This window comes from Reichenbachiella sp. MSK19-1, assembly GCF_003590315.1.
Taxonomy (GTDB): domain Bacteria; phylum Bacteroidota; class Bacteroidia; order Cytophagales; family Cyclobacteriaceae; genus Reichenbachiella; species Reichenbachiella agariperforans.
Window position 1 is genome coordinate 1 of sequence record NZ_MIER01000002.1, and the last position, 57671, is coordinate 57671.

Consider the following 57671-nt stretch of genomic DNA (forward strand, 5'->3'; position numbering starts at 1 on the left):
CGTTGGAACAGTGGTTACTGCGAGCCAAGTTATCACACTGACCGCCACAGATGGTGCAGGCAACACGGAGACTTGTATCTTCAACGTGATCCCATCGGATGACACGAAACCTACGATCACTTGTCCTGCAGATCAGAATGTGAGTTTCGACGCGAGCTGTGAATATACACTGTTGGATTACACGACTATAGCAACTGCCGCTGACAATTGCGGAACTGCTACGATCACACAATCCCCAGCCGTTGGAACAGTGATTACGGCGAGCCAAGTTATCACACTGACCGCCACAGATGGTGCAGGCAACACGGAGACTTGTATCTTCAACGTGATCCCATCGGATGACACGAAACCTACGATCACTTGTCCTGCAGATCAGAATGTGAGTTTCGACGCGAGCTGTGAATATACACTGTTGGATTACACGACTATAGCAACTGCCGCTGACAATTGCGGAACTGCTACGATCACACAATCCCCAGCCGTTGGAACAGTGATTACGGCGAGCCAAGTTATCACACTGACCGCCACAGATGGAAATGGTAACACGGAGACTTGTACGTTTAGTGTGACCCCAGCCGACAACACGAAACCTGCGATCACATGCCCTGCGGATCAAAACGTGAGTTTCGACACGAGCTGTGAGTACACATTGTTGGATTACACGACTATGGCAACTGCCGTTGACAACTGTGGAACTGCTACGATCACACAATCCCCAGCCGTTGGAACAGTGATCACGGCGAGCCAAGTTATCACACTGACCGCCACAGATGGCGCAGGTAACACGGAGACTTGTACCTTCAACGTGACCCCAGCCGACAACACGAAACCTACGATCACATGTCCTTCGGATCAAAACGTGAGTTTCGACACGAGCTGTGAGTACACATTGTTGGATTACACGACTATGGCAACTGCCGTTGACAACTGTGGAACTGCGACGGTCACACAATCCCCAGCCGTTGGAACAGTGATCACTGCAAGCCAAGTCATCACACTGACCGCCACAGATGGAAATGGTAACACGGAGACCTGTACCTTCAATGTAATTCCAGCAGATGACACGAAACCTACGATCACGTGCCCCGCAGATCAGAATGTGAGTTTCGACACGAGCTGTGAGTACACGCTATTGGATTACACGACTATGGTAACTGCCGCTGACAATTGCGGAACTGCGACGGTCACACAGTCCCCAGCCGTTGGAACAGTGATCACGGCGAGCCAAGTTATCACACTGACCGCCAAACCTACGATCACATGTCCTTCGGATCAAAACGTGAGTTTCGACACGAACTGTGAGTATACGCTGTTGGATTACACGACTATGGCAACTGCCGCTGACAATTGCGGAACTGCTACGATCACACAATCCCCAGCAGTAGGTACAGTGATTACTGCGAACCAGGTGGTCACACTGACGGCTACAGATGGCGCAGGCAACACAGAGACTTGCACGTTTAGTGTGATCCCAGCTGATAACACCAAACCTACGATCACATGTCCTTCGGATGTGGAAAGTTGTGAGGAGATTATAACTTTCGAGGAGCCTACTGCTACTGATAATTGTCAAGTGTTATCGGTTACTCAAACGGCTGGTATAGCGAGTGGGGAGGCTTTTCCTGTAGGAGTGACGACCAATGAGTATATCGTTACCGATGCGAGTGGAAACACTTCTATTTGTGCTTTCACTGTCACAAGGCATCCTGTTGTCAAGGTAGATGCAGGAGTTGATGTTACGATTAATGCTGGTTTCTTTCACCGCCTAGTCTCTAGTGCAGCTGAAGCGACGCTATTCGAATGGTCACCTTCCGAAGGCTTGGATGATCCTTTTGATTTGACCACTGTCGCTCAACCTACGCGAACGACTACTTACACGCTATTGGCGACCAGTGACACAGGGTGCTCGGCTAGCGATGAGATCACCATCACGGTGAATGAACAAATAGAAGTCAATAATTTCATGAGTCCGAACTCAGATGGGAAGAATGATTTTTGGGAGATCAAAGGCAATTGGCTACTAGACGGTTGTTATGTAACGATCTATAACAGTAGGGGGGTGGTGCTATTCGAATCCTCTGGTTACAACAACGACTGGGATGGAACGGATCATGGTAAGTCCTTGCCACAGGGCGTCTACTACTATACGATCTCTTGCCCTGATAAAAACACGCAAAAAGGGAAAATAACATTGATGAAATAAATAGGTGATGAATAGAAGTAAACCTTAAGTGCCTAGTCTTTTATGATGGACTAGGTGCTGAGGTCTACCTCTTTTAGCCATTTTAAAAACGGCGTGTTTGAATTTTGTTACAGTGCTGTTTTGAGAGGAGGCAACTGACAGCTTAGAAAAGCAATACTCCATACTTGTTCTTATCTTTTATGTCTGAACTAATCCGTATTGAATTCCAGTTAAGTTGTGCTATGTCGGGGACACTGTATAAATTTGGAGTCTCATTTTAGAAAAACACAGAGAATGACTGGAGATCAATTGAAGGAATTAACGGCCCGAGTGATAGCACTTCGGGGCTATCTTTGACTATGATGTCAAAGTAAAAGAAGTAGAGGAAGAAGAGACGATTACTATGCAGGCGGATTTTTGGAATGATCCCAAAGAAGCCGAAGGGGTCCTCAAACAAATCAAAGCTAAAAAAGTCTGGACAGATGGATATGAAAGCGTCAATACACTGAAAGAAGATGTAGAGACGCTTTATGAGTTTTATGAAGCCGATGAGGTAGAGATGTCCGAAGTAGACGCGGCGTACAAAAAGGCAATCACTGCATTAGAGGATCTCGAATTTAAGCGTATGCTGAGTGGAGAGGAAGATCAACTCGGGGCAGTGATGGAGATTAACCCAGGTGCTGGCGGAACCGAGAGTCAAGATTGGGCAGAGATTATCCACAGGATGTATATCATGTGGGGAGAGAAAAATGGGTTCAAAGTCCGACAACTCAACTACCAAGCTGGTGAAACGGCTGGGCTTAAATCTGCGACCATCGAGTTTGATGGGCAGTTTGGCTATGGCTATTTGAAATCTGAAATTGGCGTACATCGTCTGGTGCGAATCTCACCTTTTGATTCGGGGGGGAGACGTCATACTTCTTTCGTATCGGTGTATGTGTATCCTATCGTTGATGACTCTATCGAGATAGAAATCAACCCAGGAGATATAGAGTTTCATACCTCACGATCAGGTGGGGCCGGTGGTCAGAATGTCAACAAAGTCGAGACGAAAGTACAGCTGACGCATAAGCCGTCAGGAATCGTGATCGTCTGTCAAATCGAACGTTCGCAACTGGCCAACAAGGAGCACGCCATGCGTATGCTCAAGTCACAGCTTTATCAAAAAGAAGTGGAAAAGCGCAATGCCAAACGCGATGAGATCGAAAGTACCAAGATGAAGATCGATTTTGGTAGTCAGATCCGAAACTACGTTCTACATCCCTACAAACTGATCAAAGATGCACGAACGGGCGTAGAAAGAACAGACGTGCAAAACGTGCTAGATGGGGATTTAAATGACTATATTAAAGCTTTCTTAATGGAACAAACTGCTAGTTCGGAGGCAGAGTAAAACTTCAGTATATGAAATTTGCAGCAATAGATATCGGATCCAATGGTGTGCGTTTTCAGGTGACCAATGTGATTCGGTATGGTGACGAGACCACATTCAAGCGTTTACATTTTATGCGTTTCCCACTCAGGTTGGGAGCGGATGTGTTCGAGGGACATCATACGCTCAGTGAGGAGACGATGGAGCGTTTTGTGAAGTTGATGACCGCATATAAAGCTATCGTAGATTTATATAACGTTGATGAGTGTTTTGCCTGTGCGACTTCTGCGATGCGGGAGGCCAAAAATGGCAAGGAACTTATCCAGCGTGTGAAGGATGCTTGTGGTTTGGAGATTAAAATTATCTCTGGTGCCATGGAAGCGGACATGATCAACAAGGTCATCGCGTTTCATCTCACCGACAAAAATAACGTGCATATCGATGTGGGTGGAGGTAGTACCGAACTGATCCTTTACCAGAAAAAGGAAAAAGTTGCTGCAAAATCATTTAACCTCGGGTCTGTTCGATCACTCAAGACTGCTGAGAAGAAGGATATGTGGGACAAGATGAACAAGTGGGTCAAAGATCACCTGCCAGATCATGAAGATATCGTCGCGCTAGGTACAGGAGGTAACATTAAAAAGCTCTCCGAACTGATCAATGGCGTCAAGGGGGGAGTCGTACAGCTCGATCAACTCATCGCCATGCGAACCAAACTTCTAAATATGGACTATGAGGAGCGAATGAATAAATTGAAGTTGAATGCCGATAGAGCGGATGTGATTATTCCTGCGTCGAGCATTTATATCAATGCCATGCAGCAGGCAGGAGCCACCGAAATCATCGTACCCAATGTGGGACTAAAGGATGGTATCATGACTTATTTATATGAGAAGAATGTCTCTAAAATGGGTAAGTTCCAATACAACAACTAATCATGAAAAGGCTTAAAGTTCAACTGCAACGATCGCGGGACTTTGTGAATACGGACATCTGGAAGTCTACTGATGAGGTAGGATTCGTCGCGTTTAGAAATAAAGTACTACGCATCATCATGATCGTGATAGCCGAAATCAAAAAGGACAACATTGCGATTAAGGCGTCTGCCACGACTTATCTCAGTCTGTTGTCTATCGTTCCCTTGATGGCGATTGTACTCGGTGTGTCCAAAGGCTTTGGGCTGGAGGGCGTGATCGAGGAGGAGTTGGATCGTTTGTTCCTCGGGCAGGATGTGGTCAAGGAGTCCATATTAGGTTTTGCACAGGAGATGCTCAACAATACCAAAGGAGGCGTGATCGTCGGCGTTTCGGTCATCGTTTTGTTCTTTACGGTCATGAGACTGCTGCATAACCTAGAGGAGGTGTTTAATGATATATGGGGCAAGCAGCGATCTAGAAATTTGATTCGGAAGTTTACGGACTATCTGGCTCTACTGATTTTTGCTCCGATACTGGTGATCCTTTCTGGTGGCGTTACCATCTTTATAGAGAATAAAATTAGGTCTTTTAGTCGAATCAGTGAGTTGGAGGATCTGCTCACGCCAGTTGCAGCATTCTTTGTGCAGTTGTCTCCATTTGTGTTGATATGGCTATTGTTTACACTGATCTATATCATCATGCCCAATGTCAAGGTAACCTTCAAGAGTGGGGTCATAGCAGGTATGATTGCAGGGACACTGTTCCAGTTAGCGCAGTGGGGTTTTATCAATTTCTCTTTCTTGATGGGTGGTTATGGTGCAGTGTACGGAGGTTTGGCCGTATTGCCCGTCTTTTTCTTTTTTACGCAGCTTAGTTGGACGATTGTCTTTATAGGAGGAGAGTTATCTTATGCGATACAAAATGAGAAGGAGTTTATTCCAGAGGAAAGAAAGATACAGTTTAGCTATTCGGAAAAAAGAAAAATAGCCATTACCGTCATGATGGCCATTGTTAAGGCATTTGAGTCGGGTGAACCACCCTATACCAAAATGCTATTATGTAAGAAATTAGAAATTCCACACCGCTTTATCTCCAATGCCGTCAACCGACTGGTCAACGCTGGGATGCTAACCAAAAGCCTACATGACGAGGAGTCTCATCATGTGTACTTGCCTTCTAGAGATATCAATAAGATCGATATCGACTATGTCATCAATCGACTGGAGAATGTAGGAGTCGAAGGGCTCTACGATCAGAAGATCAGCGAAGTAGGAGTGGTCGAGGAGTACATGAAGAAACTCAAAGAAGAACAATGTAAATCCAAAAATAATAAGCTGCTCAAGGATCTGTAACAGTCTAAAAGTCGCAACCTGTCTGTCATTTCTAGTAGGATATGTGTGGCTTTTGAATCTAAGTACTAACTTTGCGCCGCAATCAATAAAACTAAATTTTATGGCAAACCCCTGGCATGATGTCCGAATAGGACAAGGAGCACCAGAAGTGGTAACAGGTATCGTAGAAATACCAACGAATACTAGAGCAAAATACGAATTAGATAAGGAGAGTGGTCTGTTGATGTTAGATAGAGTATTGTACTCTTCGATCAACTATCCGGCCAATTATGGGTTCATCCCACGTACATACTGTGACGATGGTGATCCACTAGATATCTTGATCATGTCTCAGATCGAAGTGGTGCCGATGTGTATCGTACAGGCCAATGTGATCGGTGTGATGAGAATGCTCGACGAAGGAGAGGCTGATGACAAGATCATCGCAGTAGCGTCTAATGACATGAGTGTCAATCACTACAGTGATATTTCAGAGTTGCCCCCACACTTTGTGAAAGAGCTAAGAAGCTTCTTCGAAGATTATAAAAAACTGGAAAATAAATCGGTACAAGTGGAAGAGTTCCAAAACAAGGAAGTAGCGATGCAAATCGTCAATCAAAGTATCGAGGATTATCAGGCAAAGTTCGGCTGAACTTAATCTAGCCTTTTGAAATTCCAAGAAAAGTGGAACACTGATACCAGTGTTCCACTTTTTGTTTTCCCCTCTACACGAGCAGATACCGTCACGGATTCTGTGCTTTTTTTGGCTTGTTCTACTCCTGCGAGCATTTTTTGTGCATCGGCACAGGTGAAGTAGATTCTTTCTTTGGCCTGTTTTAGGAACTCCGCCTTATTCTCCACAATGATAGTTAGTATTTTAGGCTTTACACCTTGTGTAGCGGTCAGTGCGAGTACACCTGTCGACAGTTCTGCTGCCATTCCTTGTACTGCAAAATACATAGATCCAAATGGGTTTTGGTTGAGCCAGCGGTGCTTGACTGTGGTCACCGCTTGGTCTTCGTTGATTTCGATGACTTTCATGCCGCTGAGCCAGCCCATGGGGAGTTTGGCGATGAGGAATAGCCTGAGTTTCCAAGAACTCGTAAACTGCCTGCTAAACTTTCGCTGGCGATCTGTGAATGAGAGTCGGGGCGTGTTGTTCATAGGATCAATATAAGCAAATCAGAGGATACTCCTGTAGCCCTGATATGGCTTTAGTCATTGGTTTTGTCAAACATGCCTGCATGAACCTTTCCTTGTAGGATTTTGTGAGAGCCTTGTCCCAGTTTTTTGGATATTTTCATGGCGTTGGCTTCTGAGATATTGATTTTTTTGAGTCGTTCGTTTTTAACGAGCATCACTTCTCCAGATAGTGGGCTAGGTGCTCCGGGTAAAAACACGGCGCTAAGGTCATCATCGATTCGATCCATCAAAAAACCAATCTGCCAAGCCTCTTCCATGTCGACGAGTACTACTTCGTTTCGTTTGTCAGATTCTAGCCCTGCGAGGGTTTCGGTCATGCCTTTGATCAATGAATAGCCCGGTATGACGGACTGGAGTTTTTGTTCTAGCCAGTTTTTTCGTTTGTTGATGCGTCGAGATTTGGCTAGCAGTCCTGCCAAGAAGCAAAGCAATAGGAGCAGAAAGAAAGCCAGTATGCGGTTGAGCGTGATGCCTCCGATGTGTTCTATAGGGATGAGGTTCGAGATAGGGGAGACCAATGTGCGGAAGATGACTAGTGCTTTTTCGAATAAGAAGATCAGGACACCAAAGGGAACGATCAACAAGAAACCACCGATCACTGTGGTTTTTACAAATTCTAAAATGTCTTTGATGAGTTGTTTCATTTTTAAAGGCTAGCTACTTTTTTTCTATAGGTTTGTACTATGTGTCAAAGTTTCCTTTGATGTTTATTGGTGAAGATAATGTTTCGGGTTCTAAATAGCCAAAACTACCCTGTGACCTATGAGGATGGGAGGGAGTGCCATTCGGAGATTGAAGACTAACGTGTTAGTAGAGGAGTTTATGACTACTATCCAATCGACTAGATTTTGTTTTATATGGTGACATAGCTTGGGTGTTTACCATTATCTGTAGCGAAAGAATAGTGCAGAATATTGCATATGCTGTTGCCGATCATAAAATGAGTTGGCTGCTTGTCTGTTTTTGTTGCAAATTCAGACCTATGACGGTCGAGTAATCCTATTGATCAAACGGCTAAAATAAGCTACACTCAGACACAGACGGCTACCATACCAGCTAAACATCTCACCGTCCACGAGTAGCACTTGGCTATCTGGCAACAAGGTTTGAATACGCTCAGCATGCTGGTCGCCAAAAGGAAAAGGCTCAGAAGAGAGCATCACTACTTCAGGTCTCAACGCAACGATCTCCTCGTCCGTCAAGATAGGGTAGCGATTAGCGGTTACGACATTCTCGTATCCACAGCGCTGCAACATATCATCTATAAAAGTATCACGGCCAACAGTCATCCATGGATTTTGCCAGATGAGGTAGAGTACACGCTGTGACTTGGTCTGAGGGAGAGACTGGAAAGAGGTTTGAATCTCATCTGCCAACGATACTGCACGTGACAGACTCCCTGTAGCTTCGCCAACAGTTCGAATCATCTCAAGCACCTCCGACAGATCATTGATATCACTCACCCAGACAGGGTAGTGTGGTATCAAGGCTTCCACATCTTCTCTCGTATTTTCTTCCTTATTGGCTAAGATGAGATCAGGGGCTAGTGATACAATTACATCATGCTTGAGCTGTTTTGTGCCTCCTATTCGCGTTTTGGTCTTTCTCCACGATTCAGGGTGTATACAAAATTTCGTAATTCCCACCACTCGATCTCCCACCCCGAGATCATATAGCAACTCCGTCAGCGAAGGTACTAGGCTGATAATCCGCTGAGGCAGTTCAGGAAGGGTTACAGTTCGATCTAATTGATCTTTGTATTGAGGCATGGAGAAGTTAAGTATATTTTGTACTCTATAAGTTATCACTTGACGTAAGTGAAATAGACAAGCATAAATAGAGAAATCACCTTTTTCAATACAAAACATACTGTCAGAACAGTCCTTAATTTTATATCATCCTAAGAAACCACTCAAGGTAAAGCTTAAATCTTCTTGAAAAACGAATCGACGAATTCAACTTTGTTGAAGACCTGGAGGTCATCGATTCCTTCACCTACTCCTATGTATTTAACAGGGATTTTGAATTGATCTGAGATTCCGATAACTACTCCACCTTTGGCAGTGCCATCGAGTTTTGTGATCGCTAGCGCGCTCACATCAGTAGCTTTAGTAAACTCCTGAGCCTGTATAAAAGCATTTTGGCCTGTACTCCCATCTAATACAAGCATGATTTCATGTGGTGCTTCTGGCACGAACTTCTGAATCACCTTTTTAATCTTTGTCAGCTCATTCATCAGATTGACTTTGGTATGCAGCCTACCCGCTGTATCGATGATCACGATATCCGCCTGCTCATCCACTGCACGCTTCACTGCGTCGAATGCTACTGCAGATGGGTCTGTATTCATCCCATGAGACACGACTGGCACGCCGACTCGATCACCCCACAGGATCAACTGATCGACAGCTGCTGCACGAAAAGTGTCCGCAGCACCTAGGATCACACTTTTACCCGCTTTCTTAAACTGAGCCGAGAGCTTTCCTATCGTCGTAGTTTTTCCCACACCATTGACCCCTACCACTAGAAGTACATAAGGCTTCTTGTCCGTAGGTAGCGAAAAGTCTGTGCCATCCGTAGTGTTATTTTCTTCAAGTAACCCTGCGATCTCCTCCCTCAAAATCACATTGAGCTGATCCGTATTCAGGTATTTATCTTTGGCTACACGTGCTTCGATACGTTCGATGATTTTGACTGTAGTATCCACACCTACATCTGAGGTGATGAGCACCTCCTCTAGTTCATCTAATACGTCATCATCGACGCTTGATCGCCCCGCGACAGCTTTCCCAAGTTTGTTAAAGAAACTTTCCTTTGATTTCTCCAAGCCCTTGTCTAGGCTTTCCTTTTTGTCCTTAGAAAATATTTTGAATAAACTCATGATGGATATATTAATCGGGTCTGATCAAAAATAAACGGAATATTGCAAACAAAGGTCATGACGAGATACATCAAACTTACATTTGAAGCAAATACATGATTTTTCATCAAAAATCCGAAAACAAAAAAAGTCTCCTGAATCAACAGGAGACTTCCATTCTAATATTTTAGAATCGTTTATTTAGAAGAGAGTACTTCTTTTACTCTATCTTCTGTCACGATCTCTTCACGGAAAGAATAAGCACCAGACTTAGTCTTTACAGCTTTGATCACTTTGGCGAATTTTACTCCGTCCTTTTTTTTCAGCGTTGCAACTACCTTCTTAGCCATCGTTATTTAATTTCCTTGTGAACAGTATATTTCTTCAAAACAGCGTTGAATTTTTTCAACTCCATTCTATCAGGAGTGTTCTTCCTGTTTTTCGTAGTGATGTACCTAGAAGTACCCGGCTGACCACTTTGTTTGTGCTCCGTGCATTCTAATATTACTTGTACTCTATTACCTTTCTTAGCCATCTTAATCTAATATTATAGTACGATGTTACCTTTATCTTGGGCCTTTTTCAATACAGCAGATATTCCGTGCTTATTGATGGTCTTCAATGCAGTAGAAGATACTTTCAAAGTCACCCACTTATCCTCTTCAGGGATATAAAATCTCTTTTTGAAAAGATTTGGAAGGAACTTTCTCTTCGTTCTGTTATTCGCATGGGAAACGTTGTTTCCTGTTCTTGGCCTCTTACCAGTTATTTGACAAACTCTTGACATGATTTCTCGTCTTTTATCGATCCTGAAAAAAATCGGAGTGCAAATATAGGTTTCTTTTTAGAAAAACCATAGTCATAGCGTAAAAAGTCACGGGTTTTTGCACCTAATTTCAATTCTAAATTTTCCTTGCTTTATATCCTTCTTTCTCCAAGATCTGAACCACCTTGTCTCGGAGATCGCCTTGGATGATGATCTCTCGATCTTTCACATTGCCTCCTACCCCACATTTTGACTTGACCAGTTTGCCCAGTTCTTTGAGATCTCCAGTCATCCCCACGAATCCTGTAACTAAGGTCACTTGCTTTCCACCCCTGTTCTTTTTGTCCAACAGGACTCTCAATTGTTGATCTTGCTTGGCCAATGTCTCTTCCTCTAGTTCTTCGTTTTCAGTATAATCAAAGCTATCCTCGGTAGAATAAACAACGCCGATTCGATTCTTGAAATTATTTTTCTTCGCCATATTAGATTGTATTGAAGAGTGCAAAGAAAACAATAATGAACGGAGTGTACGTCTTGCCCTCGGAAAAATGCGTTTAATTAGTGAATAAAATGTGATTTATAACATTCTTTCCCCACTACTCCATGGATTAAAGAAAATGTAAACTAAATTACAATAGAGTTAAGTGCAATCATTGTACTTGACTTTGTATTAAAAAGCAAGCACGTTTGTGATAATTACAATCTAGTTATAAGCATAGTATTTAAGAAAAACAATGAAACATCTTAAGCCGACCTTAATATTAGTCCTTTCACTTTCAACCATTTTGTCCTGTACTGATAATGAGCTAGAGCCAGAAGTAACACAAGACTTCCAATCGGTTTTCAAAACCACTAGTATATCTGAAGATCAATGCCTAGAAGACATAATCTGGACTTTAGGGGAAGGAGACCCAAATCTTCGACGAAACGCACAATATATCACTACTAAGTTTGGTATACTGGATTTAGAGCAAATTATAGAAAGAATAAGTGACCCAGAACAATCCGCTTCACACTACAGCATTCGTTTAGTTACTGAAGACCCTACGGTGGTCGAATTTTTAATCTTAGTTTCCTCTTCTGAAGGCTACATTGGGTACATCCTACAATACATCCCTGATAACATTGTAGCATTTGCAACACTCTTTCTCGAAAATTACTCTGGACAACTCAATGTTCTAAATTTGGACAGAAGCATTCAGGCTACAGAGTATTTTGAAGCAGGTAAACAACAAATCGCTTCCTCCAATGCGAGAACAAACGACAAAGCAAAATGCGACTGTAAGATGAGTAGTACGGCTGTATATGGACCAATCACTGGTACCGTGATTGGTCATGACAAGACGATTCTTTGTACATGCGACAATGGAGGTGGAGGCAGTATACTCGGTATAGGACAGTTAATAGAGTCACCTACAAATGGAGGTGGCGCATTCGGTGGAAATGGCAGTTCAACTGGTAGTGGGGGTAGCGGTAGTCCTACTGGTAAAAAGTATGGAGGGAATGGTGAAAAAATAGGATTAGAATTGACTACTGAATTAATTATTTCTAATAATGTGAGTTCAGTGGAAAAAGATTTAGATCAGCTTCCTAGTAACTACCTTAGAGATAAATATGTTCCAAGAATGACAAAAAATGAGCTTAATTATTTTGACAACAATCTTACTCCAAGTCAAAAAATAGTATATCTAAAATCGGCTTATAGAGCTGAAAAAACAATACAGAATTTAGCTCCTTTAAGTTCAAGCTTACACAATGATCAATATGATGCTTTACGTCATACATATTTACATGCACTCCTATGCAAAGACTTGAGTATTGAATTATCAAAAACACTTGGGGATTTACACGAAGACTTTAATTCAAATCCAAATCTGGAAAAAGCAATGGATTTATTCAATAACCAAAAAGGAAGAGATGTTTTTAGTTTACTTGCCCTTTCTACGGATAATTTGACTCCTCATTTTGTAAATGTTGGTTTATTGATTAAATCCATCGAGTCAATGAAAAATGGGAACCTTCGAAAAATAAAAAGAAATGAGCTCGTACCAACTCCCTAAAATAGTAGCAATTATCCTACTATTGTCTTCATGCCAAAAGAAAGGCAACGAAATACGACACACTGATATTCAAATTAACAAAAATCAACACGTTGATTTTTGTTATATCAATAATGGCAACTGGGACACTATTATTATCATCCCTCCATATTCAAAACTCGACTTGTTATATTTCAAGGATGAAGCGTATATGGATAAGGTTTCAAAAATTCAAAGTATCGACTGGATCAACATGCTTCTCATCAAAAAAGACGAAATAGAGGTTGGATACATAGAAGTACCACGATCCTATCTTGACTTTAAAACCTCGAATTTCTCATACATCACCAGAAACAATTGTTCAATTTCTTACCATAAAACAAAAGAATCTGATGTGCCATTGATCCAAACCGAGGAGTTAACTTTAACGAAGTAAAAATCAGCAAGTGTATTGAAGAATTTGACCCCATGTTTCGACAATCTCTATTAATCACCTTTCAGTTATTGTTTGTTCACTCATTAACTCAAGCCCAAACTCACTGGGAAGCATCACTTGTTTCTGCTCAACAAAAAGCCATTGAAGAACAGAAACTGATTATCATAGATATTGATGCCGAATGGTGTAAACCTTGCAAAGTAATGAATAAGGAACTCTGGGAAAGCGAGGACATGAAAGCCTACTCATATCAATTCATTTTTGTGAGACTTGACTTTGAAAAAGACAGGGGTCTAACCAATAGAGTCGGCGTAAGCGCCCTTCCATCTGTTCTAGTTACAGACCCCATAGGGAACACGATATGGAGTCAGCAAGGATACAGAGGAAAAGCACACTACTTGTCCATTTTCAAGGCGCTACCTCCATATAAAGTCCCGATCAAACAGTTATTGATTGGAAATAACAACCAATTAGACATAGAGGGTTGGAAGACCATCGCTAACCTCTATCAGACACTGGCACTTTCCTCTAGCCATGAAGAAATCCGATTGGGTCTACTGAAAATAAGTTCAGCCTACTATGAAGAAATAGACAAGAAAACAGATGACGATGTAAACATAAAAACACAGCTCATACTCAATGAGGCAATGGAAGGAAACCATAAAAGAAGCTTAAAAAAAATAGAGCGTCTAGCTCCGCCCGAATCAGAAACAGTCCACTTCATTTACGCCTTGTGCCATTTGCACCTCGGTAACCAACAAGCTTATTCTGAACATGTAGAAAAGGTTATCTCTGATAAATACCTGAGCATCCTTTTCAACTAAAAAGGTGAAAATACTTGATACTAAACTACAGCTAGTAGTGCTTTCATTTTTACAACAATACTTCCTCGTCAGAGCATAAAAGTGCCGTTAAAATGCAGGGTTTGCACTGGACTGGTTACGGTAGTAGCATTGTGTAAAAGATATTGGATCAGATGTTTCGATTCACGAGGGATCAATCATATCTTGTATGGATAAAGCAGTGGTGATATATCATTTGCTATCTATGAGAAAATAAAGACTAGCGTACATCTTCTATGAAAAAAGAAATTGGTTTAGTAGCAGACGATGGGTGGCTCAAGCCCTACGAAGCAGATATTATACAACGATATGACTTTTATCGCAATCGTCTAGAGAAGATAGAGAAAGGCCATGGTTCACTAGAGTCTTTTGCATCGGGCGATAGCTACTATGGGTTTAATTATGACAAGAAGGCCAAAGGCTGGTGGTATCGCGAGTGGGCACCAGCTGCAGATGGGCTTGCGCTGATCGGTGATTTCAACGACTGGGACGCTGAACTCCACCCATTGACGCAAGATGAACATGGTACTTGGGGGGTGTTTGTAGCGGATCATTCCGAACACCCACTGATGCATGAATCCCTGCTCAAGGTCAAGGTGCAAAATGGTTTTCAAGACCGAGACAGACTGCCTGCATATATCAAGCGGGCAGTGCAAGATGAGAAAACCTATGATTTCAAAGGGCAGATATGGGCTCCCAAGAAAAAATTTAAATGGTCCGACAAGAAATTTAGCCCAAAGGCTATTACTAACCCTGTCATCTACGAATGTCATATCGGAATGGCGCAAGAGAAAGAAGGCGTAGGAACTTACGTCGAGTTTGCCGATGAAGTGCTCCCACGTGTCGCCAAGCTCGGGTACAACTGTCTGCAAATGATGGCGATCCAAGAGCATCCATATTATGGGTCATTTGGGTATCACGTGTCCAATTTCTTTGCTCCTACGTCACGTTTTGGGACTCCCGAAGATCTAAAATACCTGATAGATAAAGCACACGGTCTAGGAATAGCAGTCATCATGGATGCTGTCTATTCACATGCAGTGAAGAACATCGCTGAGGGACTCAATGATTTTGACGGGTCGGATAACCAGTATTTCCATAAGGGAGGTAGAGGTTACCATACGGGGTGGGACTCCAAGCTCTTTGACTATTCTCGCACCGAAGTATTACAGTTTTTACTATCCAGTGTACGGTATTGGATCGAAGAGTTTCATTTTGATGGTTTTCGATTCGACGGAGTGACGTCTATGCTTTATCATCACCATGGAGAGGGAGTGGCTTTTGATCACTATGACAAGTACTTCAAGGATATGGTGGATTGGGACGCTATCTGTTTTTTGCAACTCGCCAATACGCTAACCCATGAGCTGAAACCAGGCGCGATCAATATCGCTGAGGACATGAGTGGCATGCCAGGTATGTGTCGATCTGTAGAAGATGGTGGAATAGGTTTTGACTACAGACTGGGAATGGGTATTCCTGACTATTGGATCAAAACCCTGAAACACAAAGCAGACGAGGAGTGGGATATATACGAGATGTGGGATGTGCTCAACAATCGCCGCTACAAAGAAAAAACAATCGCCTATGCCGAGTCGCATGACCAGGCTTTGGTAGGAGACAAGACTTTAGCTTTTTGGCTGATGGATAAGGAGATGTACTGGCACATGTCCAAGGGAGATGCGAATCCCGTGATAGATCGTGGAATGGCACTGCACAAGATGCTTAGGCTTTTTACAGGAGCATTAGGTGGCGAAGGGTATTTGACCTTTATAGGGAATGAATTTGGCCATCCCGAGTGGATAGATTTTCCTCGTGAAGGTAATGGCTGGAGTTATAAATATGCTCGTAGACAGTGGTCTCTGGTCGACAATGAACAATTGAAATATCAACAGCTCAATGATTTTGATGGAGCTATGATTCATTTGCTCAAAAGGTATCAAGTATTGTCCGCTCAGCCTGCACAGCAGCTCAATATGGATGGAACCAATCAGGTCATCGTTTTTGAACGCAATAATTTGATCTTCGTTTTCAATTTTAGCACGTCTAGTTCTGTGGCTGACTATCGGTTTTTTATCAATCAGCCAGGGACTTTTCAGATCGTGCTGGATAGTGATGACACTGCGTTTGGTGGACATGCGAGGTGTGATGCCAGTGTGTTTCATACTACTGTAGAAGTGGAAGGGAGGCCGCAGCTGAGTCTGTACACTCCATGTAGATCCGTGCAGGTTTATGCTAATCAGATCAATAGTTAAATCGTGGAGTTAAGTTTTTTGAAAACAACTATAACATGGCAAACAATAAGCTTTTAGTCGATGAGCGTCAGGCCGATTTGGGCAAATTCATGGTTGGGCGATTGCTGCCCTTTCGTAAAAAAAGACAAGTAGGCCCATTTACTTTTATAGATCACATGGGACCCGCCCAAATGGGCAATGGTATTTATATAGATGTAGACCAGCATCCGCATATTGGGCTGAGTACATTGACCTATCTTTTCGAAGGATCGATAGAGCATAGTGATAGCGTAGGTAGTAAGCAGATAATTGGCCCAGGGGATGTGGGATTCATGACAGCTGGACGTGGCGTGACGCATACCGAACGGACACCTCAGAGTGAAAGAGGTACAGGTATAATAACAATGCACGGTTATCAGATTTGGGTCGCCTTACCTAAGGATAAGGAGGAAATGGAACCACGTTTCGATTTCTACCCTAGTACAGAACTACCAAAGTGGAAATCTGGAGGACTTACTTTTAAATTAGCTGCAGGCAACGCTTTTGGGAAATCCGCTCCCCTGCAAGGCTATTCTCCGTTATTTATGGTGGACATATATGTAGAGGAGGCTACTAAGCTAGACCTACGAGATCAACTGGTCGGTGAAGTAGCGTTTGTGATTGTAAAAGGATCAATCACAGACCAAGATGAAAAAGTGGAGGCAGGCCAAATGCTGATCAGCAAGACCAACGAGGCATGCGAGATAAGTCTAGAAAAAGACACTCAACTTTTGTTGTTTGGTGGAGAGCCCTTGCCAGAAGAACGCTACCTATTATGGAATTTTGTGTCTCATAGTAAAGAAAGATTGCATCAAGCGAAGGCGGATTGGAAGAGTATGGTATTTCCTAAAATAGCGAATGATGATAGCTACATTCCATTCCCTGGAGAATAAGTGGTACTGCTAGATCATCAGGGCTGGCACGGATCATAAACTACAGCTAGCAGGGGATGGCGTTCAGTGGAAGGTAAAAGTATTTTTACTTCATGGGTATATCTTCTTACTTAGGATTTTCTAATCCTTCGATTCGTGTTTATTTAGTAGACGACCACCTTATGATGTTGGATGGTGTGTCCAAATTGATAGGTGAACTTGATGGTTATGAGGTGGTAGGTAGAGCCACGGAGATGGTAGCAGCGATTGTTGATCTCCGCGTGACGGATGTGGATTTGCTGATTACAGATTTTCAATTGCCCGACGGAGACGGCTTGGCACTGATCCGACGTGTCAAAAAGCATAAGCCCAACCTTAAAGTGATTATGCTAAGTATGTACGATGAAGCACATCTGGTCAAGGAAATCTTAAAAGAAGGAGTAGATGCCTATGTGCTCAAACGCGACTCACATCATGAGTTGGTTCATGCGCTTTCGGAAGTCAGAGCAGGTAAGAAATATATGAGCGACGATATCAATCGTATGATATTGCTTTCGCTCCACGAAGATAGGGAGCCCAAAAGCCTGACAGACCGAGAACGTGAGATTCTACGGTTGGTAGCGCAGGAGTACACCAACAAGATGATAGCAGAAGCCTTATTCATCAGTGAACGAACAGTCGAGACCCATCGCAAAAATATCTTCCGAAAGACCCGAACAAGTTCTTTGGTAGGGCTGATCAAATACGCTTATTCCAATAATCTTATTTAGTTCATTATCGATTCAGAAAGCAGTTTGATGAAATAAATAGCTACGCAATTCGGGAAGAAAGCCCCTGCTAATCGTCTCCCCAAAACGGCTGTTCAGCGATTTTTTTTTATCGTTCGGATTAAATTGAGTTTTTTCATCATATAAACTTATATCTCATGCCGTTAGTTGTTGCCTTGATAGGGATCGCTGTATTGCTCCTGTTGATTATTGTTTTTCGTCTCAATGCTTTTATATCCTTTGTGATTGTCTCCCTCGTCGTAGGGTTAGGGCAAGGTATGCCACTCGATCAAGTCGCCTCTTCCATTCAGACTGGGATAGGAAATACGCTCGGGTTTTTAATTATCATTTTGGGATTTGGAGCCATGCTGGGCAAACTGGTCGCTGATAGTGGTGCAGCACAGCGTATTACGACTTCTTTGGTTGACTTGTTTGGTGTCAAAAATATCCAATGGGCACTTGTACTGACAGGGTTTATCGTCGGGATTCCAATGTTTTATTCTGTTGGTTTTGTGATTTTGGTACCGTTGGTATTTGCTGTAGCGCAGACCACTCGTCTGCCGTTATTGTATGTAGGGCTGCCGATGTTGGCCTCACTCTCTGTGACCCATGGCTACCTGCCACCGCACCCTGCACCTTCTGCTATTGCGGTTATGTTTGATGCTGATTTGGGGCTGACATTGATCTATGGAGTGGTCGCAGCTATCCCAGCCATCATCTTGGCTGGTCCTTTGTTCTCTCGTACCTTGAAGCGTATCAACCCTACACCTCCCAAAGATATTTTTGACCTGACACCTATTCCAGAAGAAGAACTACCAAGTCTATGGATCAGTATTGTGACGGCACTTTTCCCTTTGGTTTTGATTGGCTCATCAGCTGTACTTCAGCTTTTGTTACCTGAAGGCAATACGCTTCGATTGATCTCCTCCTACTGGGGCAATCCACTGTTGGCGATGTTACTGTCTGTCCTAGTAGCAATCTATACGCTAGGGATACAGAGAGGGAAATCAATGGATGATGTGATGAAATCCCTCGTCCAAGCAGTCTCTGGTATCACGATGATCCTGTTGATCATCGGGGGAGCAGGTGCATTGAAGCAGACGTTGACCGATAGTGGTGTGAGCGAGTATATCGGTGAAATTCTCAAAGGCTCCTCTTTGTCTCCATTACTACTGGCGTGGTGTATTGCTGCGGCGATTCGGGTGAGCGTAGGTTCGGCGACAGTGGCAGGACTGACCACTGCAGGGATCATTCTACCTATACTGAGTACTACTACGGTCTCGGGGGAGCTGATGGTGCTGGCCATCGGATCTGGCAGCTTAATGTTTTCGCATGTCAATGACAGTGGCTTTTGGATGTTCAAAGAATATTTTAACCTCACGATGAAAGAAACCCTCTCAACCTGGACTGTAATGGAGACGATTGTTTCTGTGACGGGGTTGGTTAGTGTCTTGATTTTACAGAATTTTATATAGATGGATTTAAAACAAAGAATAGAAGAGATGGGCTTGGTTTTGCCTCCCGCTCCACCACCTGGTGGTGTATATGTCCCCCTAGTGATCGTAGACAAAATGCTCTATGTGTCGGGTCACGGCCCTTGTCTCACAGACGGGACGTTGATCAAAGGAAAAGTAGGGAGTGCGCTGGATAAAGATGCAGCCAAAGAAGCGGCACGGCAAGTAGGACTCACGATGTTGGCTACCTTGATCGAACATCTCGACCCTGCCTATCGCATCAAGCGTATGATCAAGGTATTGGGGATGGTCAACAGCGAACCGGATTTCTTTGACCAACCTTATGTAATGAACGGCTTTAGCGAACTCATGGCAGAGGTATTTGGTCGTGCCAATGGGCTGGGTGCGCGAAGTGCAGTGGGTATGATTTTGCCCGGTAATATCTCAGTAGAGGTAGAGGCGATTTTTGAATTAGAATGAACGAAAATATGCAGTGGTATCAGATCACCAATGAAGAGGCGTGTAGCTCCCCTGCACTGGTAGTGTATCCCGATCGGATCAAAGCCAATATAGCGAAGATGATTCAGATCGCTGGAGGTACGCACCGACTGAGACCTCATGTCAAAACCCACAAAATGGCTGAAGTAGTGAAACTTCAGCTCGATATGGAGATTACCCAATTCAAGTGCGCGACTTTGTCAGAACTAGAGATGTGTCTAGGGGCAGGTGCTCCGGATGTCTTACTAGCTTACTCGCTGACAGGACCTAATGTCAGCCGTTATTTTGACTTAGTGGATCAATACCCAGAGGCAAGTCTCTCTATCATTGTTGACAATGAGACTAGCTTCAAAGGGCTTGCCGAAGAGGCTGCTCTTCGCCAGAGTCCAATCAGACTTTATTTAGATATCAACAATGGAATGAACCGAACGGGTATTGTGCCTGGTCCTGGCGCAGAGGCACTGTATCAATTGATGTATGATCATTCATTTGTAGAACCGATGGGGTTTCATGTGTATGATGGGCACATCCACGAGACCGAGCTGGGATTACGGACGGATGCATGTCATCGAGATTTTGAACCTGTCTTGCAGATGAAACAAGCACTAGAGCGGTCGGGGTATTTGGTTCCGAACATCGTTGCTGGTGGTACTCCCACTTTTCCTATTCATGCTGTTCATACAGATCGCGTACTTAGCCCTGGGACACCTTTGCTGTGGGATGGGGGCTATGACAAGGCCTTTCCTGATTTAGATTTTTTACCTGCTGCGGTTTTGTTGTCTAGGGTAGTGAGTCGACCGCTTGTCGATCGGTGCTGTTTGGATTTGGGACACAAAGCAGTTGCCTCTGAAATGGTGCACCCACGTATTTACTTATTAGGGCAAACTCCTCATGAGACACTCATGCACAGCGAAGAGCATTTGGTATTGACAGATCCAGAATGTAGTATGACTATAGGGCAAGCTGTCTATGCGATCCCAACGCATATCTGCCCTACGGTGGCATTACATGATCAGGTTTATATAGTAGAGAACAATAGCGTCATCGGACAGTGGGCTGTGACTGCTCGGTCGAGAGGGAATACGTTATAGCTATTTGATTCCTCACATTAAAAATACAGATAAGTAACTGGCTCAAACAAAAAAACAATCTCAGATGAAGAAGCAATCTTTAATATTTGATGCACACCTAGACCTATCGATGAACGCCATGGAGTGGAATCGTGATCTGCGATGGACGGTAGAGGAGATCAGAAAAAGCGAGCACGCAATGACCGATAAGCCCGACCGTGGGCGAGGAACTGTTTCTTTTCCAGAGATGAGAAAAGGAAATGTGGGACTCTGTGTGGCTACTCAGATCGCTCGCTATGTCAAACCAAAAAGTACCCTACCAGGGTGGAACTCGCCAGAACAAGCCTGGTCACAAACTCAGGGACAACTGGCATGGTACAAAGCTATGGAAGAATCAGGCGAGATGGTACAAATCAAAGACTTGGCAGGGCTAGAGGCTCATCTGAACCTGTGGGAAGCGCCTGATGATAGAACTCCCATTGGTTATATTCTAAGTTTAGAAGGAGCAGATTCTATTTGCACCATAGACCACTTGGAGCGCGCCTATGCTCAGGGTCTCCGTGCTATTGGACCAGCGCATTATGGCCCAGGTACCTATGCACAAGGTACAGATGCTACGGGAGGATTAGGAGAGAAAGGCCGTGCTTTGATCAAAGAAATCGATCGTCTAGGGATGATATTGGATGCGACACATCTTTGTGATGACAGCTTTTGGGAGGCCATGGATAACTTTAGTGGTCATGTATGGGCGAGTCATAACAACTGCCGTTCGCTCGTTCCTCACAATCGCCAGTTCTCGGATGAGCAACTCAAGGAACTCATCAGCCGTGGAGCTGTCATCGGCGCAGCATTGGATGCTTGGATGATGGTGCCTGACTGGAAACGTGGAGTCTCCACCCCTGTGGAAATGAATGTTAGTTTGGAAACGATGGTGGATCACATCGATCATATCTGCCAGTTGGCAGGGAGTGCTCAGCATGTAGCTATAGGGACTGATCTGGACGGTGCCTTCGGTACAGAGCAAGGGCCAAAGGATCTTGACACCATAGCCGATCTGCAAAAAGTGCCTAGCATTTTGCAGTCTAGAGGGTATACGGAGACGGATATTAATGGCATCCTGAGCCAAAATTGGATTGATTTTCTAAGGAAAGCATGGGCTTAGTGCTGCTCCGTTTCATCTCAGCTATGAGTTGATAGCATAGCGTGATTCGGACAATTCTTCTGTAGAGATGAAATACCACCGAGGTATGGCTACAGTAAAGGTATTGCCCCTACGCCCAGACTGCGTGTCTAAGTCTAGAGACCCGATGATGAAGGCTACCCTAGATTGGATGTTTTTCCACCCATAACCTTTTCCACTAATGAGTAATTTTTGGTCAAACCCCATTCCGTCATCTTCTATCATGAGGAGGACTTCTTCTTCATCTTGGATGATCTGTAGGGTGATGTTTTTTGCATCCGAGTATTTGATGATGTTGTTGATCCACTCTTGTGCAATGCGGTAGAGTGCGACCGATTTTTCATGAGCGGGAAAGTTCTCTCCACCGTGTATTAGTACTTCTATTTGCAAATCACCAATGGAGTTGACACGCAGAGCGAACTCCTGTAGTGCATTGACCAAACCATGTGCGGTGAGAGACTGAGGCATGAGGTCGAAGCAAATATTTTTAAGCTCCTTGTACATGTCTCCAAGAATATCGTTGCACAGTTCATAGGTTTTGGTGCGCTCAGAGGGGACAATATTGGGAGCTTTTTGTAATCGATCTATAGACAAGTTCATGACCGATATGAGTTGCCCCATGTTGTCATGTAGGTCTTTGGCAAAGCGACTTCTTTCTTGCTCTTGGCTATTGAGTGCTGCGGTGATTTGATCTTTTTTGGCTTTGTTTTCCGTTTCAGACAGCCTCGCTTGTTCTTTTAGTTTGGACTTCTTCTTTTGTTGCCAGACGATGAATAGGATGAGGAGGGTTCCTCCGGTCAGTATGATCAGTAAATAGCGGTTGGTTTTGAGCTGAGCATTTTTGATTTCAAGTTCTGCCTTTTGTAGTGCGATCTCTTGTTCCTTTTCTTTCACTTTAAACTTGGTCTCCAGTGCTGCAATCTGGTTCGACTTTTCGGAGTTGAGTAGGCTGTCTGATAGCGCCATGATTTGTTTCATGGTTTGTAGCGCAGCACTTGGATTGTTTAGGTTCTCTTGGGCTATTGCTAAAAGCTCAAGAGCATCTTTCATCGTCGGCCGTAGCTGAAATCTCTCGGTGATCTCGATGGCTTCACGAGCATATGCCGCTGCGGTGCGGTAGTCTCCTAGATCTACAGATACACTGGAGAGATTGACCAAAGCACTCGTCAGTCCCTCATCATCCTCGACCTGTTTACTAAGCTTCGCTGATTCGTGAAAGTAGTCTTTAGCCCTTTCGTAGTTCTTTAGCGCTTGATAGGTCATCCCTAGATTAGAATAGGAAATCGATAGCGAACTCCAATCCTGATGCTTTTCAAATATGGCGATCGATTGATTCAGTTCCGAGATAGATTGGTCATAGTGCTGTAGGTGGTAGCTCAGTCCTCCTATGGTTTGCAGCGACTGACCGATCAACGTACTGTCTCCGATTTGGTGGCGGATAGCGTATGCCTTTTGGGCATATTCCATGCTGGTCTTGTATTCGTGCATATCGAGGTAGACCAGAGCAATGTTGTGAATGGGGTTGGACTGGGCATACAGATTGTCACCGAATTCAGCTTCTGAGAGGGATCGATGAAATGCATGAACCGCATCGTCGTAGTTGCCGATGCGTTGGTTGATGAGTCCGAGCAGGTTGTAGATGCTTGCTTGTCCATAGTGGTTTTCGACGGACTCATATTTGGCTAATGCTTGTTGGCTTTGATCTATAGCTATAGGGTAGTCATTGATCAGATAGTTGATCATAGCTTTGTAGTAGATCACATCAGCTGTGATTTTAGGAGATACATTTTGGGCCAGTATCGCGGCAGAGTCGAGATACAACATGCTTTTTCTCGGATCTGAGTATTTCAATTGCCATGCTTCACCTTGCAGAGATTTGATGGTAATGGAATCCTGTTGTTGTGTGGGAGAGAGTGATTTGGGTTGTGCGAATACAAGCTGCGGTGCAAGTGAGACACATGTCAGTAGTAGTATCGTTAGGTTTTTCATCTGAATGCGAATAGAAACTTAATGATAGTAAGAATCTATTAAAACGGGCATTGTCTCTACCAGAATGAATATGCATTCCAAAACCAAACTGACATTAGCTATTCTTCACTTGAAGGTTCTTTTTGTTATGATAAAATTTATCAACAAGCGTATCATGTAAGTGAATAAAAATATTGAAGCTCTCATTGGCCTCTAGTCTTTCTTTTGTCAGTAAGTGTACCGCCTTTCTACGCAATTCCTTTGCAGTATTAAGTCCCGTTTCTATTGAACTTAGGGAGCTAAAATCGGTCTGATTCTCAAGTTCTAATAGTTGTGTATAGAATTCTTCAATGCGATCTAGTTTCTTTTTTCTTTTGATACGAACGAGGGTGGAACTCAAACCATAAAAGGCAACCAAGATGGAGAAAACCACCCCAATAACTTCGGCATATTTCTCGAAAAAAGAAGGGTTGTTTCTATCCAAGAACAATTGAGTCCCCTCATGTAGAGGGAAATTGATTGAACTATTTTTAAAATCATCCGTGATGCCGTTTAATAGTGGGTCATGATCAGCTAATATCTTTCGCTGTGTCACTAACTCTTCTACCACGCTCTGTATCGTATATGCATCAATATCTGCTCGGCATAACAAAACCGCATCAATGGCATAAGTCACTACTGGATTAACAGGTTGAAGTCCAAAAACATTTTTTGGAATCACATAAGGTCGAGAGGTTACATAATTTAATACAAATCCTTCTACTTCAGATCCTTTTCCGTAGTTGTTAATATTTGAAAAAGAAAATAGTGCTACGTCTTTTTTTAGTTGCTCTCTTATGAAGTTGGAAAAGAGACCACTCATAACCACGCTAACATCTATTTTGTTTGAGACTACATTTTCAGACCAAGGAGTGTTTACAATGGTGTATGCATCTTCAGGTATTTGGTTGTGCGCCAGTAGATTCTTGAAGAAAATAGAGGTTCCACTATTTTTAGGCCCCACACCAATTCTTTTCCCTACGACAAGTTCTTCTATACTTTTGGGGTTGATGCTATCTGGGTGTATGACTAAAAGCACTTCAGGATAGAGAGGTAGTACCGTTCTGATGTTGATGTCTTTTATCGAAATACCACTATTCATAAAATGAGTGATCTCAACATCATTTTGAGCAATTGCAAAATCTGCAGCAGCAGATTGTAGTAATTTACAATTTTCCAATGACCCCAGGCTATTGTCATCTATTAAGTCTACTTCTATGTTGGATTGGCTCAGTACAGATTGTATTGCCAAACCATTTTTGTAGTAGGTGGTTTCAGGTGATAATGCCGCTAATTTATATTTGTCTGCTTCGAAACATGATTGAAGGAAAACCGGAAGAAAAAGTAATACTAAAACATGAAACCTTACGTGCGACATACGACCTTTACATTTCTTTTGTTGTTGATAATGTGTAAGATACGATGATTTGACGTGCCTTCATAACCTTCGTTACTTTGCTTTTGGATGAATAGACAGAAGTGTACTTGTGAAGGGGGGAGTCAGGAGGTATGGCAGAGGTGTTTTCAATAATGAAGCCCCCCGAAACATTGGATGCTTCAGGGGGCTATAGTCAGTCACTAACTAGACTGATAAACCTAAACCATTTTCAATTGCTTTTTCGCCGTACACTTTAGGTCTAAAATGTACGGCGAAATGCTGGTTTCAGATCTATCAGCATTATGCGATAATTGGTTAATTAGATAGGTAATTAGTGAAGTCTATGTTGCCATAGTTACAGTTTGAGTTGTTTTCTGGTCTGAGTACCATGAGGAATACGTGATCTTCGAATACACTATTGTCGACAAATAGATATTCTCCTCCGTCTTCGTTGAGCTCCATACCGTCATTAGACTCTTCGTTGTTCATCGGGTGCCATGTGCTGCGGATTCTATCTGAGTGATCTTCTAGGCTAATTGCAGGTCCTAAAACTTCAATATTAGGAAAGTACAGTTCTAGGCAGTTATTGCCACCTGCCTCTGTCAGAAAAGTTAGGAATGAACATTTGAGTTGTGCAGTGGCGAGGTGAGGGAATACATCCTCTGCTGGATCTGGATTGGCGACAGGTGGAACCACTCGAATCGAGATCACTTCCTCTTTCTCTATATATGTGGTGTCATAGATGACTTCATAATTGTACGTTTTGAATTGCTCATAGAGCTCTTCCTGAAAAGGGTTCATATTGCTTGTACTCACGGAGATGAGGTCTGTCAGATCAAAGTGATCAGATTCAGAGGTTATCATGACTTCTTTGAAATAGTCTCTGGCAGGTTCATCGTCGATGATACTGCGTGTGATCAGAAAGCTGGTCATGTACATGAACTCTTGTGAAATTTCATTGAGTTCTGTTTCGCTAGTGTACTCTTCTAGTGACGGACTATTGATGGTTTGGTTGAGTACAGGATCGATCAATTGATCTCCGCATGAGAATTGCATCCCTGCGGCGATTAGTAGGATAAATGGGTATATTTTCATGGTTTTTGATTTTAAGTCAGGCTAAGGTAGGCGATGACGATTTATTAAAGTTTGTAGATTCATATATGAAGCGAATGGATTCAAATTCGCTAAGAGTTGACTAGAAAAGTCTTTTTAGGATCGCATCTTTTCGTCTAGACGCTACGGGTACTTCCTCTCCATTTTTTAAGACTAGGCATCCTTCGTTGGTGTATTTGGTCACGTAAGAAGTGTTGACGACATAGGATTGATGACATCTTAAGAAAACTGCCTTATTGAGCAGGGACTCTACTAGTTTTAGTGGTTTGGAGATCATGATTTTCTCCTTTGTGGTGTTGAAAGTCGTATAGTTGCCATCCGATTTGCAAAAGATAATGTCCTCTAAATACACTACGTGATGTGCCTCTAGTGTTCTCAGTACGATTTTGTTTTGATGGTTGCCATTGTAGAACTGATTGGCGACATCTACAGCGTCGTGGATACTATCATCATTTTTGAAAGCTTTGATGGCGCGGTTGACGGCATTGCTAAACTCCTCGTCATCGATGGGTTTGAGCAAGTAATCCAACGCACCTATACGTATCGCCTTGATGGCTTGGTCATTGAACCCTGTGATGAAAATAAGTTGAAAATTCACCTCTTCTAACCGCTCTATCACTTCGAATCCCGTACCACCTATGATATCAATATCCAAAAACACCAGATCAGGCTCATGGATATTAATCTTAGTAAGCGCCTCTGCAACACTGGGCGCCTCGTCTATTACATGGATGTCTTGCGAAAATTGATCTGCGAGTCTATCTTTTATTTCATCACGGACATGCTTCTCGTCATCTATAATAAGGGCTTTGATCATGCTGTCAACAGTTTAAAAGGAATCTTTAATTTAATGATTGTTCCATGGTCATCTGGATTGCCTTCCTGTTTGTTGAGGATGGAAACACCATGGCCGGTCATTTTTCTCAAAAAAGTATCAATTAGCTGGACTGAAGAATCGGGACGGAGGGCTTTGATATCAAACCCATGACCATTGTCCTCTATCGTACATTGTACTGATTGCTCTTCTAACGTTAGCATCACGGAAATCATACCTTTTTCTTCTATTTCTTTAAAGGCATGCGCAATGGCATTCTCGACGAAGGGCTGGAGCAACATCGGTGGGATAGTGATTTCGGCATCTTCGGGTATGTCATTGATGATCTCATACTCGAACCGATCCGCAAATCTAAACTGCTGCATGTCGAGGTAATCTTCGAGCAACTGCACCTCATCTTCTATTAAGACATAGTCTTTGGTCGAGTTCTCGAACAGTGCACGTAGAATCCGCGAAAACTTGACGATGTAACGGGAAGATACCTCTGCGTTTTTGTTGATTTCGCTTTTGATGAGGTTGAGACTGTTGAACGCGAAATGTGGATTCATCTGCGAACGGAGCAGTCGCTGGTGGAGGAGAAAGTTTTGTTTTTCCATCCTGAACCTTCGCTGTCTGTAGTAGAATACGATCAATGTAGTGGCTAGGATAGCACCGAGCAATAGTGTCAGTAGGAGGTATTGGTTGCGTTGAAAACTAATGTTCTCAATCTCCACAATTCTTTTGGCAGCTTCTAACTCTTTTTCTTTGGCAAATGAGTTTTTGAGTTCGATCAGTTCGCTGTTGATGCGGTTTTCATAATTGCCCTCCTGGTAGCTAAAGATGGAGTCCAACTGGCTAGAGACCTGCTGGGGTGATTCTCCTTTCCTAATAGCGATTTCCAGCCTTTTCTTGAGTGCCTCTTTTTGATTTTGGTAGTGGGCGTCATCTATACCATACCAAAACACCGAATCGATGTAGCGACTACTCAGGTCCAGCTGATCCAGTTCGTAGTAGGTGTGGGATAGGTTGAGGTAGTTGTTGATCAAGGCTGAGGTTTTAACATTGGCGGGTAGTAGATCGATGTAGTAGGCTGCTTTGTGAAACGTCTGTAGCGCGTCGCTATATAGGTGATTTTCAAACTGTATAGCGCCTAAATTGCCATAGTACTGATAGTTGATGTTAGGACTCAGTTGCGTTAAGTCTATGTTGATTTCGCTCAGGGTATTGAGTGCTAGGTCGAGATCCTGCTGTCCAAAGTAGATGCTAGCCCTGCTGATTTTGCTCACCATCATGTTAGCTGTATCATGCGCCTGCTCGAACATGTCATAGGCAAGGGCATTGGCGGACAGGGATTGGTCATGCTTTTCCATGCTCGTGTACACGCGCTGGATATAGTTGTAGGCGAGGGCTTTGCTTTTGTAATCCTGCTCCCCAAGCATACTGATCATTTTCTCCGCAGTACCTAGCCCGTTGAGGAAGTCGTTTTGAAGATAGTAGGCATTCATAAGTGCCCGATAGTAGAAGGCACTCCTCTCCGATAGGTGAGGTTCCTCTGCATAATCTGTCGCTCTGCGTAGCTCGTGGATCGCAGAATCTACCTCGCCCAGTCGGTACAAGTATCGAAACTGGACATAGCGATATTGACGTTTGAGCGAATCAGGGATGTCCATCTCGATGATGCTGGACAGCTGTAGCGCAAAGTACTGCAAGGAATCATGTTCTAGCCCTGTTTTGAGCTTGTTATTGTAATGGGTTGGCAGGTCGCTGACTTGGGCAGTGTTCTCTACAGTCTTGTGATGAGAGCAGCTCACGAAAGTGACGAATAGGGTTAGGTAAAACCAATTTGTCATAAGTAATAAATGCTGACTCGAAAATAACGAATACCTACCACAAAAGTCGGAGGAAGCGCAAATACCTCTGGGGAAAGAAAGTGAATGAAGCAGCTTAGCGCTAAGCAACCGTACTGCATAGCAACTGGGCGCATTGTCTTCACTACATAGAGGGTAGAGCCATCTTGATGCTTTTATAGTTTTCTATCAGCCTGAGTTAGATTTTGAATATCTCTTCAAGGGCTTTTTTGAAGGATTTAGTATGTGATACGTTTTGTCTATGACTTGAAAAGAGAATCTTTGAGGATCACCCTGTATATCTGGGGAGAGATAGTAGATCACTTCGTGATTCAAGATTCATTGTTCGAAATTTGTTATTGTTTTTTATTATAAAATAATAGCCTATCGAAGCTCAAAAGCCTTCTTTATGAATCGAACTCAGGTTGTCACTATTCCATCTCTCTCAGGATTTGTTTGATCTGATCGAGCTTTTCGAGAGGCATCTTGCGCAGCTCCGCCACTGTCAGCCCATTCTCACTGGGTCGGTCTAGCTCCGTTATTGGATGATTAGGCGCAAGAGATGTCTCCGCACTATCCCAAGCCATCAGATCGTTCGGCGTGCAGTGCAGCGCTATACACAACTGCTGGAGCTGATACATCTTGATACCCACGGCCTTGTCGGCGAGCATGCGGTGCACCACATTGTGACTCAGCCCTAGCTTTCTCAAATAATTATATGGTTTCGGGATGCCACGGATGTGCATCAATCGTGATATCTGAAGTGTCAGCATCGTTGTGTTGGTTTGGTCTTACAATAAAGTTAAGTAGAAATTACAGAATACTCAAAATTGGAAACATATCATTGTCAGTTAGTTAACTAGTAGTGAGCTTATGTTGTTTATATATGACACTAAATGATTTTTTGCTGAGACAGACTTATTTTATACTGGTATTGAATCATTTGATAATGGGGATATGTCATTTTGTATGTGGTAGATGTTATATTCTATTGAGATAGTGTTATTTACTATTACTCTTATATCAATAACTGATTGGTATTTGTCTAATTATTGTGCGCTTATGAGATTATTTCAGTACGTTTTGAAGACTATTTAGCATCGGTAAAAGGCTTCTAGTTCCATTTCGTCTAGATTGATAGTGACCTGAGAAGCATCTGTTATGGATAATGTTATTTTGTAGAGGGGGGCGTTTTTGCTCATGTATTCAAACTTATCGGGAGGTAGATTGCTTTGTTTCTTGAAGGAGAAATCTTAAGTTGTGTCATGAACTGCAACTGTCTACTTTCCCCCTGATATGAGAATATCAATCACCTGTATTTTCTTATTTGTTCTTGTCTGGCAGGCATACTCTCAAGAGGAAGATGTACTGGTAGCAGACAGTCTTCGGGCACAAAGAGATGTCCTTGATTTCGTTTTTAAGAAGAATCGAGATAGCCTCAATGCATCAGGAAGTCAGGATAGCAAGCGTGTTTTCTTTTCGTTGATGCCCTTGTCATCAGGTAGTGGTGGGCCTAATATTTCGATTTCGGTGGTCAATGCTTCTTTTCATTTAGGGGATCCCGAGACGACTAATTTTTCTAATATAACGCTCTACCCTAGCACGAATTTTAGTTCCTATTTTCATATCAAAGTCACTTCTAACCTTTGGCTAGAGGGCAACAATTGGAACATTCCTGGGAAACTAGAGTTGACCCAAGAGGCTCAAGATAATTATGGGCTGGGAGGAGGTACAGATGAGGATAGTTTGTTTGTAATAAAATATAAGCTAAGTCGGGCGTATATGTCTTTGGGCAAGCGTCTGGTCAAGTATGTATATGTTGGGGGTGGGTATGCGCTGGACTACTATTATGACATCTATGAGGACAGTGGGGATGTTGTCCGGCAGACGGATTTTGGACGCTATCAGTATGGGACGGGTTCGACGAGTATAGCATCTGGGCCTACATTCGATGTAGCCTACGGTGAAGGCTTCAACTGGTACATGGGATTGAATGAGGTTTTTTAGCAACAGTAACAGTACTAGGTCAGGAGGTCTACACCTCCTGACCTAGTACTGTTTAGTTGATCTTCTGAAAATCTTTGACACCTGAAAATTTAGGTTCGATGACCCATTCTCCTTTTGTGTTGATATAGCCCCAGAGATCTCCTTTTTTGACTGCTGCGAAACCATTGTAGAAAGAACGTGCTCCATCGTACTGCGGTTCGATAGCCCATTGACCTGAGACATCAAAGAAACCAAATTTGTCATTTTTCCTACCGAGTGCTAATCCATCACTGAAGTCTTCCCATTTTTCTGTATCGTTGATTCTGATGATTTCTCCAGACTTATTGGTGTATCCCCATTGGTCGTTGCGTTTGATTCTGGCTAGCCCACTCGATGGATCAAATTCTTTGGCACTTTGGAACTGAGGCTCGATGACCCATTGGCCTGATGTATCGATAAAACCTATGAGACCACTGGCTCCTCTGGCCCATGCGAGTCCATCGCTAAAGTAACCTACACTGCCGAACTGTGCCTTGATAGCTACAGTGCCGTCTGCGTTGATAAATCCCCAAGTTTTGTCTTCTAACCTGTATGGAGCCAGGCCATCTCCTTCGAAAGGGTCGAGATCGATTAGGCTGGGAATGTCAACTTTGGTTTCGCTGCCCGATATGTCTAGGATAAAGAACTTGTCATCTTTTCTGGCTATGGCTTTATCGTTGGTGAACACCGATACTTTGTCGTACTGTGGAGTGATTACGGTTTTGCCCTCTGTGTCTAAATATCCCCATTTTCCATCGTCGTTGATTGCCAATAGTCCATTTGAATAGCCTTTCATACCGAACCCAAAAAGTTCAACTACTCTGTACTCTTTGATTTCAGAAGGAATAATTTCTCCTTGGATATTAATGATTTTGAAATTGGGCTTCTCGTAGTACAGTGCCAGGCCCTCTTCGGAGAATTCGACGCAGCGTTTCGAGATGGGTTTAATAATCATTTCGCCATCACTGGTGGTGTAGCCCCATGTTTTAGAACCGTCGGGTTTGACGAGTGCGATATAGGTTTGAGCAAAGGACTGGACTGCCAGTAAGAGGACGATACTCAGAGATAATACTCGTTTCATTGTAGGTGGTGTTTAGGTTTTTGTTTGTGAGAATGGTACAATTTAATAGTTGTATCATCCATTTTGTACTGACAAGAATAAGAAATAATTGCTAAGTCGCAAAATCCTATGGATGCGTGTCTGCTTCTTTTCTTAATGCCTCCATATCTGCCATGATCTCATCTAGTTTTTGGAGCAGTCGTCCGTAGACGATCTTGAGGTCCAAGGTATAGATTTTGCCGCCTAGAACGAACATAACAGCACATATCACAGCCAGACCTGCCCAGAAAACTGTAGGGATACCATAGGTTAGGTGTAGAGTAGGAAAGGAGTCTAGTAGCTTTTGGGTGAGTTTTATACCCATGGTCTGCCCATTAAAATCCAAGAACCACATGCCAGCGATCATCGATAGGAAGATCATGGGATAGAGTATGCGGGACAGTTGTGCATTGATATGGATTTGCTTTTGCATCCAGTTGTGAAACGAAAGGAGGTATTCGTAACTGTTGGTACTCTTGTCCAGATCACCGAGCGATTGGCTCAGGCGGTAGTTGATGAATACCGTGAGGTTGATTATGATGAAAAATGGGACGCCCATATAGGGCATGTGCAAGGCAAAACTCACTGGTAGCATAATCGCCGATAGGATGACTAGACCCCATAGGTTGAGCTTGAACATGCGCTTAAATTTTTCCACAATGTCTTGAGACTTTTGGTTGTAGAGATTGTTGAGTTTGGGAGCGATGAGTGCGTGGCTATCCACAAAACCATTTTTCCAGATTGTTTCAATTGACTTTTCCATCTAATAAGATTTTTAAACGTTCTTTGATTCGATTGATTCGTACGCCTATGTTGTTGGCGTTGGTGCCGATGATGTCGGCGATTTCTTGGTAGGATTTTTCCTCCAAGTAGAGTAAGATCACCGCTCGATCCACTTCTGAGAGTTGGCGTATGGCATCATAGAGCGCATTGAGAGACTCGTCTGCAAAAGCCCGACTGTCCTCTGTGACAATGTCTGGTAGCGTATCTGATGCGAAGTATTGCCCATTTTTCTTTTTTTTCTTGAGTAGGGTGAGGCATACATTGAGCGAAATGCGATAGACCCACGTAGACCATTCAGACTGTGCTTTGAAGTTGTCCCTGCTGCGCCAAATCTGTAGAGAGACTTCTTGGTAATAGTCTTCGAAATCTTCTTGCGTATTGGTATAAGCACGACATATCTTAATGATGATCGCCGCAAAGGGTAAAATGGACGAAGTGTAAAAATCGCTACTCATTCAAGTTTTTCTTGTTTAGTGGCTATGTCAATGGAAACTTACAGCTATGCTCAAAAAATATATAGTCATCGTTAGGATTAGTTTTAAAGGGTTGGGGTGAAATGTTGTACTTTGGGATGGTTTTAATAAACTGTGGTAATATCAGAGAGCTGGAGTAAATACGATAAATGAGGTGGAATATCTACATAGGGCTTGTGGCCAGTATGATGTTTTCGTTCAATAGTCTGGGACATTCAATAGATGTCATGATTGAGCGAGCGGATTCTTGTGCTAGGCTTACTGACTATGATTGTGCGGTTAGTCAGTATGAAGAGGTACTGTCATATCACGATGATGTCTCAGGTACTGTTTTCGTACAAATCAATAATAAAATAGCCGATTTGCTCTATAAGCAAGGGGACTTTCAAAAGGCATACACGACCTATCAGACAGCCTTAAGGCGAGCTGAGGAAGATAGCATGATGCACGAAAAAGCTACTGCTCTAGAGGGGATGTCTCATATCCTGTGGCGCTATGGAGACAATGTGAAATCTATCCATTCGGCCATGAAGAGCATAGGGATTTACAAAGCCTTGATAGATACAGCATCATTGATTAGTTCGTCTCACATACTAGCAGGTATCTATGTCAGTATTGGCGAATTGGACAAGGCAGAGGATATCTATCAATCCACATTGCATATGGCGAAGGCTAGCTATGATTCGGTGGGGCTAGCAAGTTGTTATGAGTATATAGGTATTGTGCGTTTTTTTGAGGAGCGATACGAGCAGGCCATACGTTTTTATATGAAGTCACTTTCTATGAATCTTCAGATCGGAAATGAACTGGATGCGGGTGTTACCTATGCCAATATAGGAGAGGTTTATAACTACTTGGAATCCTATGATAAGGCGCTGACGTATTTTGAGAAGTCAGAAGAAATCCTTCAGGCACATCAATTTAATTCAGGGCTCATATTTGTCCATTATAGTGCGGGAGTGAGCTATACCCAGTTGGGCGAATATGAGCAGGCGATGGATCATTTTCAAAAAAGTTTAGATCTGGTTAGGTTCACGCATGAGACACGTGAAAAGCCTGAAATTCTGAGACTGATAGCGGACTGCTATGCCAAACAGGGTAAGTATGAGCAGGCTTATCAATATCACGAACGGTATGCAGAGATTGATGATTCGTTGGCTCAGGTCAATCGAAACCTAGAATTACTAGATGTGATGGGGCGTTATGATTTGGAGGAAAAAGAAAAACGCAATGAAGTGCTGACACAGGAAAATGTATTGAGAGGTCGAGAACTGGCCGATAAGGAAACCATCATCGTACAGCAGTATCTTTTTGGTGCTGTATTGATGGCGTTATTGTTGGTTGCGTTTGTGTTGGCATACAAGCTGTACAGAAACAAGGAGCTATTGGCAGAGGCTGATAGAACCAAGAATAAGTTGTTTGGATTCGTAGCGCATGACCTGAAAGCACCAGTGGCCAATATTCAGATGCTAGTCGATATGTTGCAGGACGAATTAGAAGAGGATAGCAAGGAAGCGCACGGTCTGGTTGTAGATATAAATAACGCGTCACATTCGGTGAGTATGCTACTCAATGATTTGTTGTCTTGGTCGATCGCACAGCAGCGCGGGTTTGCTTTCAACCCTAAGTCCGTCCAGCTCAAAGGTGCTGTGGAGCATTGTGTAGACCTTTTTAATAATCAGCTAGCATATAAATCGCTGAAAGTAGACAATCAGGTGCAGGAGGATGTTTTGGTATGGATGGACGAAAATGCACTTTTAGCCATTATACGCAATTTGATATCCAATGCAGTCAAATTTTCATCCGCAGGTGGTTGTATCACGATGGCAGGAGCAGTGTCGGATCAGTCAGGTCATGTACTTTTTAGTATTCAAGATGACGGGGTAGGAATGACTCCCGAGCAGCTCAATAAAATCTTATTTATGTCGACATTCACGACGCAACGAGGGACAGCCAATGAGAAGGGGAGCGGAATGGGGCTCAATCTCGTCAAGGAATTTGTCGAGAAATCTAATGGCGAACTGAATATTGCTAGTCAAGTAGAGGTGGGGACTAAAATAACGATCGTATTGAAGGCTGGAGAATAATGAACCGACGAGATGTCGATTCATTACTTATAGTATTTCTTATTTCCCTAAATCCCGGAGCATACCAAAGTGCCCTGCGACTGCCGAGCGGAAGCTTGGAAAGCTATAGTAGGGTAGATCATATTCGCTGGTGGTCTGTTGCACGATTTTAGCAATAGCGGGATAGTGTACATGGCATACGTCAGGGAAGAGATGATGCTCGATTTGGAAGTTTAGTCCTCCTACGAACCAAGTCAGAATTTTGTTTTTCATCCCATAGTTAGAGGTCGTCAGGATCTGATGTGATGCCCAGCAGGTATCTAGGTTTTCACTTTCAGCCTTGACGAAGCTGGCGTTAGGAACCACATGTGCGGTCTGAAAAATCAGAGCTAACATGATGCCTGTCACCGCATGAGATACGATGATCATCACGATAGTAGTTCCTACAGGGATGTCAATCATAAGGACGGGAAGTACTAGAAACACGACATAGTACATGAGTTTTCGGAAGAAAATTCCTGCAAACTCCTTCCTGAATTCAGCTCCTTTTTTGATGAGTCCCATTTGGCGATATTCAAAAGCCTTCACGAAATCTTTGGTTGTGATCCACTCCAGTAGTGGTACACAGTAGAATATCGGCGCATAGATGTGCTGAAATCTGTGAAACCACCGCTTGGGCTGATGCTCAGAGAACCTGAAGAAGAACCTAGGTAGAATGTCCTCATCGGTATCTTCAATGTTGGTATAGGTGTGGTGTATGACGTTGTGCTGGATCTTCCAGATCAATCTATCTACACCAACCAAAGCAGCCGAGAAGGCGACAATGCTATTGTAACTTTTATTCTTAGAATAGGCGCCGTGTATAGAATCGTGCATCACAGCCGTACCTATAAATGCCTTGCCTAACCCCATGATCACCCAGAGAGACATCAGGATGTATAGGTTCGTAATGCCTGCGAATATGAGGATAAAGAATGGCGTGAGATAGAGCGAGAACAATGCGATCGATTTGATCACCATGTGTCTGTTTGCATCTTTTTCTAGATTGTTTTCTTTGAAGTAGGTATTTACTCGTTTTCTAAGAACACTCCAGAAATCGTTTTCTTCTTTGCTTTTAAATTTATAATTAATCATATGATTTTGGCACATTCAGTAGGTTAGTGAACTGATGTGATTTTAGTATTAAAACGTTAGAGAATAGGGTGGGAGGCTGGCGTTTTTTCGTTTCCCTATACTTAGCAACGCAAGAATACTGAATTAATTTGAAGCCATCAAATGATAAATATTCATAGAGGCTGCATAGTTGGCTGATATTCAGTAGTTAAAGCGTGATTTAACATACTTTAACTGCTCAAAATCATGAAAATAGCTGCTACAGTGGTCATCAGAATGACGAACCATCTGAAATACTGATCTGAGATTTTCTTGATGATTTTAATTCCTACAAAGGCTCCAATAGCAATGAATGGAATAAGGGTGAGATCTAAAAGAAAGGAATGCCATGTGATGGTCTCCCAGACCCAGATATGAAAAGGAACTTTGAATACGTTGACACAGATAAAGAACCAAGCTGCTGTACCGATGTATTGGTTTTTGGGTAGACGCATGGATAGTAGATATAGTGCCATGGCACTACCTGCCAAGTTACCCACCATCGTGGTGAACCCAGCCACGATCCCCATCAGCGCAGCAAACCATAGATAGTCAGGTATTTTTTCTTTGTTGGTACGCTCCATCCATAGCATGACGATGAGACTGAGGAATATGATCACACCCATGATGATGCGGAAGGTCTTGTCATCTATCTGTTGACCAAAATAGGTGCCTGCCAGCACGCCTATGATTGTCCAAGGCAGAAGTTTCCATAGGTATTTGGTCTCGGCATGTCGGTGGTAGTACTTGACACCTATGAAGTCTGCCATGATGAGTACTGGGAGCATAAGTCCGCTCGATTCTTTACCACCAAAAGCTACGGCTAGTAGTGGTACAGCTAGTTTGCTCACACCAGCGACTCCAGTCTTCGACATCCCAACTAATATACCTACTACACAAAATGAGGCGAGGGCTGAGTAGCTCAGCGTATATCCGAATAGTTCTACCATAGGCTGCAAATCTCTTGAAATCGATGAGATATCAGTGTTTTTTGGACATGAAAAAAGTCCCTATCATTTAGATAGGGACTTTGTACTGTGTTTTGACTTGGTGAGAACACGAAATGTAAACACCATTTCTATTCTACTTTTCTTCCAAAAATGGATAACGGTAGTCATGTGGAGCATCAAAAGTCTCTTTGATTGTACGTGGTGACACCCATCTGAGTAGATTTAGTACAGAGCCTGCTTTGTCATTGGTGCCTGATCCTCTAGCGCCACCGAATGGTTGCTGTGCGACTACTGCGCCTGTTGGCTTGTCGTTGATGTAGAAATTACCTGCAGCATTTTGCAGTTTTTTGGTAGCCAGTTCGATAGCATAGCGATCGTCTGAGAAGATTGCTCCTGTCAGTGCATAGTCAGAGGTTTTGTCTACGAGTTCGAGTGCCTCTTCGAAATGCTCAGGATGATAGACGTAGATGGTAATGACTGGACCAAATATTTCCTCACACATCGTCAAGAACATTGGGTCTTTGGTCACGACTACTGTAGGTTCGATGAAGTAGCCTTTGGACTTGTCATAGCCACCGCCTGCGATGATTTCGGCATGATCACTGGCTTTGATTTTGTCGATGTAGCCTGAGATCTTATCAAATGCACGTTCGTCGATCACTGCATTGACAAAATTGGTGAAATCCTCAGGAGAACCTACAGTGATTGTATCTAGATCAGATAGAACCTTAGCTTTCGTCTCATCCCAGATGTTTTGTGGGATGTAGGCGCGTGATGCAGCACTACATTTCTGCCCTTGGAACTCAAATGCTCCTCTGACGATACCCGTCGCAACAGCTTTTGGGTTAGCAGACTTATGTGCAATGATGAAGTCCTTTCCACCTGTTTCTCCGACGATTCTTGGATAGGTTCTGTACTTGGTTACATTTTCTCCTATGGTTTTCCAGAGCTGTTGGAAAACGGCTGTACTGCCTGTAAAGTGTAGCCCCGCAAAATCACGGTGGTTGAATACCACATCGCCAGCCACTGGCCCGTCAGTGTAGATCAAGTTGATGACACCATCAGGTAATCCAGCTTCTTTGAATACTTCCATGATCACCTGCGCAGAGTAGATTTGCGTGTCAGCAGGTTTCCATACGATGGTATTGCCCATCATCGCTGGCGCTGCGGATAGGTTGCCCGCGATCGCTGTAAAGTTGAATGGTGTGATGGCAAAAATGAACCCTTCGAGCGGACGATACTCTAGCCTATTCCACATCCCTGGAGAGGAAATCGGTTGCTGGCTATATATCTGTGTCATGAAGTGCACGTTGAATCGCAAGAAGTCTATGAGTTCGCATGCAGAGTCGATTTCCGCCTGAAATGCATTTTTGGATTGTCCCAGCATGGTTGCTGCATTGATCTTCGCTCGGTAAGGACCTGCTAACAAGTCCGCTGCTTTTAGGAAAATGCTCGCTCTGTGTTCCCAAGATAGGCTCTGCCAAGCGTCTTTAGCACCCAGTGCGGCATTGATGGCTTGTTCGACGTGATCCGCATCTCCACGGTTGAAGTAGCCCAGGGTGTGCTGATGATCATAGGGAGGAGCCATTCTGACTTTGTCGTCAGTGGTCACTTTTTCTGCACCGATGTACATCGGTACATCTAGCTCTTCGCTCCTCATCTGCGCGACGGCAGCCTTTAGTGCTATTTTTTCGGGACTACCTGCCTTGTAGCTTTTGATGGGTTCATTGACAGGGGTAGGTACGGGATATATTCCTTTGGGCATATCATTTTGTGTTTAATGTTACAATTTTGGATTGCAAATTTAAGAAAGATATCCCTACCCAAAATTTCTAAGAATGATATAATTTTGATTTCCCAAATAAGAGATAGCAAATGAACCTCAAAGACTTTTATGGCAAGTACAAGAAGTATTTTAGGATAGATCTTTTTTTCTATCTCTTTATGCTGTTTTTTCTCCTATTCTTGTTTTTAGTAATAGGGGTCGATTGAGCTTTAGTGAACGTAGCTACCAGCGTTGAGGTCAATCGTACTGCCTGTGGCGTGATCTGCCATACCACTGGCTAAGAAAGTGACCATGGGTGCTATATCTTTTGGTTCGGTGAGGCGTTCCAGTGCTAGGTCTCCTGTCGCATGTTCACTGCCGTATTTTTCTATGGTTTCTTTTCCCATGTCTGTCCGGACGATCCCTGGAGCGATGCTAAATGCTTTGATACCTTGTTTGCCATACGCGCGTGCTATCGTTTTGGTGAGGGAAACTAACCCCGCTTTAGATGCAGCATACGCCATGTACTCGGCGGTATCTCCTCTGAAGGCAGCCCTAGAAGTAATGTTAATGATTCGGCCTGTGGCGTTTCGTTTGATGAAATGCTCCACAATTTTTTTGCACAACACTCCGCAGGAGGTGAGATTGACTTGAATGGTCGTATTCCAAGTCGTCATCCAGTCGGTTTCCTTTGCGTCAATGTTGACAGGCATGGCAACTCCTGCGTTGTTGACGAGGATTTCTATGCTACCCATCTCTAGGACGACTCGGTCGAAGAGGTTTGCAGCTTCGTCTGGCTGAGATAGGTCTGCTTGGAAAGCACGGGATTCATTACCGAGAACTTGCGCGAGGTTTTCGGCCTCTCTCATGTTTTTGTTGTAATGCACGGCGATGGTAGCACCCGCTTCGGCGAGTTTCGTCGCGATGGCTTTGCCGATCCCTTTGCTCGCACCTGTGACGAGTATGTTAAGTCCTGATAGATTGATGTACATGCGTCAAAAAATTGTCACCGTTAAATTAACGTGCCGCTGACGAAAAATGGATGAATTGTTTCCTTTTTCAATCCATCGAATAAAAATATCTAAGAAACGAATCTTGAAAAGAAGGGAGTCGTTAGATTTCCGAATCATAAAGTCATTTTAAAAGGAAGAATATGAAGGCATTAATCTTTACCATAGTCATTGGCCTGTCTACGATATTGTATACTCAGGCACAAGATACAGCCATCCAGTGGTATAGTGTAGAAGAGGCGCAGGCGATGCAGTCCAGTGTGGAAAAACCGATTTTTGTTGACTTTACGGCGGTTTGGTGTGGCTGGTGTAAGAAAATGGATCAGACGACCTTCTCGGACGAAGAGGTAGCTGAGAAAATGAATGCAAGTTTCTATCCTGTAAAATTAGATATAGATAGCCCTGAGCAATTTATGTTTGGAGGGAAAAAAGTGACTGCTAAAGAATTAGCGCAAGGCGTAGGGATTACTGGGTTGCCAACCATGGTGGTTTTTGATCCCGACTTGAGCTCACACGAACTCATCGTCGGATACCAAAAGAAAAATCAGTTTTTGGGTACTATAGAAGCGCTTTAGCTCACATACATTTGAATAACTCCAAGTGATATACTAGACAAACTCAAGAAGGTACGGAATAGGGGAATCTTCTGATAAGGTAGTGCTGTGGGCTTAAGATGCTGCGATACGGTCAGGTTGAAGGAAGTGATGGCGTCATTAAGAATGAAGCCTCCCAGCGTGACAACTGTCAAATTGGTACCGATACGAAGGAGCAAAAGTGCGTCTAATTGCTCAGTAGACTCTATGGATAGTGTGAGAGATAGAATAGTGTAAAGCCCCACTGCACTAAAAGCCATGCTGACTATAGCCTGTAGCGTATGGAGTGTGGAGTTGTTAGCCTGTAGTAGGTGTTTGACCAATAGAAGGATCAGTGAGAGGGTGCCTAGCCCGATAGATAAATAGCTTTCGATCATGATTGAAAAGATAAAATGACTGGCTCTTTAGAATAAGGCGAGGTTAGTAGGTCAATGAGTGCCGTATCAAAAAAACCAGTCTGTATGTGTAGAGTCCTCAGTTTTGGGGTTAGGCGGAGAAAAACTGAGGACTCGAATAGATTGTTATTATTGGTTGATCTGCTTGTTCAACTCGTCTAGTGTTTTGGCCATTGCTACACCTGGGAGTTTGATAGGTGCTGCTACCTCTGCTAGGAATGTACCGTTGACTTCACCTGTTTTGTATGTCGTGAAACCTACTCTGTATAGACCTACTGTAAGTGCTTTAGTCGGGTTACCTACTTCACTTTTGTATCTCAAGAGTGAGTTGTAGTTGCTACCACTTGGCTGACTAGGCATCTCGCTGCTGTCGTCATTTCTTTCTAGTGTTGTCCATTTAGCACTAGATACAGCGGCTTCATTGATGTCATCCTTAGAGATGATAGTAGATCGCTCTAGTGTGATGTAGGTGTCAAAATAGTCTTTGTCACCTGCGTGATCTGCATAGTCTGCCGCTTCTATAGCGTTTTTTACTTTGGTTTTTCCGACTGGAGACATCATTCTCACACCTAGTTCAGGAGCTACTGCGGGTACCCAGATATAGATGTAGTAGAATTTTTTACCATCTACAGTAGCGTCTTCATTGCCAGCAGCTGCATAGCCGAGGTATGATACGACATCTGTATAAGGTACTTTGATGGTTTTTGGGCCAACGGTTTTTTCTGTAAGGCTACCGAAGCTGCCTAGTTTTTGAGCAGAAGTATTTGTTGCGAAAACGACACATAGTGTCATTGCAATAAAACTAATTTTTGATAGTGTGCTTTTCATCTTTATATATGATTTTTTAAATAATACTTTGCAATATTAGATTGTTGGTTATCTCTATGCATCGCTATAAATAGCGAAAAAAAAGAATCACTATTTTTAGTGAGCTCAGTGAGGTGTCATGTTATCTTTGAAAAATGAATAGAGTTTAACCCCTCAAATGCTAGAAATTAACAAACTTATTTTATCTGTTTTACTCCTCTTTATCCTTGTGTTTTCTATATCAGAAGGCCAATTATTTGCACAAATAATTGATCAAAAAGCTGATGTTGACGCTTTAATAGTTCGTGCAGAGGGACTGATTTATGATGTTGATAGTATGGAGGTGTTATTACATAAAAGTGTTGAGCTCAGTAAAATAGCAGGTTATGATTTGGGACTAGCAAAGAGTTATTTCCTCTTAGGGGAGATGTACTATCGTTTGTTAGATAACAAACGGTCTCTAGATTATTTGCAGAGTGCCAAAGAGCTTTTTGAGGTTTCGAGAGATGGGGAATATTTGATGGTCTTGCATAAGACAATGGGCAATGTGTTGCGTAATATGGGTGAGCATAAGACAGGAATGCAACAGTATAAAATAGCCTTAAGATACGCTGAGGAGCTGGAGATTAAAGAGGAAATTCTTAAAATAAAAAATAACATTGGGATTGTACATCAAGAGCAGTCTCACTATGAAGAGGCTATAAGGTATTTTAACGAAGCTCTGGCTATGAATCCTTCGATGAAAGCAAAAGTTACAATTTTGGGGAACATTGGTTTGACAAAACAAAAACAGGGACATTTCGATAGTGCAAGCTATTATTATGAATTTGGATTGAACTTAGCTGAACAGGTGCAGGATAGTGCAAGTGTTTATGTGATTGTTGATTATCTAACCTCATTGTACTGGGAAGAAGGGCGGGCTCAAGAAGCATTGCCTTTTTGTTTGGACTTAGTGAATTACAGTTTGAGTCAGGGCAATGAGATAGCACTTGTTCACCCATATAATATGCTTGGGTTGATCTATAATCAGTTGAAGTCTTATCAATTGGCAGATGACTACTATCAAAAGAGTCTTGAATTAGCGCGAAAATATGAGCTTAGTAATGAGGTGTTCATTCTTGCCAATATGGCTATTAATCAAGCAGCATATGGAAATTACAAACTGGCCTATGATAATATGTTTGTTCATTCCCAAATGAAGGATACCCTGTATTCCTTAGATAAGAATAAGCAGTTAGAGGAAGTTCTTGCTAAGTATGAATCAGAGAAGAAAGAAAAGGAAATAGCAATGTTGCAATCCGAGCAACTTATGCAAAAGGCTAATTTGGAGAAGCACGAGTTAATTAGGAATGTGGCCATAGTAGGCAGTGTGTGTATGTCGATTGTGCTTATTTCTTTCATTTTCGTGTATGCGCAAAAACTAAAGACAAGTCAGTTGTTGGCGCAGAAGAATGACGAGATCAATCAACAAGTAATCAAAGATATTTTAAAGGAAAACGAAATTAAAACCATTAAGGCAAGTTTGGCAGGTCAGGAGCGGGAGAGAGTTCGTATAGCCAAGGAATTACATGATGGAGTAGCGGGTTCTTTGGCTGCTGTCAAATTGAACTTAAGACATGTTGAAGATAGCAAAGGGTTAGGGCTAGATCTGATTATTTCTGCGGTGGGAGATATCTACGAAGAGGTCAGGAGTTTGTCGCACAACCTTACACCGTTCAAGGTTATGAGTGCTCCGTTTGTCGCTTTGATACAGGATTATGTGCATGAGATAGCAGATGCTACGGGGGTAGATTTTCAGCTCGTCACCTCTCAGGAGTTGAATTTGAATGATATGCCAGTTCAGTTCAAAGTGGATCTGTATCGGATTATTCAAGAACTCGTCGCAAATGTAGTGAAACATGCTAGCGCAAAGTCTGCAGAGGTGTCGCTGACGAAAAATGATAGAGAAATCAATCTGATCGTGGAGGATGATGGCCGAGGGTTTGATCGCTCTCAAAAGAACAAAGGGATCGGTTTAGAGAATATCAAACACCGATTGGAAACATTGAAAGGGACAATGCATATCGATTCGAGTGTAGGGAGAGGGACGATTGTTAACATCGACTTGACTGTTCCAGTGGTGGCGTAGATTTGGTAGCGTACAGTTTTTATAGAGATAGGAATGCAAAAAAGTATAAAAGTACTAATCGTAGATGATCATCAAATGTTTTTGGATGGGTTGTCGTCTATACTGGTAGGTGACGAACAGGTAGAGGTGGTGGGTGTTCTAACGGATGCTAGAGCGGTAATCGATACTTTGAAAGACGCACCGGTAGATGTAGTGGTGACAGATGTGAGTATGCCGCATATGGATGGGATACAGTTGAATGCCGAGTTAAAAAAGCGAAATATACAAGCGAAAGTATTGGTACTGACCACTCATAATGATCCTGATATCATTCAGAAGCTCATCAAAGGAGGGGTGGATGGTTATCTGCTAAAAAACGCAGAGAAAAACGAATTGCTAACGGCTATCAAAACAGTAGCTACTGGGGGCAAGCATTTTTCGCAGGAGGTTCAAAAGAAGTATACAGAGAGCCTGTTTTCGTCTGCTACGACTAGCAGTACTGTCCAGACTGCTTTGAGCAAACGGGAAAAGGAAATTTTACATTTGATCGTGGAAGAGTTTACGGCTCAAGAAATCGCAGAAAAGCTTTTTATTAGTCAACATACCGTCAATACGCACCGTAAGAACCTCTTGTCCAAACTTGGAGTGAAAAACACGGCAGGTTTGGTAAAGCAGACGATTCTCAAAGGATTACTAAAATAGAAAAGCCATCTTATCTGATAAGATGGCTTTGTGTAGGAATGCTTTATTTGATTATTTCAACCAAGCTTTGTACATCCAGAGTGTTTTTTCTTGCTCCTCGACGAAGGCTGACATTTGGTCTTCGGTACCACTGTCATCGACGGCACCTGCGGCTTCTTTGATTGCTTTCTCCTTAATGATGATTTTTTCTAGGTTGGAGACGATGGTTTTGACTGCAGTCTCATCATCGTGGACATTCTTTACAGGGACTAGCTCTGCAGTATCCAAATAATCTTGGAAGTTGTGAATCGGGGTGCCGCCTATCGTTAAGATTCTCTCTGCGATATCGTCTACTTTGACATTGGTCTCGGTATAGAGTTCTTCGAATTTAACATGGAGTTCAAAGAAGTTTTTTCCTTGGATATTCCAGTGAAACCCTCTCAGGTTTTGATAGAAGATTTGATAATCTGACAGTAACCCGTTTAACTGGTCTATAATATTTTGATTCTTGATCATGATCTATTTGTTTAAGTTCTATTCACTACAAATAACGCAAAGACAGCACCTTAGGATCAGAAAATTGAATCAAATTAGGAGATGGGATGATAAGTATTTTCTATCAGCGAATATACTTTTTGAACAAACTCTTGATTTTCATTTGTATCACCCCGATAACAGCCTCTTTGAATATGCCTCGGCTCATTTTGGAGTGCCCTAGTGTGCGATCTGTGAAAATGATAGGTACTTCGGTGATTTTAAAATTGTACTTCCATGCCTGGAATTTCATTTCGATTTGGAATGCATAGCCCACAAAGTGGATATTGTCTAGGCCGATGGTATCGAGGACTTCTCGTCGGTAGCATTTGAAACCTGCTGTGGTGTCTTTGACGGGGATGCCAGTGATGAACTGAACGTAGATACTGGCAAAGTAAGACATGAGTACACGATCCATAGGCCAGTTGACGACATTGACTCCTGAGATGTAGCGAGAACCGACGGCCATGTCATAGCCATCTTCTCGGCAGGCAGTTCGGAGACGGATCAGATCGGCAGGGTTATGCGAAAAATCGGCATCCATCTCGAAGATGTAGTCATAGCCATGATCTATCGCGAATTGGAAGCCTGTGATATAGGCAGTCCCTAAGCCAAGTTTTCCTTCTCGTTCGATGATATGAATCTGCGGGTGCACCTCCATCATTGATTTGACTAGGGTCGCTGTTCCATCGGGTGATCCATCGTCCACGATCAATACATCAAAGCCTTGATCCAAATCGATCACAGTTTGTATGATGGCTTGGATGTTTTCTTTCTCGTTGAAGGTGGGGATTATGACTAGACTATCGTTCAAGGATATGTTTTCTATGGTGTTAGTGGCTAAATTAGGACGGTTTTAGGAGTCAACGGTTTCAATAGCCAAGTATCTTTAACATTTGTTCGCTACTTTGTTCGGGGGCGAACAATCTTGAAACCATGTTTCCGTCAGCATCTTTTTCTATGATCACATGCTTGGCAGCAGGGATCAGACAGTGCTGTATCCCGCCATAGCCTCCGAGTGATTCTTGGTATGCCCCCGTATTGAAGAAGCCAAAGTATAGCGATTGCTCTTTTTTAATTTTAGGGAGGAAAACTTCTGCAATATGTGCCTCTGAGTCATAGTAGTCCATGCTGTCACAGGTCAGCCCACCTATGTTGACACGGTGATAGTCATTGTTCCATAGGTTGATGGGCAGCATGGTAAACTTGGTGTTCAGACCCCACACATCTGGCATGTGTGTGATGAATGAGCCATCCATCATGTACCATAGTTCCTTGTCATTTTGGAGTTTTTGGTCCAAAACAGAGTATATATTAGCACCACTTTCTCCTACGGTATAGCTCCCGAACTCCGTAAAGATATTAGGGGTAGGAACATCATGCTCCTTGCAGATGCTTTGGATTTGCTCTACAATCTGATCGACCATGTAGGCATAGTCATATTCGAAGTGAAGTGAGTTTTTGATTGGGAATCCACCTCCTATATCAATAGACTCGATTTCTGGACATACTTTTTTGAGTTCGCAGTATTTGTTGACAAAGCGACTCAGTTCGTTCCAGTAGTAGGCGGTATCCTTGATCCCTGTATTGATGAAATAATGCAGCATTTTGAGCTGTCCTTTGGTCTTGCCTTTGATACGCTCTTCGTAGAAGTCCACGATCTTATTGTAGCGTATCCCTAGTCTGGACGTGTAAAAGCTAAAGCTCGGCTCTTCGTCAGAGGCCACTCGCAACCCCATCTGGTAGTTGTCATTGACGTGCTGCTCGTAGTATTCGAGCTCCTTCATATTGTCTAGGATGGGGAGGCAGTTCTTGAAACCATCATTGAGCAGGCCACTGATTTCCTCCACATATAGCGGTCTTTTGAATCCGTTGCAGACGATATAGGTCTCTTTCGTGATTTGTTTTTTGGCGTAGAGACTTTTGATGATGGAGATGTCATAAGCAGACGAAGTTTCTAGATGGATGTCGTTTTTGAGTGCCTCTTCTACCACGAACTGAAAGTGCGAAGACTTGGTGCAGTAGCAGTAGGTGTATTTCCCCTGATAGTTTTTTCTCTCCATTGCCTCTTTGAATAGTTGTTTGGCATTTTGGATTTGTTCGGAGATTTTAGGGAGGTAGGTGAGTTTGAGAGGAGTTCCGTACTCGTTGATGATTGCTTGAAGGTCGACACCATGAAAAAACAAATTATCATCCTTTACTTCAAATTCTTTCGTGGGGAAATAAAAGGTTTGGTCTATCAGGTCTATGTATTTATTCATCTAATTTGGAGTCAACGTTTTGCTTTATTAAATCCTACAAATATCACAAAAAATGAAAAACCACCATCAATTATTTATGTTTTCGGACTTTGAAATGTTTTGTATAAAATACGGTTAAATTTGCAGACCCAAAAAATGAGCAATAATGATAAAATTGATGATTAAGGACGAAACTGCACCACTAGAAGCTGTGGTGCTGGGGACGGCTATGAGTTTAGGAGGGACTCCTGATCTGGCACATGTCTACGATCCTAAATCGCGAGAACATATCATCGACGGGACGTTCCCAAAAGAAGAAGATTTAATCCGCGAAAACGAAGCTTTCAAAGCAGTGCTGGAAAAACACCATGTCAAAGTATATCGTCCCGAGACCTTAGCTGATACCAATCAGGTGTATGCCCGCGATATCGGTATGGTGATCGACGAGACTTTCGTTATGCCTAATATTATAGAAGACAGAGAGCACGAAAAGGATGGGATAGCCTATCTGATCGATCAGGTGAGCCCAGAGGATATCCTAGTGATGCCCGAAGGGGCGCATGCGGAAGGTGGTGATGTGATGCCCTGGAAAGGTCGCTTATTCGTCGGCTATTCAGAGGAGGAGGACTATCAAGCCTACAAGGTGAGTCGAACCAATCGTGCAGGACTTGAGTTTTTGGAGCAGCATTTTTCCAACTATGAGGTGATAGGTTTCGAATTGAAAAAATCGGATACAGATGCCAAGGCCAATGCATTGCATCTGGATTGTTGTTTTCAGCCTATCGGGCGAGATCAGTGTATTATCTATAAGGGGGGATTCAAAAATCTATCCGATTACGAATGGTTAGTAGCAGAGTTCGGGGCGGACAACTGTATTGAGATCACGCAAGATGAGATGTATCACATGAATTCCAATGTGTTTTCGATATCACCAGAAGTGATCGTGAGTGAAGCAGGTTTTGATCGGCTGAATACCGAGCTCGAACGGCGTGGTTTTACAGTAGAGCGTGTGCCTTATACAGAGATTTCTAAGATGGAAGGATTGTTTCGTTGTTCTACTTTACCACTCAAAAGAAGCTACTAATGGGAATAAATACAACTTCCAGCATACTGATGATACGACCTGTGAGCTTCCGGTTCAACGAGGAGACAGCCGTCAATAATTATTATCAAAACAAGCCAGAAGAAGAAGCGCAAGAAGATATTCAGACCAAGGCATTGGAGGAGTTCGATGATTTCGTAGATAAGTTGACAACTGCAGGCGTGGAGGTGGTCGTCGTGAATGATACGCTCAAGCCTGAGACACCAGATTCGATTTTTCCGAACAATTGGGTGTCGTTTCATCATGACGGTACGATAGGTGTTTATCCGATGTTTGCAGAGAACAGAAGACTGGAGCGCCGCGAAGAGATATTCGATATCCTAGAAGAGAGAGGGTTTGAGATCACACAGGAGATTCACCTTACGGATTTCGAACATGTAGAGAAATACCTAGAAGGTACGGGCAGTTTAATTCTCGATCGAGAAAATAAGATCGCGTATGCTGCACTTTCAGAGCGAACCAACCCCGATGTGTTGTTGGCATTCAGGGAACAGTTCGGGTTTCGCATCGCTGATTTTGTGGCGAATCAATCTGTGAATGGCGAGCGGCTTCCCATCTACCATACCAATGTCATGATGTGTCTGGGAGATGAGTTTGCGGTGATATGTCTAGACGCTATAGATGACATGGAGGACAGAGATGCAGTGATCGAAACACTGGAGGAGTCAGACAAGGAAATCATCGAAATCACAGAAGAACAGGTGGGGCAGTTCGCAGGGAATATGCTCCAGGTCGAGAACCATGAAGGAGAAAAGATGATGGTCATGTCGTCTACAGCCTACAACAGTCTTGACCAAAGTCAAATAGATAGAATTTTAGCGTACAACAAGGAGATCATCCATAGTTCGCTTAATACGATAGAAACATTAGGAGGAGGCAGTGCCCGATGCATGATGGCAGAGATCTTCCTTCCGAAATCATAGATTATGAATATTGCTTTAGATATACAAAAAGCGCTACAGTCTGCGCTACAAGACTTATACAGCCATGAGGTAGAGCAATCTACACTTGGCTTACAACCTACACGCAAGGAGTTCGCAGGAGCTTATACTTTTGTGACTTTCCCGTATGGGAAAATATCCAAGAAAAGCCCTCAAGACACGGCACAGCAGATTGGTGAGTACCTCACTGAGAAGTGTCCAACTGTATCAGGTTTCAATGTAGTCAAAGGCTTTTTGAATATCGAAATTGCAGATCAAGCATGGTTGCAAGTACTCAACGAAGCGATGGCGGATGAGCACTATGGTTTGGGAGAGAAAAAAGAGCAGTCAGTCATGGTGGAGTACTCTTCGCCTAATACCAACAAGCCTCTTCACCTTGGGCACTTGAGAAATATCTTTCTAGGATACTCGGTGGCTAAAATCTACGACGCACTAGGTTATAATGTAGTGAAGGTACAGATCATCAACGATCGAGGGATACATATCTGTAAATCCATGATCGCCTGGCAAAAGTTCGGAGAAGGAGAGACGCCCGAATCTTCTGGACTGAAGGGTGATAAGCTCGTAGGTAAGTACTATGTGGCGTTTGACAAGGCATACAAAGCAGAGGTAGCTGAGATGGTCGAGTCAGGCAAAACCAAAGAGGAGGCGGAGAAGCAAGCGCCTTTGCTACTCGCAGCGCAAGAGATGCTACGTCAGTGGGAGGCCAAAGATCCAGAAGTGTATACACTTTGGGAGACGATGAACGGCTGGGTCTACGATGGGTTTGACAAGACCTATGAGCAGATGGGAGTGGATTTTGATCAGCTATACTATGAGTCTGATACCTATCTGCTAGGCAAGGATGCCGTAGAGGCTGGATTAGCTACTGGTCACTTCTTTGAAAAGGAAGATGGCTCTGTATGGATCGACCTGACGGACGAAGGACTAGACCAAAAAATCGTTCGTCGTAGCGATGGGACAGCGGTCTATATGACGCAAGATATCGGTACCGCTATCCAGCGATTCAAAGAGTACCCAGGGCTAGAGCGTTTGGTCTACACTGTAGGCAATGAGCAGGACTATCACTTCAAGGTGCTGTTTCTGATCCTAAAGAAGCTTGGTTATGCCTGGGCGGATGGATGTTTTCATTTGTCATACGGGATGGTGGATTTGCCATCTGGCAAAATGAAATCAAGAGAAGGAACTGTAGTGGATGCGGATGACCTGATGGGAGAGATGATTCAGATCGCGGAGGATCATACCCGTGAGCTAGGAAAGATCGATGGCTTTAGTGATGAGCAGGCGGCGGTACTCTACGACACGATCGGTATGGGAGCGTTGAAGTATTTTCTACTCAAAGTAGACCCAAAGAAACGTATGCTTTTTGATCCCAAAGAATCGATAGAGTTTCAAGGGAATACTGGCCCATTCGTACAGTACACTTTTGCGCGTATCTCAGCGATCCTGAGACGTGCGGCGGAACTGGGAGTGGCAGAAGGAGCCGTTGCAGATAACATCACTTTCACTGCTAATGAAGCCGAGCTGATCTATTTGATCTCCGAGTGCCAAAACAAAATACAGCTCGCGGCTGACGAGTACAGTCCGGCGGTGATCGCGCAGTATGTCTATGATCTAGCCAAGGAATACAACAAGTTCTATGCAGCACAGGCCATCTTTACCGAAGACGAAGCGGAGCAGGTGGCGTTTAGAGTACAGTTATCTGGACAGGTGGCTCGATTGATTAAACTAGGTATGTCGCTACTGGGTATCCACGTACCAGAGAGAATGTAATAGCAGAGAGATGATTAAGCATTGGTTAGAAGCATTTAGACTAAGGACACTGCCTTTGGCTCTGTCTAGTATTATCATGGGAGGCTTTTTGGCTGTCAAAGCCAACGCTTTCTCCTGGGATATTTTTGGTTTATCTATTCTCACCACGGTTTTCTTGCAGGTCCTGTCCAATCTGGCCAATGACTATGGGGATTCGGTACATGGAGCGGATAGTGGAGACCGACAGGGACCACAGCGTGCCGTGCAGACTGGAGCGATTAGCGCCACAGCGATGAAACGAGCGATGGTGCTATTCGCTGGACTTTCTTTGGTCGCGGGTCTAGCATTGCTCTATGTTGCTTTTGCTGATCAGCTGATCTATGTCTCGATCTTTTTGGGCGTTGGTTTATTGTCTATCTATGCGGCGATTACCTATACCTCTGGCAAGAATCCCTATGGCTACATGGGCTTGGGAGATATTTCTGTGTTTTTGTTTTTTGGACTGGTCGGAGTACTCGGTTCGTACTTTCTGTATACTCGGTCTTTTGATACGTGGGCTGTTTTGCCTGCGATCAGTTGCGGACTGTTCGCCACCGGCGTACTTAATGTCAATAATATCCGTGATATAGAGTCGGACAAGAAAGCGGGTAAGCGGTCGATCCCTGTACGTATTGGACGGAAAAGGGCGGTCTATTATCATTGGGTTCTTTTATTAGGAGGTGTGTTAGCTGCATTGTGTTTTGTATTGATAAATTATCAATCTCCTGTTCAATTTTTATGGTGTGGTACTATACCGCTATTTGTTATTAATGCTCGTGCAGTTTTTTTCAAGACAAGTGCTACTGAGTTAGATCCGTATCTAAAACAACTAGCCTTGAGTACTTTAATATTTGTAGTCAGTTTTGGTATCGGTATGCTTTTCTGATTTTGTAGTTTTTATTCATTATCTTTTGTGGAGTAAAACACTTCGTTTTCTGCGTTTTAACCAAGGCTTTGGTGAATGGCGAAATAGTTTTTAAGATCGTTCATACTTCAAAAATAATAACCAGATCAAAGCTATAGGACTGTAGGTTTATTCACTCTCATGGGTGATTTGTGTTGCGTGATTTTAAGTGATGGGTATTCGGTTATTGCGGTTTTTGAAGTTCTTCATTTGCAAAAACAACTATGGAAATCATGATAATAAAAATCACAGAAAGACTGTTTTTAAGCAGTGAAAACCAAATTAGTAGCTATGTTCGAGCCTTGCTCAGGTTTGGAGTATTGCTGTTTCTGAGCATAAGTATTTTTTCTGTCTCACATGCACAGGAAAGCAGCATGATTATAGGGACTGTTTTAGACCAAAATAAAGAAGCAGTACTTGGTGCTGCAGTTGTGATCAAAGGAACGAGCTTGGGTACAGTAACGGATATGGATGGGAAGTTCTCTATCCAAGCGAAGGAGGGAGATGTATTTACAGTGAGTTTTGTCGGTTATACAGATGAAACTTTTGAGGTTGTAGGAGGGGAAACAGAATACACTATAACGCTAGAGGAAAATGCGACAGAGCTCGGGATGGTGTATGTCGTGGGATCTAGAAATGCCAATCGTTCGGAATTGAATTCTGCAGTTCCAGTGGATGTGTTGGATGTGTCAGAGTTGTCTGCTAATACAGGGCGTGTAGAAATTAATCAAATTCTGCAATATGCGGCCCCATCTTTTAATGCTACCAAACAATCAGGGTCTGATGGTGCAGATCATGTGGATCCAGCATCTTTGAGAGGTTTAGGTCCCGACCAAACGTTAGTTTTGGTCAATGGAAAAAGAAGACACCAATCATCACTTGTTAATATTTTTGGTACAAGAGGAAGGGGAAACTCTGGTACAGACCTGAACGCTATACCAGCATCTTCTATTAAGAGGGTTGAGATATTGAGAGATGGCGCCTCTGCACAGTATGGATCAGATGCTATTGCAGGTGTTATTAATATCGTCTTGAAAGATCAAACTGAAGGGGTGACTGGTGGAGTTACTTATGGTGCTTACAGTACAAATGTAGGAGGTGATTATGAGCAAAAGATATTTGATACCCAAGATGGGTGGGAGACACTTATTTATAATGTTAATGGTAAGAACCGCTTAGATGGAGAGGAGAAATCATTTGATGGTAATACGATGAAGATTGATCTGAACTATGGGATGAAAATCGGAGACAAAGGTGGGTATGCTAATATCACTACGGAATACCTGACTAAGGATAGAACGCTCCGACCAAGTTATGAATGGCGGAAAGGCTATGGTACAGCAGGTGTTGATGGGTTTAATTTCATGGTCAATACGGCGGTTCCTATTACAAACAGTATAGAGTTTTATGCCTATGGTGGTCGTAACTATAGAGATACGGATGCTTATGCGTTTTCTAGAGATAGTTTTGATGATGGAGACAATCGTTCGGTACCTAGTTTGTACCCTAATGGTTTTACGCCGAGAATTACTTCTGTAATTACTGACATATCAGCTACAGCAGGGGTTCGTTATGATATGGACAATGGATGGAAAGTTGATTTTTTCAATAATTACGGGAAGAACAATTTTCATTATTTGATCAAAGATTCAAACAATGCCTCGTTAGGAGCAGCATCTCCTACTGAATTTGATGCAGGAGGACACAGCCTCTCTATGAATACAACAGGGATAGATTTTACAAAGTATTTTGAAGATATCGCATCAGGACTCAATATCGCTTATGGTTTAGAGTATAGAACTGAGCAGTTTGAGATTTTTGCTGGAGAGCAAGCGTCATATGGTATTTACGATCAGAATGGGACTTTTATTTCTATCCCAGCTGAGCAGACCCCAGCAGTGGATAGCAATGGCGATCAGTTGCCAGGGGGATCTCAGGGATTTCCAGGGTATAGTCCTTCTAATGAAGTGGATAAAGGACGTACTAATTTTGGAATATATGTAGATGCAGAACTGAATATCATCGAAGATTTGTCGGTGAGTGGAGCGTTGCGCTTCGAGGAGTATAGTGATTTTGGAGAAACCTTTAACTATAAGCTAGCCGCTCGGTATGAAATACTAGATGGCCTTGCAGTACGAGCGTCAGCGTCGTCAGGCTTCAGAGCTCCTTCTTTAGCCCAGATTCATTACAATTTACTTTTTAACAACATAGTAGCAGGTACATCGATTCGTACTTTACTCGCATCTAATACAAGTACTGTGACTCGTGCATTTGGAATCGAGCCGTTAAAGCAAGAGACGGCTCAAAACTACAGTGTAGGTATAACCTATGAAAAGGGCGATTTTACAGCTACTGTGGATGCTTATTCTATCTCGGTGGATGATAGAATTATCTTGACTGATAATTTCGACGCGTCTAGTCTAAACGTAGGTGCTGAAGCGGCTCAGTTTTTTGCGAATGGAGTGGATACGAAGACCGAAGGAGTAGATATTGTTCTCTCTTATAGAATGGAACTAGGTGCTAAAGGTAACTTTCAGGTAGGTTTGATTGGGAATATCAATGAGCTGACCATAGAGGAAATTCATAATGGCGATTTGAATGAGTATACCTTTTTTGGCCCTTTTTCTCAGGCTTATTTGAAGGCTGCTGCTCCTGATTATAAATTTGGGTTAAATTTAAATTACTCATCCCCAAAGCTAACAGCTAGCGTAAACTTGACACAGTTTAGTGAAGTTCAACTTCAAGACTTTCAATGGGTAGACTCACCTCCGACAACAGATACTGAGGCAGAAGCGCTTTATGCAGTTGCTACAGATACTTATGAGGCGATAATGACAGTAGATATGAGTGTAGGGTATAATATTACCGAAGGGATCAAATTTACCATTGGAGGAAATAATATTCTTAATAAATATCCTACTCCTCAGTTTGATGGATGGACGGATCAAGGAGGATTTAATGACTCTGTTCAGATGGGATCGGATGGAGCCTACTTTTTCGGACGATTGAATTTTACATTCTAGCAATCCTAATATTGATTTTGAAAAAGGAGAGTGTAACAATAATTTATTGTTACACTCTCCTTTTTCGTTGTAGACCCAAACCCCATCTCGTAAGGTGCCTGCTACGGATAGTTTTATCTAGGGTTTTGTGTTCGGATGCGTTCGTTATGGGACGGTTTTGTGTTCGATTTTTTGAGCGGTCTATCTAGGGATTAGTTGTAACTGATTGATGTACAGTTGTTTTGTGTTTTGGCACGTCGTTGGTCATGATAGAGTCAGATATCAAAAACCAAAATCATAAAGACATGAAAAATTTAATCAAAACTTCCTCACTTGTAATTGCAACAATACTAATGATCACCACTACATCTTTTGCCGGAGGGACAAAAGAGAAGGCGATAGAAAAGGCCGTAGACGCGGTAGAAAATGGTGCGCCTGACGATTGGATGTTGCTCGCAGAGCAAGCAGACTATTTGATCAAAAAGGACGCTGGGATGACCAAAGCCAAAACATGGATCGAAGCGTCGTTAGCTATCAAAGAAGCTCCATATAATCTAGAAGTAATGGGTGACTACTACAGCAAGTGTAACCTGAAAAGAGAAGCCATGATGCATTACATCAAATCTATGAATGCACTGAAAGCAGATGATGCGACCGTAGATACCTCACACATTCAGGACAAGATAGTCGCACTGAGATAACAAAGAAAAAGTAGAATCCTCATAGAGGAATGAAGGGGCGGCATCATGCTGCCCTTTTGTTGTTGTAAGGGTGTTTGTAATGACTTTGGGCGTGGGGCAGGGGCTGGTTGGGTGCAGTCAAGATAGTCTATGATGCAAAAAAGGTCTGACAGGTTTCTGAAACCTGTTAAGTCTAAAAAAAAATAAACGCATTTCGCGAAAACAAGCACTAGGTAGTCAGAAAACACCCTCATCTCATCAAAAAATGACCATTAGCCAAAAGAAAATGACAGTTCTTGATAAAAAAATGACTGCTGTCGGATAAAAAATGAGCACTGTCAAGTAAAAAAGAACCATCACTGATCAATAAACGACCACTTCCATACAAAAAACAGCCACTGACCTCTAAAAAATGACCATCTACACCCGGAAAATGACCATCTACACTCAAAAAATGATAAGTATCAAGTTTGGCGAGATGCCAATCATCCAATTATTTTGGGCAGTAATAACTTAATCGATGAGAAGTTGGAAGATGTCCATCAAAATCCAGTGCATGATGAAATTGTAAATGAAGCATCTGCCTATTTGTACAATTCTACCAGAGGTTATGAAGGAAGAAAAGGACTATTATGGATTGAGTTGATTGAATAGAAGATGCAAGGAGTTTGGTAGTCGTCACGGATTGCGCCCGAAAGGGCTAAATGGACTATTGGATATTCTATTGGATGAGGACGTTTATTTCAATGTATTTATAAAACAATATTCTTTTAAAGAATATTTCAATGGGGTGTAATAATCTTTGACTTTAGCTACTAATTAAGAAAAGGTTAAAATCATGACATTAAAAAAAGCACTTGACTATTTTCAAACTATAGTTTCCCAGACAAGTAAAAAGTCTGAAATCAAGATTTATAACGAATTCATTCGAATCTTAACCAGTTTAGAAGAAAGAGAATTATTAGCCACGGAAATTGATGCGATAGAAACAGAATTGAAAAGGCTTAATCTAAACGCTACGGCTAATCACAATAAAAGGTATTATAAAAAAGCACTTACGCAATTTGAAAAATATTTAAAAGATACATTTTCATTAACTACCAAGGGGTATTATACAAAAATTGGAAGTTCTTTGGGAATGACTTTCGGGTTGCTTTTTGGAATTGTGTTTTTATCTAGTCATCAGCTGTCTACAGGAGTTGCACTGGGCATTTCACTCGGTATGTTTGTTGGTCTTCTCATAGGACGCCATTTGGATGCAAAAGCGGTGTCTTCAGGAAACATGGTTTAACATTTTCTCTTTAAGGTATTAAGTAAATAAGGTGAGCAACGGGTTTTACACTTCCGCAA

At 42.8% G+C, this 57671-nt stretch carries 52 protein-coding genes; 26 read left to right on the forward strand and 26 right to left on the reverse strand.

What is annotated here, in order from left to right; all coding sequences use genetic code 11:
* The 5 genes from BGP76_RS00135 to BGP76_RS00155 form a co-directional block, all read left to right on the forward strand.
* The coding region (locus tag BGP76_RS00135) for an HYR domain-containing protein (protein ID WP_119843171.1) at window positions 1-2203 on the forward strand (2203 nt) is incomplete at its 5' end.
* A gap of 273 nt (window positions 2204-2476) precedes the next feature.
* Window positions 2477-3575 (forward strand): peptide chain release factor 2 gene (gene prfB / locus BGP76_RS00140; RefSeq protein WP_119843172.1). Its coding sequence is split into 2 segments (ribosomal slippage): window positions 2477-2536 and window positions 2538-3575, totalling 1098 coding nucleotides; the frame shifts between segments, so codons are not numbered across the junction.
* Between the two features lie 11 nt (window positions 3576-3586).
* Window positions 3587-4489 (forward strand): hypothetical protein, encoded by a 903-nt coding sequence (locus tag BGP76_RS00145; RefSeq protein WP_073120464.1) that lies wholly within the window; start codon window positions 3587-3589, stop codon window positions 4487-4489.
* A 2-nt stretch (window positions 4490-4491) separates the two neighbouring features.
* Complete coding sequence (locus BGP76_RS00150) at window positions 4492-5823, forward strand: YihY/virulence factor BrkB family protein (RefSeq protein WP_119843173.1); 1332 nt, start codon at window positions 4492-4494, stop codon at window positions 5821-5823.
* Window positions 5824-5923: 100 nt separating this feature from the next.
* On the forward strand, window positions 5924-6454 hold the full coding sequence (locus BGP76_RS00155; protein ID WP_073120461.1) for an inorganic diphosphatase: 531 nt from the start codon (window positions 5924-5926) through the stop codon (window positions 6452-6454).
* Window positions 6455-6456: 2 nt separating this feature from the next.
* Here BGP76_RS00155 and BGP76_RS00160 read toward each other — a convergent pair whose 3' ends face one another.
* From BGP76_RS00160 to BGP76_RS00195, 8 genes are all read right to left on the reverse strand, one after another.
* Window positions 6457-6966, reverse strand: coding sequence for a PaaI family thioesterase (locus BGP76_RS00160; RefSeq protein WP_073120459.1), 510 nt, complete (start codon window positions 6964-6966; stop codon window positions 6457-6459).
* 50 nt (window positions 6967-7016) lie between these two features.
* A complete protein-coding gene (locus BGP76_RS00165) occupies window positions 7017-7649 on the reverse strand; it encodes a DUF502 domain-containing protein (RefSeq protein WP_119843174.1) in 633 nt (210 codons plus the stop codon).
* 336 nt (window positions 7650-7985) lie between these two features.
* Window positions 7986-8774 (reverse strand): helical backbone metal receptor, encoded by a 789-nt coding sequence (locus BGP76_RS00170; protein WP_119843175.1) that lies wholly within the window; start codon window positions 8772-8774, stop codon window positions 7986-7988.
* 155 nt (window positions 8775-8929) lie between these two features.
* Window positions 8930-9886: a signal recognition particle-docking protein FtsY gene (gene ftsY / locus BGP76_RS00175; RefSeq protein ID WP_119843176.1), complete on the reverse strand. Its 957-nt coding sequence runs from the start codon at window positions 9884-9886 to the stop codon at window positions 8930-8932.
* Window positions 9887-10062: 176 nt separating this feature from the next.
* On the reverse strand, window positions 10063-10215 hold the full coding sequence (locus BGP76_RS00180; RefSeq protein WP_119843177.1) for a DUF4295 family protein: 153 nt from the start codon (window positions 10213-10215) through the stop codon (window positions 10063-10065).
* Window positions 10216-10217: 2 nt separating this feature from the next.
* On the reverse strand, window positions 10218-10400 hold the full coding sequence (gene rpmG, locus BGP76_RS00185) for a 50S ribosomal protein L33 (protein ID WP_073120449.1): 183 nt from the start codon (window positions 10398-10400) through the stop codon (window positions 10218-10220).
* A gap of 12 nt (window positions 10401-10412) precedes the next feature.
* Window positions 10413-10652 carry a 50S ribosomal protein L28 gene (rpmB, locus tag BGP76_RS00190; RefSeq protein ID WP_073120447.1) on the reverse strand — a complete coding sequence of 80 codons (240 nt, stop codon included), beginning with the start codon at window positions 10650-10652 and terminating at the stop codon, window positions 10413-10415.
* A 115-nt stretch (window positions 10653-10767) separates the two neighbouring features.
* Entirely contained in the window at window positions 10768-11112 is a 345-nt protein-coding gene (locus BGP76_RS00195) for a translation initiation factor (RefSeq protein WP_073120445.1), read from the reverse strand.
* A gap of 253 nt (window positions 11113-11365) precedes the next feature.
* Here BGP76_RS00195 and BGP76_RS00200 point away from each other — a divergent pair, with 253 nt between their 5' ends.
* The 9 genes from BGP76_RS00200 to BGP76_RS00245 all read left to right on the forward strand — a co-directional run bounded on the left by BGP76_RS00200 (window position 11366) and on the right by BGP76_RS00245 (window position 22044).
* Window positions 11366-12691, forward strand: coding sequence for a hypothetical protein (locus tag BGP76_RS00200; RefSeq protein ID WP_119843178.1), 1326 nt, complete (start codon window positions 11366-11368; stop codon window positions 12689-12691).
* 447 nt (window positions 12692-13138) lie between these two features.
* Complete coding sequence (locus BGP76_RS00210; RefSeq protein WP_119843180.1) at window positions 13139-13930, forward strand: thioredoxin family protein; 792 nt, start codon at window positions 13139-13141, stop codon at window positions 13928-13930.
* A 254-nt stretch (window positions 13931-14184) separates the two neighbouring features.
* Window positions 14185-16203, forward strand: a complete 2019-nt coding sequence (locus BGP76_RS00215) for an alpha amylase C-terminal domain-containing protein (RefSeq protein WP_119843181.1) — start codon at window positions 14185-14187, stop codon at window positions 16201-16203.
* A 35-nt stretch (window positions 16204-16238) separates the two neighbouring features.
* The gene (locus BGP76_RS00220) at window positions 16239-17114 is read left to right on the forward strand and encodes a pirin family protein (RefSeq protein WP_119843182.1); all 876 of its coding nucleotides are present in this window, start codon (window positions 16239-16241) and stop codon (window positions 17112-17114) included.
* Between the two features lie 92 nt (window positions 17115-17206).
* Window positions 17207-17863, forward strand: a complete 657-nt coding sequence (locus BGP76_RS00225; protein WP_119843183.1) for a response regulator transcription factor — start codon at window positions 17207-17209, stop codon at window positions 17861-17863.
* 155 nt (window positions 17864-18018) lie between these two features.
* Entirely contained in the window at window positions 18019-19335 is a 1317-nt protein-coding gene (locus BGP76_RS00230; RefSeq protein ID WP_119843184.1) for a gluconate:H+ symporter, read from the forward strand.
* The gene (locus tag BGP76_RS00235) at window positions 19336-19794 is read left to right on the forward strand and encodes a RidA family protein (RefSeq protein ID WP_119843185.1); all 459 of its coding nucleotides are present in this window, start codon (window positions 19336-19338) and stop codon (window positions 19792-19794) included. It abuts the gene before it with no gap.
* Window positions 19791-20903, forward strand: coding sequence for a D-TA family PLP-dependent enzyme (locus tag BGP76_RS00240; protein ID WP_119843186.1), 1113 nt, complete (start codon window positions 19791-19793; stop codon window positions 20901-20903). The genes BGP76_RS00235 and BGP76_RS00240 overlap by 4 nt, the downstream gene beginning before the upstream one ends.
* 64 nt (window positions 20904-20967) lie before the next feature.
* Window positions 20968-22044, forward strand: a complete 1077-nt coding sequence (locus tag BGP76_RS00245) for a dipeptidase (protein ID WP_119843187.1) — start codon at window positions 20968-20970, stop codon at window positions 22042-22044.
* Between the two features lie 21 nt (window positions 22045-22065).
* On the opposite strand, the gene BGP76_RS00250 is transcribed toward BGP76_RS00245, so the two are convergent.
* The 6 genes from BGP76_RS00250 to BGP76_RS00275 form a co-directional block, all read right to left on the reverse strand.
* Window positions 22066-24051 (reverse strand): tetratricopeptide repeat-containing sensor histidine kinase, encoded by a 1986-nt coding sequence (locus tag BGP76_RS00250; RefSeq protein ID WP_119843188.1) that lies wholly within the window; start codon window positions 24049-24051, stop codon window positions 22066-22068.
* Between the two features lie 94 nt (window positions 24052-24145).
* The gene (locus tag BGP76_RS00255) at window positions 24146-25447 is read right to left on the reverse strand and encodes a TAXI family TRAP transporter solute-binding subunit (protein WP_119843189.1); all 1302 of its coding nucleotides are present in this window, start codon (window positions 25445-25447) and stop codon (window positions 24146-24148) included.
* A 315-nt stretch (window positions 25448-25762) separates the two neighbouring features.
* Window positions 25763-26542: a hypothetical protein gene (locus BGP76_RS00260; RefSeq protein ID WP_119843190.1), complete on the reverse strand. Its 780-nt coding sequence runs from the start codon at window positions 26540-26542 to the stop codon at window positions 25763-25765.
* 100 nt (window positions 26543-26642) lie between these two features.
* Window positions 26643-27377, reverse strand: coding sequence for a LytTR family DNA-binding domain-containing protein (locus BGP76_RS00265; RefSeq protein WP_119843191.1), 735 nt, complete (start codon window positions 27375-27377; stop codon window positions 26643-26645).
* On the reverse strand, window positions 27374-29224 hold the full coding sequence (locus BGP76_RS00270) for a histidine kinase (RefSeq protein WP_119843192.1): 1851 nt from the start codon (window positions 29222-29224) through the stop codon (window positions 27374-27376). The genes BGP76_RS00265 and BGP76_RS00270 overlap by 4 nt, the downstream gene beginning before the upstream one ends.
* Before the next feature lie 428 nt (window positions 29225-29652).
* Window positions 29653-29994, reverse strand: coding sequence for a helix-turn-helix transcriptional regulator (locus BGP76_RS00275; protein WP_073120426.1), 342 nt, complete (start codon window positions 29992-29994; stop codon window positions 29653-29655).
* Window positions 29995-30517: 523 nt separating this feature from the next.
* Here BGP76_RS00275 and BGP76_RS00280 point away from each other — a divergent pair.
* The gene (locus BGP76_RS00280) at window positions 30518-31228 is read left to right on the forward strand and encodes a hypothetical protein (protein ID WP_119843193.1); all 711 of its coding nucleotides are present in this window, start codon (window positions 30518-30520) and stop codon (window positions 31226-31228) included.
* Between the two features lie 52 nt (window positions 31229-31280).
* Here the strand turns inward: BGP76_RS00280 and BGP76_RS00285 are convergent, their stop codons facing one another.
* The 3 genes from BGP76_RS00285 to BGP76_RS00295 form a co-directional block, all read right to left on the reverse strand.
* Window positions 31281-32327 (reverse strand): WG repeat-containing protein, encoded by a 1047-nt coding sequence (locus tag BGP76_RS00285; protein ID WP_119843194.1) that lies wholly within the window; start codon window positions 32325-32327, stop codon window positions 31281-31283.
* Window positions 32328-32433: 106 nt separating this feature from the next.
* Window positions 32434-33108: a hypothetical protein gene (locus BGP76_RS00290; protein WP_119843195.1), complete on the reverse strand. Its 675-nt coding sequence runs from the start codon at window positions 33106-33108 to the stop codon at window positions 32434-32436.
* Window positions 33092-33583: an RNA polymerase sigma factor gene (locus BGP76_RS00295; RefSeq protein ID WP_073120419.1), complete on the reverse strand. Its 492-nt coding sequence runs from the start codon at window positions 33581-33583 to the stop codon at window positions 33092-33094. Before BGP76_RS00295 ends, BGP76_RS00290 begins: the two co-directional genes overlap by 17 nt.
* A gap of 167 nt (window positions 33584-33750) precedes the next feature.
* On the opposite strand from BGP76_RS00295, the gene BGP76_RS00300 reads away from it, so the two are divergent.
* On the forward strand, window positions 33751-35688 hold the full coding sequence (locus tag BGP76_RS00300; RefSeq protein ID WP_119843196.1) for a tetratricopeptide repeat protein: 1938 nt from the start codon (window positions 33751-33753) through the stop codon (window positions 35686-35688).
* Between the two features lie 39 nt (window positions 35689-35727).
* Here BGP76_RS00300 and BGP76_RS00305 read toward each other — a convergent pair whose 3' ends face one another.
* The 4 genes from BGP76_RS00305 to BGP76_RS00320 form a co-directional block, all read right to left on the reverse strand.
* Window positions 35728-36801 (reverse strand): acyl-CoA desaturase, encoded by a 1074-nt coding sequence (locus BGP76_RS00305; protein ID WP_073120654.1) that lies wholly within the window; start codon window positions 36799-36801, stop codon window positions 35728-35730.
* A gap of 209 nt (window positions 36802-37010) precedes the next feature.
* Window positions 37011-37769, reverse strand: a complete 759-nt coding sequence (locus BGP76_RS00310; protein WP_119843197.1) for a sulfite exporter TauE/SafE family protein — start codon at window positions 37767-37769, stop codon at window positions 37011-37013.
* Between the two features lie 133 nt (window positions 37770-37902).
* Entirely contained in the window at window positions 37903-39534 is a 1632-nt protein-coding gene (gene pruA, locus BGP76_RS00315) for an L-glutamate gamma-semialdehyde dehydrogenase (protein ID WP_119843198.1), read from the reverse strand.
* Window positions 39535-39764: 230 nt separating this feature from the next.
* A complete protein-coding gene (locus BGP76_RS00320; protein ID WP_119843199.1) occupies window positions 39765-40526 on the reverse strand; it encodes an SDR family NAD(P)-dependent oxidoreductase in 762 nt (253 codons plus the stop codon).
* Window positions 40527-40687: 161 nt separating this feature from the next.
* Between BGP76_RS00320 and BGP76_RS00325 the strand changes: the two genes are divergently transcribed.
* A complete protein-coding gene (locus BGP76_RS00325; protein ID WP_119843200.1) occupies window positions 40688-41119 on the forward strand; it encodes a thioredoxin family protein in 432 nt (143 codons plus the stop codon).
* Here the strand turns inward: BGP76_RS00325 and BGP76_RS00330 are convergent.
* Both BGP76_RS00330 and BGP76_RS00335 read right to left on the reverse strand, forming a co-directional pair.
* The gene (locus tag BGP76_RS00330) at window positions 41116-41514 is read right to left on the reverse strand and encodes a hypothetical protein (RefSeq protein ID WP_073120408.1); all 399 of its coding nucleotides are present in this window, start codon (window positions 41512-41514) and stop codon (window positions 41116-41118) included. The two genes, BGP76_RS00325 and BGP76_RS00330, sit on opposite strands and share 4 nt — an antisense overlap.
* Before the next feature lie 147 nt (window positions 41515-41661).
* Window positions 41662-42360: a Lipl32 family lipoprotein gene (locus BGP76_RS00335; protein ID WP_084190380.1), complete on the reverse strand. Its 699-nt coding sequence runs from the start codon at window positions 42358-42360 to the stop codon at window positions 41662-41664.
* A gap of 157 nt (window positions 42361-42517) precedes the next feature.
* Here BGP76_RS00335 and BGP76_RS00340 point away from each other — a divergent pair, with 157 nt between their 5' ends.
* Both BGP76_RS00340 and BGP76_RS00345 read left to right on the forward strand, forming a co-directional pair.
* Complete coding sequence (locus BGP76_RS00340) at window positions 42518-44467, forward strand: tetratricopeptide repeat protein (RefSeq protein WP_119843201.1); 1950 nt, start codon at window positions 42518-42520, stop codon at window positions 44465-44467.
* 33 nt (window positions 44468-44500) lie between these two features.
* On the forward strand, window positions 44501-45148 hold the full coding sequence (locus BGP76_RS00345) for a response regulator transcription factor (protein ID WP_073120405.1): 648 nt from the start codon (window positions 44501-44503) through the stop codon (window positions 45146-45148).
* A gap of 51 nt (window positions 45149-45199) precedes the next feature.
* On the opposite strand, the gene BGP76_RS00350 is transcribed toward BGP76_RS00345, so the two are convergent.
* From BGP76_RS00350 to BGP76_RS00360, 3 genes are all read right to left on the reverse strand, one after another.
* Window positions 45200-45643 carry a Dps family protein gene (locus BGP76_RS00350; RefSeq protein ID WP_073120403.1) on the reverse strand — a complete coding sequence of 148 codons (444 nt, stop codon included), beginning with the start codon at window positions 45641-45643 and terminating at the stop codon, window positions 45200-45202.
* Window positions 45644-45746: 103 nt separating this feature from the next.
* The gene (locus BGP76_RS00355; RefSeq protein WP_119843202.1) at window positions 45747-46475 is read right to left on the reverse strand and encodes a polyprenol monophosphomannose synthase; all 729 of its coding nucleotides are present in this window, start codon (window positions 46473-46475) and stop codon (window positions 45747-45749) included.
* 58 nt (window positions 46476-46533) lie between these two features.
* The gene (locus BGP76_RS00360; RefSeq protein ID WP_073120399.1) at window positions 46534-47922 is read right to left on the reverse strand and encodes an arginine decarboxylase; all 1389 of its coding nucleotides are present in this window, start codon (window positions 47920-47922) and stop codon (window positions 46534-46536) included.
* A 145-nt stretch (window positions 47923-48067) separates the two neighbouring features.
* Here BGP76_RS00360 and BGP76_RS00365 point away from each other — a divergent pair, with 145 nt between their 5' ends.
* The 7 genes from BGP76_RS00365 to BGP76_RS00400 all read left to right on the forward strand — a co-directional run bounded on the left by BGP76_RS00365 (window position 48068) and on the right by BGP76_RS00400 (window position 57612).
* Window positions 48068-48985: a dimethylarginine dimethylaminohydrolase family protein gene (locus BGP76_RS00365; protein WP_119843203.1), complete on the forward strand. Its 918-nt coding sequence runs from the start codon at window positions 48068-48070 to the stop codon at window positions 48983-48985.
* Entirely contained in the window at window positions 48985-49926 is a 942-nt protein-coding gene (gene ctlX / locus BGP76_RS00370; RefSeq protein WP_221409825.1) for a citrulline utilization hydrolase CtlX, read from the forward strand. The genes BGP76_RS00365 and ctlX overlap by 1 nt, the downstream gene beginning before the upstream one ends.
* Before the next feature lie 3 nt (window positions 49927-49929).
* Window positions 49930-51717 (forward strand): arginine--tRNA ligase, encoded by a 1788-nt coding sequence (argS, locus tag BGP76_RS00375; protein WP_119843204.1) that lies wholly within the window; start codon window positions 49930-49932, stop codon window positions 51715-51717.
* A gap of 10 nt (window positions 51718-51727) precedes the next feature.
* The gene (locus tag BGP76_RS00380) at window positions 51728-52621 is read left to right on the forward strand and encodes a 1,4-dihydroxy-2-naphthoate polyprenyltransferase (RefSeq protein WP_119843205.1); all 894 of its coding nucleotides are present in this window, start codon (window positions 51728-51730) and stop codon (window positions 52619-52621) included.
* 251 nt (window positions 52622-52872) lie between these two features.
* Complete coding sequence (locus tag BGP76_RS00385) at window positions 52873-55662, forward strand: TonB-dependent receptor (RefSeq protein ID WP_119844291.1); 2790 nt, start codon at window positions 52873-52875, stop codon at window positions 55660-55662.
* Between the two features lie 284 nt (window positions 55663-55946).
* Window positions 55947-56342 (forward strand): hypothetical protein, encoded by a 396-nt coding sequence (locus BGP76_RS00390; RefSeq protein ID WP_139280908.1) that lies wholly within the window; start codon window positions 55947-55949, stop codon window positions 56340-56342.
* An 817-nt stretch (window positions 56343-57159) separates the two neighbouring features.
* Window positions 57160-57612, forward strand: a complete 453-nt coding sequence (locus BGP76_RS00400; RefSeq protein WP_119843207.1) for a hypothetical protein — start codon at window positions 57160-57162, stop codon at window positions 57610-57612.
* Window positions 57613-57671 lie beyond the last annotated feature (59 nt).

What these genes read in the sequence shown, in the direction of transcription:
- BGP76_RS00365 (WP_119843203.1), top strand. Translation starts at nt 48,068, where the DNA reads ATGATAAAATTGATGATTAAGGACGAAACTGCACCACTAGAAGCTGTG.
- rpmB (WP_073120447.1), bottom strand. Translation starts at nt 10,652, where the DNA reads ATGTCAAGAGTTTGTCAAATAACTGGTAAGAGGCCAAGAACAGGAAAC.
- BGP76_RS00285 (WP_119843194.1), bottom strand. Translation starts at nt 32,327, where the DNA reads ATGAAACGAGTATTATCTCTGAGTATCGTCCTCTTACTGGCAGTCCAG.
- BGP76_RS00300 (WP_119843196.1), top strand. Translation starts at nt 33,751, where the DNA reads ATGAGGTGGAATATCTACATAGGGCTTGTGGCCAGTATGATGTTTTCG.
- BGP76_RS00335 (WP_084190380.1), bottom strand. Translation starts at nt 42,360, where the DNA reads ATGAAAAGCACACTATCAAAAATTAGTTTTATTGCAATGACACTATGT.
- BGP76_RS00155 (WP_073120461.1), top strand. Translation starts at nt 5,924, where the DNA reads ATGGCAAACCCCTGGCATGATGTCCGAATAGGACAAGGAGCACCAGAA.
- BGP76_RS00150 (WP_119843173.1), top strand. Translation starts at nt 4,492, where the DNA reads ATGAAAAGGCTTAAAGTTCAACTGCAACGATCGCGGGACTTTGTGAAT.
- BGP76_RS00275 (WP_073120426.1), bottom strand. Translation starts at nt 29,994, where the DNA reads ATGCTGACACTTCAGATATCACGATTGATGCACATCCGTGGCATCCCG.
- BGP76_RS00380 (WP_119843205.1), top strand. Translation starts at nt 51,728, where the DNA reads ATGATTAAGCATTGGTTAGAAGCATTTAGACTAAGGACACTGCCTTTG.
- BGP76_RS00340 (WP_119843201.1), top strand. Translation starts at nt 42,518, where the DNA reads ATGCTAGAAATTAACAAACTTATTTTATCTGTTTTACTCCTCTTTATC.
- BGP76_RS00290 (WP_119843195.1), bottom strand. Translation starts at nt 33,108, where the DNA reads ATGGAAAAGTCAATTGAAACAATCTGGAAAAATGGTTTTGTGGATAGC.
- BGP76_RS00200 (WP_119843178.1), top strand. Translation starts at nt 11,366, where the DNA reads ATGAAACATCTTAAGCCGACCTTAATATTAGTCCTTTCACTTTCAACC.
- BGP76_RS00215 (WP_119843181.1), top strand. Translation starts at nt 14,185, where the DNA reads ATGAAAAAAGAAATTGGTTTAGTAGCAGACGATGGGTGGCTCAAGCCC.
- BGP76_RS00235 (WP_119843185.1), top strand. Translation starts at nt 19,336, where the DNA reads ATGGATTTAAAACAAAGAATAGAAGAGATGGGCTTGGTTTTGCCTCCC.
- BGP76_RS00165 (WP_119843174.1), bottom strand. Translation starts at nt 7,649, where the DNA reads ATGAAACAACTCATCAAAGACATTTTAGAATTTGTAAAAACCACAGTG.
- BGP76_RS00180 (WP_119843177.1), bottom strand. Translation starts at nt 10,215, where the DNA reads ATGGCTAAGAAGGTAGTTGCAACGCTGAAAAAAAAGGACGGAGTAAAA.
- BGP76_RS00220 (WP_119843182.1), top strand. Translation starts at nt 16,239, where the DNA reads ATGGCAAACAATAAGCTTTTAGTCGATGAGCGTCAGGCCGATTTGGGC.
- BGP76_RS00230 (WP_119843184.1), top strand. Translation starts at nt 18,019, where the DNA reads ATGCCGTTAGTTGTTGCCTTGATAGGGATCGCTGTATTGCTCCTGTTG.
- BGP76_RS00360 (WP_073120399.1), bottom strand. Translation starts at nt 47,922, where the DNA reads ATGAATAAATACATAGACCTGATAGACCAAACCTTTTATTTCCCCACG.
- BGP76_RS00145 (WP_073120464.1), top strand. Translation starts at nt 3,587, where the DNA reads ATGAAATTTGCAGCAATAGATATCGGATCCAATGGTGTGCGTTTTCAG.
- BGP76_RS00345 (WP_073120405.1), top strand. Translation starts at nt 44,501, where the DNA reads ATGCAAAAAAGTATAAAAGTACTAATCGTAGATGATCATCAAATGTTT.
- BGP76_RS00210 (WP_119843180.1), top strand. Translation starts at nt 13,139, where the DNA reads ATGTTTCGACAATCTCTATTAATCACCTTTCAGTTATTGTTTGTTCAC.
- BGP76_RS00325 (WP_119843200.1), top strand. Translation starts at nt 40,688, where the DNA reads ATGAAGGCATTAATCTTTACCATAGTCATTGGCCTGTCTACGATATTG.
- rpmG (WP_073120449.1), bottom strand. Translation starts at nt 10,400, where the DNA reads ATGGCTAAGAAAGGTAATAGAGTACAAGTAATATTAGAATGCACGGAG.
- BGP76_RS00250 (WP_119843188.1), bottom strand. Translation starts at nt 24,051, where the DNA reads ATGAAAAACCTAACGATACTACTACTGACATGTGTCTCACTTGCACCG.
- BGP76_RS00270 (WP_119843192.1), bottom strand. Translation starts at nt 29,224, where the DNA reads ATGACAAATTGGTTTTACCTAACCCTATTCGTCACTTTCGTGAGCTGC.
- BGP76_RS00400 (WP_119843207.1), top strand. Translation starts at nt 57,160, where the DNA reads ATGACATTAAAAAAAGCACTTGACTATTTTCAAACTATAGTTTCCCAG.
- BGP76_RS00260 (WP_119843190.1), bottom strand. Translation starts at nt 26,542, where the DNA reads ATGAAAATATACCCATTTATCCTACTAATCGCCGCAGGGATGCAATTC.
- argS (WP_119843204.1), top strand. Translation starts at nt 49,930, where the DNA reads ATGAATATTGCTTTAGATATACAAAAAGCGCTACAGTCTGCGCTACAA.
- pruA (WP_119843198.1), bottom strand. Translation starts at nt 39,534, where the DNA reads ATGCCCAAAGGAATATATCCCGTACCTACCCCTGTCAATGAACCCATC.
- BGP76_RS00245 (WP_119843187.1), top strand. Translation starts at nt 20,968, where the DNA reads ATGAAGAAGCAATCTTTAATATTTGATGCACACCTAGACCTATCGATG.
- BGP76_RS00385 (WP_119844291.1), top strand. Translation starts at nt 52,873, where the DNA reads ATGATAATAAAAATCACAGAAAGACTGTTTTTAAGCAGTGAAAACCAA.
- BGP76_RS00350 (WP_073120403.1), bottom strand. Translation starts at nt 45,643, where the DNA reads ATGATCAAGAATCAAAATATTATAGACCAGTTAAACGGGTTACTGTCA.
- BGP76_RS00305 (WP_073120654.1), bottom strand. Translation starts at nt 36,801, where the DNA reads ATGATTAATTATAAATTTAAAAGCAAAGAAGAAAACGATTTCTGGAGT.
- BGP76_RS00265 (WP_119843191.1), bottom strand. Translation starts at nt 27,377, where the DNA reads ATGATCAAAGCCCTTATTATAGATGACGAGAAGCATGTCCGTGATGAA.
- ftsY (WP_119843176.1), bottom strand. Translation starts at nt 9,886, where the DNA reads ATGAGTTTATTCAAAATATTTTCTAAGGACAAAAAGGAAAGCCTAGAC.
- BGP76_RS00195 (WP_073120445.1), bottom strand. Translation starts at nt 11,112, where the DNA reads ATGGCGAAGAAAAATAATTTCAAGAATCGAATCGGCGTTGTTTATTCT.
- BGP76_RS00255 (WP_119843189.1), bottom strand. Translation starts at nt 25,447, where the DNA reads ATGTCGCACGTAAGGTTTCATGTTTTAGTATTACTTTTTCTTCCGGTT.
- BGP76_RS00280 (WP_119843193.1), top strand. Translation starts at nt 30,518, where the DNA reads ATGAGAATATCAATCACCTGTATTTTCTTATTTGTTCTTGTCTGGCAG.
- BGP76_RS00310 (WP_119843197.1), bottom strand. Translation starts at nt 37,769, where the DNA reads ATGGTAGAACTATTCGGATATACGCTGAGCTACTCAGCCCTCGCCTCA.
- BGP76_RS00160 (WP_073120459.1), bottom strand. Translation starts at nt 6,966, where the DNA reads ATGAACAACACGCCCCGACTCTCATTCACAGATCGCCAGCGAAAGTTT.
- BGP76_RS00170 (WP_119843175.1), bottom strand. Translation starts at nt 8,774, where the DNA reads ATGCCTCAATACAAAGATCAATTAGATCGAACTGTAACCCTTCCTGAA.
- ctlX (WP_221409825.1), top strand. Translation starts at nt 48,985, where the DNA reads ATGGGAATAAATACAACTTCCAGCATACTGATGATACGACCTGTGAGC.
- BGP76_RS00295 (WP_073120419.1), bottom strand. Translation starts at nt 33,583, where the DNA reads ATGAGTAGCGATTTTTACACTTCGTCCATTTTACCCTTTGCGGCGATC.
- BGP76_RS00330 (WP_073120408.1), bottom strand. Translation starts at nt 41,514, where the DNA reads ATGATCGAAAGCTATTTATCTATCGGGCTAGGCACCCTCTCACTGATC.
- BGP76_RS00240 (WP_119843186.1), top strand. Translation starts at nt 19,791, where the DNA reads ATGAACGAAAATATGCAGTGGTATCAGATCACCAATGAAGAGGCGTGT.
- BGP76_RS00225 (WP_119843183.1), top strand. Translation starts at nt 17,207, where the DNA reads ATGGGTATATCTTCTTACTTAGGATTTTCTAATCCTTCGATTCGTGTT.
- BGP76_RS00390 (WP_139280908.1), top strand. Translation starts at nt 55,947, where the DNA reads ATGAAAAATTTAATCAAAACTTCCTCACTTGTAATTGCAACAATACTA.
- BGP76_RS00320 (WP_119843199.1), bottom strand. Translation starts at nt 40,526, where the DNA reads ATGTACATCAATCTATCAGGACTTAACATACTCGTCACAGGTGCGAGC.